At 67.0% G+C, this 43,379-nt stretch carries 38 protein-coding genes and 2 pseudogenes; 21 read left to right on the plus strand and 19 right to left on the minus strand.

From position 1 onward, the window contains the following. Nucleotides 1-733, minus strand: a pseudogene (gene dnaA / locus VN520_RS22245) (chromosomal replication initiator protein DnaA); the annotation flags it as partial. A gap of 382 nt (nt 734-1,115) precedes the next feature. On the opposite strand from dnaA, the gene rpmH reads away from it, so the two are divergent. The 9 genes from rpmH to VN520_RS22290 all read left to right on the plus strand — a co-directional run bounded on the left by rpmH (nt 1,116) and on the right by VN520_RS22290 (nt 8,036). After that, nucleotides 1,116-1,253 (plus strand): 50S ribosomal protein L34, encoded by a 138-nt coding sequence (gene rpmH / locus VN520_RS22250; protein ID WP_014047156.1) that lies wholly within the window; start codon nt 1,116-1,118, stop codon nt 1,251-1,253. 18 nt (nt 1,254-1,271) lie between these two features. Further along, entirely contained in the window at nt 1,272-1,643 is a 372-nt protein-coding gene (gene rnpA, locus VN520_RS22255; RefSeq protein WP_325748701.1) for a ribonuclease P protein component, read from the plus strand. Then, entirely contained in the window at nt 1,640-1,999 is a 360-nt protein-coding gene (yidD, locus tag VN520_RS22260; protein WP_325748702.1) for a membrane protein insertion efficiency factor YidD, read from the plus strand. Before rnpA ends, yidD begins: the two co-directional genes overlap by 4 nt. Before the next feature lie 3 nt (nt 2,000-2,002). Next, entirely contained in the window at nt 2,003-3,271 is a 1,269-nt protein-coding gene (yidC, locus tag VN520_RS22265) for a membrane protein insertase YidC (RefSeq protein ID WP_325748703.1), read from the plus strand. Nucleotides 3,272-3,285: 14 nt separating this feature from the next. Then, the gene (locus VN520_RS22270; protein WP_325748704.1) at nt 3,286-3,795 is read left to right on the plus strand and encodes a protein jag; all 510 of its coding nucleotides are present in this window, start codon (nt 3,286-3,288) and stop codon (nt 3,793-3,795) included. Between the two features lie 99 nt (nt 3,796-3,894). Continuing rightward, the gene (rsmG, locus tag VN520_RS22275; RefSeq protein WP_325748705.1) at nt 3,895-4,611 is read left to right on the plus strand and encodes a 16S rRNA (guanine(527)-N(7))-methyltransferase RsmG; all 717 of its coding nucleotides are present in this window, start codon (nt 3,895-3,897) and stop codon (nt 4,609-4,611) included. Nucleotides 4,612-4,917: 306 nt separating this feature from the next. After that, nucleotides 4,918-6,015: a ParA family protein gene (locus VN520_RS22280; protein ID WP_325748733.1), complete on the plus strand. Its 1,098-nt coding sequence runs from the start codon at nt 4,918-4,920 to the stop codon at nt 6,013-6,015. Beyond that, nucleotides 6,012-7,112, plus strand: a complete 1,101-nt coding sequence (locus VN520_RS22285) for a ParB/RepB/Spo0J family partition protein (RefSeq protein WP_325748706.1) — start codon at nt 6,012-6,014, stop codon at nt 7,110-7,112. The genes VN520_RS22280 and VN520_RS22285 overlap by 4 nt, the downstream gene beginning before the upstream one ends. A gap of 306 nt (nt 7,113-7,418) precedes the next feature. Next, entirely contained in the window at nt 7,419-8,036 is a 618-nt protein-coding gene (locus tag VN520_RS22290) for a GNAT family N-acetyltransferase (RefSeq protein WP_325748707.1), read from the plus strand. Nucleotides 8,037-8,122: 86 nt separating this feature from the next. On the opposite strand, the gene trxA is transcribed toward VN520_RS22290, so the two are convergent. From trxA to VN520_RS22325, 7 genes are all read right to left on the minus strand, one after another. Further along, nucleotides 8,123-8,458: a thioredoxin gene (gene trxA, locus VN520_RS22295; protein WP_325748708.1), complete on the minus strand. Its 336-nt coding sequence runs from the start codon at nt 8,456-8,458 to the stop codon at nt 8,123-8,125. A 46-nt stretch (nt 8,459-8,504) separates the two neighbouring features. Then, complete coding sequence (gene trxB / locus VN520_RS22300; RefSeq protein WP_325748709.1) at nt 8,505-9,476, minus strand: thioredoxin-disulfide reductase; 972 nt, start codon at nt 9,474-9,476, stop codon at nt 8,505-8,507. A 126-nt stretch (nt 9,477-9,602) separates the two neighbouring features. Beyond that, nucleotides 9,603-9,824: a hypothetical protein gene (locus VN520_RS22305; RefSeq protein ID WP_325748710.1), complete on the minus strand. Its 222-nt coding sequence runs from the start codon at nt 9,822-9,824 to the stop codon at nt 9,603-9,605. A gap of 692 nt (nt 9,825-10,516) precedes the next feature. Further along, nucleotides 10,517-11,221 (minus strand): RNA polymerase sigma factor SigM, encoded by a 705-nt coding sequence (gene sigM / locus VN520_RS22310; RefSeq protein WP_325748711.1) that lies wholly within the window; start codon nt 11,219-11,221, stop codon nt 10,517-10,519. Nucleotides 11,222-11,247: 26 nt separating this feature from the next. Beyond that, nucleotides 11,248-12,951 (minus strand): serine/threonine protein kinase, encoded by a 1,704-nt coding sequence (locus VN520_RS22315; protein WP_325748712.1) that lies wholly within the window; start codon nt 12,949-12,951, stop codon nt 11,248-11,250. A gap of 129 nt (nt 12,952-13,080) precedes the next feature. After that, complete coding sequence (gene murJ / locus VN520_RS22320) at nt 13,081-15,240, minus strand: murein biosynthesis integral membrane protein MurJ (protein ID WP_325748713.1); 2,160 nt, start codon at nt 15,238-15,240, stop codon at nt 13,081-13,083. 49 nt (nt 15,241-15,289) lie between these two features. After that, on the minus strand, nt 15,290-17,587 hold the full coding sequence (locus VN520_RS22325) for a DUF6049 family protein (RefSeq protein ID WP_325748714.1): 2,298 nt from the start codon (nt 17,585-17,587) through the stop codon (nt 15,290-15,292). Between the two features lie 180 nt (nt 17,588-17,767). Here VN520_RS22325 and VN520_RS22330 point away from each other — a divergent pair, with 180 nt between their 5' ends. After that, entirely contained in the window at nt 17,768-19,210 is a 1,443-nt protein-coding gene (locus tag VN520_RS22330) for a CCA tRNA nucleotidyltransferase (RefSeq protein WP_325748715.1), read from the plus strand. A gap of 143 nt (nt 19,211-19,353) precedes the next feature. Here the strand turns inward: VN520_RS22330 and VN520_RS22335 are convergent, their stop codons facing one another. The 3 genes from VN520_RS22335 to VN520_RS22345 all read right to left on the minus strand — a co-directional run bounded on the left by VN520_RS22335 (nt 19,354) and on the right by VN520_RS22345 (nt 22,582). After that, nucleotides 19,354-20,643 carry an MFS transporter gene (locus VN520_RS22335; protein WP_325748716.1) on the minus strand — a complete coding sequence of 430 codons (1,290 nt, stop codon included), beginning with the start codon at nt 20,641-20,643 and terminating at the stop codon, nt 19,354-19,356. A 92-nt stretch (nt 20,644-20,735) separates the two neighbouring features. Next, nucleotides 20,736-21,818: an inositol-3-phosphate synthase gene (locus tag VN520_RS22340; RefSeq protein ID WP_325748717.1), complete on the minus strand. Its 1,083-nt coding sequence runs from the start codon at nt 21,816-21,818 to the stop codon at nt 20,736-20,738. A gap of 62 nt (nt 21,819-21,880) precedes the next feature. After that, on the minus strand, nt 21,881-22,582 hold the full coding sequence (locus tag VN520_RS22345) for a PadR family transcriptional regulator (RefSeq protein WP_325748718.1): 702 nt from the start codon (nt 22,580-22,582) through the stop codon (nt 21,881-21,883). A gap of 386 nt (nt 22,583-22,968) precedes the next feature. Here VN520_RS22345 and VN520_RS22350 point away from each other — a divergent pair, with 386 nt between their 5' ends. Together VN520_RS22350 and VN520_RS22355 are read left to right on the plus strand one after the other, a co-directional pair. Then, nucleotides 22,969-25,656: a transglycosylase domain-containing protein gene (locus VN520_RS22350; protein WP_325748719.1), complete on the plus strand. Its 2,688-nt coding sequence runs from the start codon at nt 22,969-22,971 to the stop codon at nt 25,654-25,656. A gap of 170 nt (nt 25,657-25,826) precedes the next feature. Continuing rightward, a complete protein-coding gene (locus tag VN520_RS22355; protein WP_325748720.1) occupies nt 25,827-27,332 on the plus strand; it encodes a glycosyltransferase family 87 protein in 1,506 nt (501 codons plus the stop codon). Nucleotides 27,333-27,344: 12 nt separating this feature from the next. Here the strand turns inward: VN520_RS22355 and VN520_RS22360 are convergent, their stop codons facing one another. The 3 genes from VN520_RS22360 to VN520_RS22370 all read right to left on the minus strand — a co-directional run bounded on the left by VN520_RS22360 (nt 27,345) and on the right by VN520_RS22370 (nt 30,114). After that, on the minus strand, nt 27,345-28,376 hold the full coding sequence (locus VN520_RS22360) for an alanine racemase (RefSeq protein WP_325748721.1): 1,032 nt from the start codon (nt 28,374-28,376) through the stop codon (nt 27,345-27,347). A gap of 80 nt (nt 28,377-28,456) precedes the next feature. Continuing rightward, nucleotides 28,457-29,575 carry a lipid II:glycine glycyltransferase FemX gene (locus VN520_RS22365; RefSeq protein ID WP_325748722.1) on the minus strand — a complete coding sequence of 373 codons (1,119 nt, stop codon included), beginning with the start codon at nt 29,573-29,575 and terminating at the stop codon, nt 28,457-28,459. 182 nt (nt 29,576-29,757) lie between these two features. Then, entirely contained in the window at nt 29,758-30,114 is a 357-nt protein-coding gene (locus VN520_RS22370; RefSeq protein ID WP_325748723.1) for a hypothetical protein, read from the minus strand. A gap of 286 nt (nt 30,115-30,400) precedes the next feature. Here VN520_RS22370 and rpsF point away from each other — a divergent pair, with 286 nt between their 5' ends. From rpsF to rplI, 4 genes are all read left to right on the plus strand, one after another. After that, a complete protein-coding gene (rpsF, locus tag VN520_RS22375; RefSeq protein ID WP_006604399.1) occupies nt 30,401-30,691 on the plus strand; it encodes a 30S ribosomal protein S6 in 291 nt (96 codons plus the stop codon). Between the two features lie 71 nt (nt 30,692-30,762). Beyond that, nucleotides 30,763-31,371, plus strand: coding sequence for a single-stranded DNA-binding protein (locus VN520_RS22380; RefSeq protein WP_325748724.1), 609 nt, complete (start codon nt 30,763-30,765; stop codon nt 31,369-31,371). A 44-nt stretch (nt 31,372-31,415) separates the two neighbouring features. Continuing rightward, complete coding sequence (gene rpsR, locus VN520_RS22385) at nt 31,416-31,652, plus strand: 30S ribosomal protein S18 (RefSeq protein ID WP_003967857.1); 237 nt, start codon at nt 31,416-31,418, stop codon at nt 31,650-31,652. An 18-nt stretch (nt 31,653-31,670) separates the two neighbouring features. Next, nucleotides 31,671-32,117 carry a 50S ribosomal protein L9 gene (gene rplI / locus VN520_RS22390; protein WP_028441692.1) on the plus strand — a complete coding sequence of 149 codons (447 nt, stop codon included), beginning with the start codon at nt 31,671-31,673 and terminating at the stop codon, nt 32,115-32,117. A gap of 107 nt (nt 32,118-32,224) precedes the next feature. Here the strand turns inward: rplI and VN520_RS22395 are convergent, their stop codons facing one another. Beyond that, the gene (locus VN520_RS22395; protein WP_325748725.1) at nt 32,225-33,562 is read right to left on the minus strand and encodes an MATE family efflux transporter; all 1,338 of its coding nucleotides are present in this window, start codon (nt 33,560-33,562) and stop codon (nt 32,225-32,227) included. 475 nt (nt 33,563-34,037) lie between these two features. Between VN520_RS22395 and dnaB the strand changes: the two genes are divergently transcribed. From dnaB to VN520_RS22415, 4 genes are all read left to right on the plus strand, one after another. Next, entirely contained in the window at nt 34,038-35,495 is a 1,458-nt protein-coding gene (gene dnaB, locus VN520_RS22400; RefSeq protein WP_325748734.1) for a replicative DNA helicase, read from the plus strand. A 401-nt stretch (nt 35,496-35,896) separates the two neighbouring features. Next, nucleotides 35,897-36,631 (plus strand): dienelactone hydrolase family protein, encoded by a 735-nt coding sequence (locus VN520_RS22405; RefSeq protein WP_325748726.1) that lies wholly within the window; start codon nt 35,897-35,899, stop codon nt 36,629-36,631. 297 nt (nt 36,632-36,928) lie between these two features. Next, nucleotides 36,929-37,219: a barstar family protein gene (locus VN520_RS22410; RefSeq protein WP_325748727.1), complete on the plus strand. Its 291-nt coding sequence runs from the start codon at nt 36,929-36,931 to the stop codon at nt 37,217-37,219. Nucleotides 37,220-37,568: 349 nt separating this feature from the next. Beyond that, a complete protein-coding gene (locus tag VN520_RS22415; protein ID WP_325748728.1) occupies nt 37,569-38,948 on the plus strand; it encodes a serine hydrolase domain-containing protein in 1,380 nt (459 codons plus the stop codon). A gap of 68 nt (nt 38,949-39,016) precedes the next feature. Here VN520_RS22415 and VN520_RS22420 read toward each other — a convergent pair whose 3' ends face one another. From VN520_RS22420 to VN520_RS22430, 3 genes are read right to left on the minus strand one after another with little or no spacing between them, the layout of a single operon-like run. Then, nucleotides 39,017-40,222, minus strand: coding sequence for a winged helix DNA-binding domain-containing protein (locus VN520_RS22420; protein ID WP_325748729.1), 1,206 nt, complete (start codon nt 40,220-40,222; stop codon nt 39,017-39,019). A gap of 9 nt (nt 40,223-40,231) precedes the next feature. Further along, the gene (locus VN520_RS22425; protein WP_325748730.1) at nt 40,232-40,684 is read right to left on the minus strand and encodes a GNAT family N-acetyltransferase; all 453 of its coding nucleotides are present in this window, start codon (nt 40,682-40,684) and stop codon (nt 40,232-40,234) included. Between the two features lie 10 nt (nt 40,685-40,694). Next, the gene (locus tag VN520_RS22430) at nt 40,695-41,171 is read right to left on the minus strand and encodes a MarR family winged helix-turn-helix transcriptional regulator (protein WP_325748731.1); all 477 of its coding nucleotides are present in this window, start codon (nt 41,169-41,171) and stop codon (nt 40,695-40,697) included. Nucleotides 41,172-41,311: 140 nt separating this feature from the next. On the opposite strand from VN520_RS22430, the gene VN520_RS22435 reads away from it, so the two are divergent. Next, nucleotides 41,312-42,556 (plus strand): MFS transporter, encoded by a 1,245-nt coding sequence (locus VN520_RS22435; RefSeq protein ID WP_325748732.1) that lies wholly within the window; start codon nt 41,312-41,314, stop codon nt 42,554-42,556. Between the two features lie 533 nt (nt 42,557-43,089). On the opposite strand, the pseudogene VN520_RS22440 reads toward VN520_RS22435, so the two are convergent. Beyond that, a pseudogene (locus VN520_RS22440) lies at nt 43,090-43,379 on the minus strand (NUDIX hydrolase); the annotation flags it as partial.

Genomic DNA, 43,379 nt, shown 5'->3' on the forward strand with positions numbered 1-43,379 from the left:
GCGGGGGCGCGGACTGGCCCATGGGGCCGCCGCCGGCCCTCCCCGGGCCGGGGCCGCCCTGGCGGTGCTGGGGCGGCTGGTCCTGCAGATCGTGGCGGTCGCGGCTGTCCCGCTGCTGCTCGTACCCCTGGTGCTCGGGCGGCTGCGGCCGGTAGTCGTGCTGGGGCTGCTGGGAGCGCGGGCTCGCGTACGGATCGCGGTCCTGGTACCCGCCGTGCCGGGGCTGCCAGGAGAGGTCCTCCTGGGCACGGGGCCAGGCGCCGGGCTCCGGGCGGTGCTGCTGGTAGTCCGGGTAGGCGGGGCGGGCTGTCGGCATTCCGTCGTCGGAGGGCCTGGAGCCGTAGCTGTCGTACCCGTCGTCGCGCGAGGGCTCGTCGTGCTGCGGCCCCTGGTAGCGGTGGGACTGCTGCCCCTGGTGGGGCTGGTGCATCGGAGGTGCGGGCGGAGCAGGGGGCTCACCCGCGGAATCGTCGACCGTGATCGCGATCCGGATCGGCCGCCCGCACTCATGGGTGAGGGTCTCGCTGATCAGTGGTGCGAGCCGGCCCTCCAGGACACGCTTGCCCCACTCGTTGGGTACGGCCAGCAGCGCGGTGTCAGCAACGAGTGCCAAGGGCTGGCAGCGCTCGATCCACTGCTTGTCCTTCGGCTCGATGCCCTGCTGGCCCTCCCCGAGGAGTTGTTCCAGCACTCGCGGCCACACTGCGGCAAGATCGGCAGGTACGTCAGCCACAAGGCACGCTCTCTCGCATGTCCCACGAATGTGTGCTTCTCGGGACGGGATGGGTCGGGTCAGGTGAGGCCCGGCAGACAGGAAGGAAAAGAATCCGGAGTTCAGCCACGGTAGTCAGCCCGACCCGCACGGTTCAAGTTGTTGTCCACAGGGTGTGTACAGCACGGGGTGGCGGGGAGCCGGTTTGACCGGATGGCGCAGCCGCGCGTACCGTGACCAGGTCGAGTTGTCGATGGCTGCTGCCGCCTGCCTCCGATGGGCAAAGATCACGATCTGTGATTGTGAAGCGGTGCACTAAGGCGTTTACGCGAGTTCCTCGTGGGCGCACGGTGACAGCCAGGCGATGTCCCGCCAACACACGAATCATTTCTGGAGCCCCCGAGTGAGCAAGCGCACCTTCCAGCCGAACAATCGTCGTCGCGCCAAGACCCATGGCTTCCGACTGCGCATGCGTACCCGTGCCGGCCGCGCGATTCTCGCGAACCGCCGTGGCAAGGGTCGCGCCAACCTGTCCGCCTGATCGCGGCCAGGTCATGACGTGCTGCCTACCGAGAATCGGCTGAGGCGGCGCGAGGACTTCGCGGCCGCTGTACGCCGGGGACGCCGGGCCGGACGCCCGCTACTCGTCGTGCATCTACGCAGCGGTGTTACGGACCCGCACGTGCCAGGGGAGAGTGTTCCCCCGCCACGTGCGGGTTTCGTTGTCAGCAAAGCAGTGGGTGGGGCGGTCGTTCGCACCGCGGTGAAGCGGAAGCTTCGCCATCTGGTCCGCGATCGGCTTGCTCAGCTGCCCCCCGGTAGCCTTGTTGTCGTACGAGCGCTGCCCGGAGCGGGTGACGCCGACCATGCACAGCTGGCCCGAGACCTGGATGCCGCCTTTCAGCGGCTGCTGGGAGGGGGCGCGCGATGAAGTATCCGCTGCTGGCTCTCATCAAGCTGTACCAGTGGACGATCAGCCCGCTCCTCGGGCCCGTCTGCCGTTACTACCCGTCGTGTTCCCACTATGGATATACGGCGATCGACCGGCACGGTGCGATCAAGGGAACAGCGCTGACCGCCTGGCGCATCCTTCGGTGCAATCCGTGGTCACCCGGCGGCGTGGATCACGTACCGCCGCGCAAACGTCCGCGTTGGCACGAACTGCTGCGCAGCGGTGCGCGTGGCGGCAAGGGCGGGGACTCCGCCGCCGATGTGCCCTGCGGGGGGCCGGTGTCCGAACCCCTGAGCCCGGCCACAGAGACCTCGCCCAAAGCTCAAGGAGCCTGATTAGTGGACACGATTGCCAGTCTGTTCAGCTTTATCACCACACCTGTTTCGTGGGTCATCGTCCAGTTCCACAAGCTGTACGGAGCGCTCTTCGGCGATGACACGGGGTGGGCCTGGGGCCTGTCCATCGTGTCCCTGGTGGTCCTGATCCGGATCTGCCTGATCCCGCTTTTCGTCAAGCAGATCAAGTCGACCCGGAACATGCAGGTGCTCCAGCCGAAGATGAAGGCGATCCAGGAGCGCTACAAGAACGACAAACAGCGTCAGTCCGAAGAGATGATGAAGCTGTACAAGGAGACGGGCACCAACCCGCTCTCCTCGTGCCTTCCCATCCTGGCGCAGTCCCCGTTCTTCTTCGCCCTGTATCACGTGCTGTCGTCCATCGCCTCGGGCAAGACGATCGGTGTCATCGACCAACCCCTGCTGGACAGTGCCCGTCAGGCCCACATCTTCGGTGCCCCGCTGGCCGCGAAGTTCATGGACAGCGAAGAGAAGGTCGCGGCGCTCGGCGCCTCGCTGACCGATGTCCGTGTCGTGACCGCGATCATGATCGTGATGATGTCCGCGTCGCAGTTCTTCACGCAGCGCCAGCTGATGACGAAGAACGTCGACCTGACGGTGAAGACCCCGTACATGCAGCAGCAGAAGATGCTGATGTACATCTTCCCGGTGATCTTCGCGGTCATGGGCATCAACTTCCCGGTCGGTGTCCTCGTGTACTGGCTGACCACCAACGTCTGGACCATGGGTCAGCAGATGTACGTGATCAACCAGAACCCGACTCCGGGCAGCAAGGCGCAGGACCAGTACCTGAGCCGTGTGCTGAAGGGCGTGAGTTCTCATGGACAGGTGCGGGGCAGGACACGGCGCAACACCGTGAAGGCGATTGTCGCCAAGGGTCCTGACCGCAACGACATCGAGCGCAAGTTCATCACCGGTCTGTCCAAGATGGGTCTCGCCGCCCAGGAGGACGGAACGGTGACGAAGAGCGACGCAGCCGTGCTCGAGGCTGAGGGCGGTGCCGCGCCCAAGCGCCAGCAGCCCAAGCGCCAGCCCAAGGCGAAGCGTCATACTGCTGCCCCGCACCCCGGCACGGCGAAGAGCTCCGGCTCCGCCGGCCCGGACGCCAAGACCTCGCTGGAGAAGCAGGACGCCCCGCAGGACGACAAGCCGAAGGCAGCGGGCAAGCCTGCCGCCTCCGGCTCCTCACGCCAAGCCAAGCCCGGACAGCGCAAGGGCCCGCAGCGGCCCAAGCACCCGTCCAAGAAGTAAGAAGGAGTCCATCCGTGACGGAAGGCACCATCACCCCGGCCGCTGAGGGCAGCGACACTCTGACCCGCCTGGAACAGGAGGGAGAGATCGCGGCTGACTACCTCGAAGGCCTGCTCGACATCGCCGACCTCGACGGTGACATCGACATGGACGTGGAGGCGGACCGGGCGGCGGTTTCGATCATCAGCGACTCGGCGCGTGACCTGCAGAAGCTTGTGGGACGCGACGGTGAGGTGCTGGAGGCGCTTCAGGAGCTGACGCGCCTGGCCGTCCACCGTGAAACCGGTGACCGCAGCCGCCTGATGCTGGACATCGCCGGCTTCCGTGCCAAGAAGCGTGAAGTTCTCGCCGCGCTGGGTGCCAAGGCCGCGGACGAGGTCAAGGGCTCGGGCGAGCCGGTGAAGCTGGAGCCGATGACACCGTTCGAGCGCAAGGTCGTGCACGACGCGGTCGCGGCAGCAGGTCTGCGCAGCGAGTCCGAGGGCGAGGAGCCGCAGCGCTTCGTCGTCGTTCTCCCTGCCTGACCGGAACCTTGTACTGTCGGCCCCGTCTGTTCACAGGCGGGGCCGATCTTTGTCAGCCTGATAGTCAGCGTGCTAGTGCGGTACGGAAGGACGGTCCCCGTGACGGAGGAAGCAGAGCTCCCTCAGGCGCCCCAGGAGGCGCAGGCGGTATTCGGTGAGTTCTTTCCAGAGGCTGTCAGGTACGCGGAGCTGCTCGCGGACGCGGGCGTCAAACGAGGGCTGATCGGTCCTCGCGAGGTGCCGCGCCTGTGGGAACGCCATCTGCTGAACTGCGCGGTGCTCTCCGAGGTGGTCCCCGAGGGCGTCACTGTGTGCGATGTGGGTTCAGGGGCCGGGCTTCCTGGTATCCCGCTGGCACTGGCGCGCCCCGACCTGAAGATCACGCTGCTCGAACCGCTGCTGCGTCGTACGAATTTCCTTCAGGAGGTCGTCGAACTCCTGGGACTGGATCACGTGACGGTCGTCCGTGGCCGGGCTGAAGAGGTACTGGGGACGCTTCAGCCCGTTCACGTGGTGACGGCCCGGGCGGTCGCACCGCTCGACCGGCTCGCCGGATGGGGAGTGCCCCTGCTCCGCCCGTACGGGGAGATGCTGGCGCTCAAGGGAGGCACGGCCGAGGAGGAGATCCAGGGAGCCCGTGCCGCGCTGAGCAAGCTCGGAGTGGTGGAGACCGAGGTGCTGCATGTGGGTGAGGGACTGGTTGATCCCGCGTCCACAGTGGTGCGTGTGGTGGTCGGGGAGAGCCCGGGCGGTGTGAGGTTCGCCGCAAAGCGGGCCAAGGCCGCCAGGGTCGGCCGAACACGGCGGCGCCGATGAACGCGGTCTGCACCGGCTGATCGAGAGATTGGGTTCGTTCAGTTTTAGTGCGTTTAATGCATGTTTGCGCTGATGCTCCATGCAAGCAACGATATGTACTGCCTGCGGAGTGTCGGAAGTCTGCTGCCCAACCGCAGAGGCATCGTGTTTCACGTGAAACGTCGCTCTCTGCTTCAGGGAATCATCGACCGCGGCCGCGCGGTTGCCACGCCGCGAGACCGCAAGCCTGTGCGGGTTACCGAGTTGTCCACAGAACCGGATTCATCCACAGAACAGTCGGCCTCGCTGGTTCATGACCCCGAAAGCATGACAGGCTCTGTTCATTGCGAGCCTGAAGTCGAGGAGAGTGAATCCTTGCGGTCCGACGCCAACATCGCGGGACCGATGACCGATCCGGTCCCCGGTCCCCGTACCGAGTCCCTGGGGGATGGTGTTTCACGTGAAACACCGCCACCGATGGACGACACACCCATTGGTCGTGCGGCCCAGCTGGCGGTTGAGGCCCTTGGCCGCGCCGGCGAGGGACTGCCACGTCCAGACCGGACACGCGTCATGGTCGTCGCCAACCAGAAGGGCGGTGTGGGCAAGACGACTTCGACGGTCAATCTTGCCGCCTCGCTCGCACTGCATGGTGCGCGTGTTCTGGTGGTGGACCTTGACCCGCAGGGGAATGCCTCCACGGCTCTGGGGATCGACCATCACGCGGAAGTCCCTTCCATCTACGACGTCCTGGTGGAGAGCATGCCGCTCTCCGAGGTCGTTCAGCCGGTTCCGGACGTCGAAGGTCTCTTCTGCGCTCCGGCGACCATCGATCTCGCCGGTGCGGAGATCGAACTGGTATCGCTGGTGGCGCGGGAGAGCCGACTGCAGCGGGCGATCCAGGCGTATGACCAGCCGCTGGACTACATCCTTATCGACTGCCCACCCTCGCTCGGCCTGTTGACAGTCAACGCACTTGTGGCCGGAGCAGAGGTGCTCATCCCGATTCAGTGCGAGTACTACGCACTGGAGGGCCTCGGTCAGCTTCTCCGTAACGTCGAATTGGTCCGAGGGCATCTGAATCCCGACCTCCACGTATCGACGATCCTGCTCACCATGTACGACGGCAGGACCAGGCTCGCTTCACAGGTGGCGGAGGAGGTGCGTAGCCACTTCGGCAAGGAAGTGCTGCGGACCAGCATTCCTCGCTCGGTGCGCATCTCGGAGGCGCCGAGTTACGGGCAGACGGTATTGACGTACGATCCGGGCTCCAGCGGGTCCCTGTCCTACCTTGAAGCGGCCCGTGAGATCGCGCTGAGAGGCGTCGGAGTGCATTACGAGGCCCAGCACGCCCCAGCGGCGGGTGAGCCTGCCCGCACGGGCGTCCAGAACAGCCAGCAGAGTCATTCGGAGGGCATGCAGTGAGCGAGCGTCGTAGAGGACTGGGGCGTGGACTTGGTGCGCTGATTCCCGCAGCTCCGCAAGAGAAGCAGATCACAAGTCCTGCGTCCGGTGGGAACCCGGCGGGTACGTCACCCGTAATGACCGCCGAGCGCGGGGTAGCCGCTGCGAAATTGGCCGTGCTCCCCTCTGGCACGACGGTGCCGGAGCCGAGTTCTCCTGTAGGGGAGCTGGAGCCCACCGTGGGGCAGGCGGATTCAACCGGGGCGTATTTCGCCGAGATCCCCCTTGCTTCGCTCACTCCCAACCCCAGGCAGCCTCGCGAGGTCTTCGACGAGGAAGCTCTGGCAGAGCTGGTCACCTCCATCAAGGAAGTCGGTCTCCTCCAGCCCGTCGTCGTACGCAAGGTTGCCGAGGACCGCTATGAACTGATCATGGGGGAGCGTCGCTGGAGGGCGTGTGGCGAGGCCGGACTGGAACGTATCCCGGCCATCGTCCGTGCGACCGATGACGAGAAGCTGCTTCTCGACGCGCTCCTGGAGAACCTGCACCGGGCTCAGCTGAATCCCTTGGAGGAAGCAGCGGCGTACGACCAGCTGCTGAAGGATTTCAAGTGCACTCATGATCAGCTGGCGGATCGGATCGGACGGTCCCGGCCTCAGGTGTCGAACACTCTCCGTCTGCTGCGGCTCTCTCCGCCGGTGCAGCGCAGGGTCGCGGCTGGAGTCCTCTCGGCCGGGCATGCGCGAGCCTTGTTGTCAGTGGACGACTCCGAGGAACAGGACCGGCTGGCGCATCGAATCGTGGCCGAAGGACTGTCGGTACGTGCGGTCGAGGAGATCGTGAGCCTCCTCGGAACCGAGCCCACGAGTTCTGCGAAGCCTCGAGGGCCCAGGGCCGGTGGCCGGGTCTCACCGGCATTGACCGATCTCGCTTCGCGCCTCTCCGATCGGTTCGAGACGCGGGTGAAGGTCGACCTCGGACAGAAGAAGGGAAAGATCGTCGTCGAGTTCGCCTCGATGGAGGATCTGGACCGCATTCTCAGCAGTCTTGCTCCGGGTGAGGGACGCGTGCTGGAACGGGGCATCGAAGGGGAGCAGGCCGAGGCCGACAAGGCCTGAAGCTGCTGGACGGCAAAGGGCGGGGCGAGTTCCGGAAACTTCTCCGGAACTCGCCCCGCCCTTTGCCGTCTCTCGGTGTCCCCATCACCTCTGGGTGGATACGATGCGTTCTGGTATGGCGTATCCATCACCGTGATCCACCTCAGAGGAGGCGGCGGCCGTGCGATCAGTGAATCGCAGCCACCTGGTGTCAGTCGGGTTGGGGCTTGGTGTTGTCGGGGGGTTCGTCGGCAGCCTGTTCCGGGAACGGAGTGCGCTGGCAGCCGCACGTGATGCGGCGGGCGAAGGAAGTGAGGAACTGCCTACATGGGGCGTCGGCTCGTACCGCTCACATTGGACAACCTTCCGGATCTCCCCAGGCGCTGCCGCTCGTGTGTCTTCTGGGAACTTGATCCGGTCAGCGGGGAAGCTGCGGTAAAAGCAGGCAGGCCCGAACTCGAGAAAGAGTCCTGGATCTCCGCTGTGCTGCTGGAGTGGGGCTCCTGCGGGCGGGTCGTCTACGTGGATGATGTCGCGGCGGGGTTCGTTCTCTATGCACCGCCTGCGTATGTTCCCCGGTCCACGGCTTTTCCCACCAGCCCTGTGTCCCCCGATGCCGTGCAGCTGATGACAGCCTTGATCCTGCCGGATTTCCAAGGACAAGGGCTGGGCCGCGTGATGGTACAGACGGTTGCCAAGGACTTGTTACGACGCGGGTTCAAGGCGATCGAGGCTTTTGGCGATGCACGGTGGAAGGAACCAGCGTGTGTGCTGCCGGCGGATCATTTGCTCTCGGTCGGCTTCAAGACGGTGCGACCTCATCCCGCGCATCCGCGTCTGAGGCTTGAACTGCGTACCACGCTCTCCTGGAAGGAAGATGTCGAACTGGCATTGGACAGGCTGCTGGGTGCCGTACAGAAAGAGCCGGCGCTGCGGCCTCTCTGAGCACCGCGACCGACCTGAGTGCGTAAGAACATACAAACGGGCCCACCCCCGAAGGGTGGGCCCGTTTCACGTGAAACAGTCAGACATTACTTCTGGGTGACGAAGCTCTCGAGGTCACGGAGAATCGCGGCCTTCGGCTTGGCCCCGACGATGGTCTTGGCGACCTCGCCACCCTGATACACGTTGAGCGTAGGGATCGACATCACGCCGTACTTCGCCGCGGTGGCCGGGTTCTCGTCGATGTTGAGCTTGACGATCTCGATCTCATCGCCGTACTCAGCAGCGATGGCTTCCAGCGACGGCGCGATCTGGCGGCACGGGCCGCACCAGGCGGCCCAGAAGTCCACCAGCACGGGCTTCTCGTTCTTCAGGACGTCCTCGTCGAAGGAGTCGTCGGTCACGTTCTTCAGGGCGCCGGCCACGGCGGCCTCCTTAACTTCGCGGGGGGTGTGGGTTCGGGGGGTGCAGTCAGACTGCCGGAGTCTTATCCGGCTCGGCGAGCTGCTCGTCGGAGAGCGCGGCCAGGAAGCGCTCTGCATCAAGAGCTGCCGAACAGCCGGTTCCGGCTGCGGTGATGGCCTGACGATAGGTGTGGTCGACCACGTCGCCGGCGCCGAAGACCCCCTTCAGGTTGGTGCGCGTCGAAGGAGCCTCGACCTTGAGATAACCCTCGTCATCGAGGTCGAGCTGGCCCTTGAAGAGCTCCGTGCGGGGGTCGTGGCCCACAGCGATGAACAGGCCCGTCACCGGAAGCTCGGACGTCTCGCCGGTCTTGGTGTCGCGCAGGGTGAGACTGGAGAGCTTCTGGTCCCCATGGACCGTGGCGACCTCGCTGTCCCACGCAAACTTGATCTTCGGGTCGGCAAAAGCACGCTCCTGCATGGCCTTGGAGGCGCGCAGGGAGTCGCGACGGTGGACGATCGTGACGGACTTGGCGAACCGGGAGAGGAAGGTCGCCTCTTCCATGGCCGTGTCACCACCACCGACCACGGCGATGTCTTGGTCCTTGAAGAAGAACCCGTCGCAGGTGGCGCACCAGGAGACACCTCGTCCGGAGAGCGCGTCCTCGTTGGGCAGGCCGAGCTTGCGGTGCTGAGATCCTGTGGTGACGATGACGGCCTTGGCGCGGTGAACGGTGCCCGCGGTGTCCGTGACGGTCTTGATGTCGCCGGTGAGGTCGACGGAGACCACGTCGTCGGGGATGAGCTCGGCGCCGAAGCGCTCAGCCTGGGCGCGCATGTTGTCCATGAGCTCAGGGCCCATGATTCCGTCCTGGAAACCCGGGAAGTTCTCCACGTCGGTGGTGTTCATCAGCGCACCACCGGCGGTGACGGCGCCCTCGAACACCAGCGGCTTCAGCGACGCGCGAGCGGTGTACAGGGCGGCGGTGTAACCAGCCGGCCCGGAGCCGATGATGATCACATTACGGACGTCGCTCACGGGTTCTTCCTCGTCTCTGCAGACTGCCTACTGCCTACTGGGGTCGGTTCCACGACTCTCACCCCACCCAACGGATCCTACGGGGCATGCATTCCCGGAATACCGGTCCGGCTCCAGGCGTGGCCCTCAGGGGCGCGTGTAGGAGTGCGTGAGCAGCAGTTGTCCCTTTGCCGCAGGTGTGGAGGTCACGCATGCCGCGTCGACGACATAAGCCTGGACACGAGTCGAGTCGGTTGCATGGGGCAGTACGACGAGGAAGGCGGCGGCCCCCTGATAGCTGCCCTGCTCCACGGCCAGGGCGGGGACGTTCCGCCCTGTGCCCTGTTGGACGCAGGGCGGAACGTCCACGCTCGGAGTGCGCAGAGGGACGCGGGGGGATGCGTCGCCGGGGGGCAGGTTCCCCGGTGACGACTTGGTGTCCAGGTAAGGCTTGTCAGGCTCATGGCTCGGAGTTCGGGAAGCCTCTGTTTCGCTCAGAAGCGCGCGGACGCGGCCTTCCAGTGTGTTCTCCGAGAAGCCCTCTTGTCTCTTTTCTGCGGCATTCACCCCACGCTCGGCCATGGTGCCGGCCGAGTCCTGGGACGACTGGAGAGACTGGAGCAGGAGGACGCTCATGCCGACGGCCGCCGCACCGAAAGCGGTGCCGAGGATCACCGTGCGCCGCCGACGAGCCGGCCTCCGGCCAGGGCCGGTAGCGCCGCGCGGATGGCCTGCGGGCCGGGGGGCGGTAGCGCTCTCTGCTCCTGTTTCACGTGAAACAGGAGGTGTTGTGGTGGCAGGCACCGAGATGGCAGCCTCAGCTTCCGATGCCAGGGCCGCGTCGATCCGGTCAGCCACGTCGTCGGGCATGCGCTCGTGCAGAGGGAGCCCTGTTCCCAGCATCGAGCGGATCTCCTCCAGGGAGGAGTGAATTTCGGTGCACTCTTCGCAAGCGTCGATGTGGTGGCGGAGTGCTGCCCCGCGGGACGGCGGGAGGAGGCCTTCGGTGAGGTCGGAAATCTCCGAGACGTCCGGGTGCTGAGCCGTGTCGTCTGTGGATGTCATGCGAGTCCGCCTCCGCCCTTTACGCCGGCAGGATCACCGTCGCCTGCATCTCTTGGTTCTGACGCCGGTGGGACGGACGGCCTCTGTGTCCGGTTCCTTTCCATGGCGACGTCCTTGCCGTCCTCTCTGTTGTTGCGCAGATGGGTCAGCAAGGGAAGCAGTCTGGCCCGGCCTCGCGCACAGCGGCTCTTCACGGTGCCGGTCGGTACGTCGAGAATGCGGGCAGCTTCGGCGACGGGGTAGGCCTGCATATCCACCAGGACGAGTGCGGCGCGCTGTTCGGCGGGCAGGGTGGCCAGTGCGGCAAGAAGTTCTCGGTGCAGGTCCTGCCGTTCAGCGGGGGCCTCGGCGGACTCGTGAGGCTCCATGAGCTGATCGAGCCGCTCGGCGTCATCGACCGGTGCGGTCTTGCGCGAGGCCGCCTTGCGGGCACGGTCGAGGCAGGCGTTGACAGTGATCCTGTGCAGCCATGTGGTGACGGCGGACCGGCCACGGAAGGTATGGGCCGCGCGGAATGCGGAAACCAGGGCGTCCTGCACGGCGTCGGCGGCCTCCTCGCGGTCGCCGAGCGTACGCAGGGCCACGGCCCAGAGGCGGTCACGGTGCCGTCGTACGAGCTCACCGAAGGCGTCCGGATCACCTGCGACGTGCTGGGCCAGGAGGTCCTGATCGCTGATGTCGGCGAATCCGGCGTCGTCCAACGGTGTGCCCCTCCCCCTTGGTCCCGTCAGCTGGTGATCTCGATGTTCGAGACCTTGCCCCGGTACCTGCCGTCGTCGTTGCTCAGCGGCAGGTTGGTCAGCCAGACCAGAACGTACCGCGCCTGTACCGCCTTGTCGGGCTTGAGGGAGACGTTTGTCCCGGAGCCCTGCGCGACCGTGGTAAAACCGTCGGGTTCCTGTGGAATGGACGCGCTGTCGGTTGTCCTCAGTTCCGCCGAGGTGGCGCCGCCGAGGAAGGAGACGTCGACATTGCCCACCTCCTGGACCTCGCCCAGGTCGAGGACGATGCCCACGCCTTTCTTGAGGTTGCCGAAAGCTGCGGTGTAATAGCCATCGGTGTTCCAGTACGAGCTGGGGTCACCGTCGTAGGCGTTGCTTATCACTGCGGGCTTTTCCGAGCCGTCCGTGCCCTGAGGGTCGTAGTCCCGGGCGTCGACGATGCCGACGGGCTTACTGGCTCCGCCTGCTTTCTTGTCGACGCTGCCGTCCTCGGCGGTCTGTGTGGGGGTCGGCTCCCCGGAGTCGTTGCCCCGGTCGAGAACGGTTTCCGCCAGCTGCCAGCTTCCGAGACCCAGAGCCGCGATGAGCAGGGCGGACACCGCCCACTTGAGTGCCTTGCCTGTGCGGCTCTGGAGAGGGGGTGGCGGAGCGGCGATCACCGGCTGGGTGACGGCGTTGGGCCGCGCCGAGGGACGCCCGTAGGTGCCCTGCTGATAGGTCGTGCGCTGGTATTCGGGCGGGGCGGTGAAGACGGGTTCCGGGGGGAGGACGCGAGGCATGGACGCTACGGCCTTCGCCAGCTCGTCCGGGGTGGTGCACGGCTGTTCCTGCCGCGATGCGGTGGCGCCGTCGTTGGCAAGCGCGCGCATGGCGAGTTCGGACAGACCTCGGTGGACGCCGGCCCGCACCTGATCCGGGGGGATCAGGCCCACGTCCTTGGGGAGCCCGGAGAGACCGTAGGCGTCGCTCTCGTACGGCCAACGGCGGGTCAGGGCGGCATAGAGGAGTGCGCCGATGGCCTCGGTGTCCGTGCGCAGAGGCTGTTCGGCGGTGATTCCGCGCAGAGCGGCGTTCACCGCCAGGCCACGGATCCGGTACTGGCCGGTCGAACTGCGCAGTACGGCGCCGGGCGTGAGACGCAGATGCGCGAGTCCTTCGCGGTGTGCGGCGGCCATGGCCTGGGAGACCTGGCTCACGAGCTGGTACGCGTCGTGGGCTTCCAGGGGGCCGGCGGCCAGCAACGCTGTGAGCTCGGTGGCGTCAGGGAGCCATTCGTGAACGACGTAGACGAGGTCGTCCTCCTCCACGGCGTCCAGGACCTGGACGAAGCGCGGGTCACCGAGCAGCGCGGAGGAGCGGGCCGCGGCCAGCACCGAGCGGGCACGCGGGTGATCGGCGGGCAGCAGATGCACACCCACCGCGCGCCGCAGTTTCTCATCGACCGCACGCCAGCTGCTGAACCCGTCCAGCCGGGTGACGCATTCCTCGAGGCGATAGCGTCTGGCCAGTTTGTGACCGCTGTGCAGGTCGGGCGACGCCGGTGCGCCGTCGGAGCTGACACGCGCGCTCGCATCGTCCTGCGAGCTTGCGTCCTCTTCGCCCTGGGTTTGTGCCGTCCCGTCGGTCGTGGCCGCGTCCGCCTTGGCGGTCAGCGGCTCGTCGCCGCTGTTGTCGGCCACGTCGACAGCAGCCGTGCTACGTTCCGCCACCGTCGTTCCTGCCTCCCCATCCGTTGCGCGATGCCAGCCAGCTCTGCACAGTCACGCCAATTGTGCCCACACTCCGGCGCTATGCACGACACACGGTGTCCAGCGATGGTTGTGCGGCTCGCAGCTCATTCAGCGGCCGAGCCGTCCCCGGACCATGCCGACCATGCCGTTGAGCTCCTCGATACGCATCTTCTTCGCAGCGACGAAGAAGATGCCCAGCAGGACGACGCTGCCGCAGACCAGTGCCACCACCGAGCCGCCGGCTCCGTCACCGAGGGCTGTCAGAAGAGCGAAGCCCACACCGCCACCGACTGCTGCCGCGGGGATCGCGGCCAGGCAGAGACGGGCGTAGGTGCGCACCACACGGGCGCCGTCGAGGTCACCGCCGAGCCGGTTGCTCAGGCGGCGCCAGGCGATGCCGACTCCGACCGCGTAGGCGAGCCCGTAGGAGGCAGCCATTCCTACGACTGCCCACTGGGCCGGAAGAATCACGTAGCAGAGCGCGGAGGCCGCGGCATTGACCACTGCGACGATGACCGTGTTGTAGAAGGGAGTGCGGGTGTCCTCGTACGCGTAGAAGCCGCGCAGCACGACGTACTGCACGGAGTACGGGATGAGGCCGAGGCCGAACGCCATCAGGATGAAGCCCATGGACCGTGCTGCTTCGGTGCCGCTGGAGGCGTAGAGCAGGGTGCACATCGGCAGGCCGAGCGCCAGGAAGGTGAAGGCGACGGGCACGATGGCCACCGCCGAGTTGCGCAGGCCTTGCGAGATGTCGTCGCGGACGGCCCCGGGGTCGTTGTCATGGGCGGCGCGGGAGATGCGGGGCAACAGGGCCGCCATGACCGAGACGGTGATGATGGCCTGAGGCATGCCCCAGATCAGCTGGGCGTTGGAGTAGGCGAGGAAGCCTGAGCCGTCCTTGTCCGCGAGCTTGCCGGCGGAGGTGGCCAGCTGGGTGACGACCAGTACGCCGGCCTGGTTGGCGAGGACGAACAGGACCGTCCACTTGGCGAGCTTGATCGTTTTTCCGAGCCCGTGGCCCTTCCAGTCGAAGCGCGGACGGAAGCGGAATCCTGCCTCGCGGAGATACGGGATCATGGCCAGGGCCTGGACCACCAGGCCGAGCAGGGTGCCGATGCCGAGGAGGCGGACGCCCTCGGGCGGGATCGTCTCCACGCCCATCCGGGATTCGGCCGAGGTGCCGTAGACCCAGATGAACAGACCGAACGTGAAGATCATGACGATGTTGTTGAGGACCGGGGTCCACATCATCGCGCCGAACTTTCCCCGGGCGTTCAGAATCTGGCCCATCACCACATGGATGCCCATGAAGAAGATGGTCGGCAGGCAGTAGCGCGCGAACGTCACAGCGACGTTGTTGGCTGCCGGTTCGTTCGCGATCGGCAGTGACATCATGCGGATGAGCAGCGGTGCGACCAGGACCGCCAGGGCGACGATCAGGCCGAGCGCGACCATGACGAGTGTCAGCAGCCGGTTGGCGTATGCCTCTCCCCCGTCCTCGTCGTCCTTCATGGACCGGACGAGCTGAGGGACGAAGACCGAGTTCAACCCGCCGCCCACCGTGAGGATGTAGATCATCGTCGGCAGGGTGTACGCGATGGTGAAGCTGTCGCCGAGCATCGCCGCACCCAGCGCCGCGGTGATCACGAGGCTGCGGACGAAGCCGGTGAGCCGGGACACCAAGGTGCCCGCTGCCATCAGGGCGCTGGACTTCAGTATCCCGGCGGCCCGGCTGCCGGACTTCGACGGGGCGGGCGCCGGAGCCGCTTCGGGCTCGGTGGGAGGACCGGGAGGACGGGCCGAACCCTCCTGGTCGCGGAAGAGGTGAGCGAAGGCGTCCTGCTCCCCGCGACCGTCGGAAGCCTGGGTGACCAGATCGTCCACCCCCACGTACTGGGTGGTCGCGGCGTCGTCGCCGTAGGGAAGGTGCCGCGAGGGGCCTGAGGGCTCCGGGGGCGGCGTCTGGGCCCAGAGGCGGGGGTCGGGAGCGTACTGGGCGGCGGGAGGCTGCTGGTAGAGGGCCTGAGGCTCCTGATAGGTCCCTGGAGGCGGCGGGGGATGTGAGGCGCGGTCGTAGAGCGCCTCGGCCACCGGGTCCTGCGCGGCGAGGTCCTGGGCGCGGTACGGATCGTGGTCGTACGCGTGCTGCAGGTAAGGGTCGGGTGCCTCCCCGTTCTGGCCGGCACCCGGCGGCACCGGCGGACCGCTGGAAGACCCAGCTCCGCCCGCGCCCTGGCCGCGGTCACCGTCGTACGGCGCGTTCATCGAAACCCCACCTCATTGTCCCCGGCCGACAGGCCCCGACAGACATCGCTCAACGGTCCACTTTCTCACCCGGGCCCGAGGGGGCACCGCTTTCCGGACCGGTGTCCGGCGCCGGGTCACTCGGCTGCTCGGGTTCGCCGCCGTCGTTCCCCACTGTTCCGCCCGCGACGGTGCGCTTGCGGTGGGTGTACATCCTGATGCCTGCCAGGACCAGCAGCAGCAATCCACCGGCGATCACCAGGAGCACGGTCGGTGTGACTTCCGAGACCTTCACCGTGAAGGTCATCTCCTCGCCGTACGGCGCTCCGTCCGTGGTGAAGAGCCGCGCCGTGACCTGTGCCTGTCCATTGGCATTGGCCGAGGCGTCGAACTTCACGGACTGGCTGTGCCCGCCCGCGATCTCGACAGGCTGTTCGGCGACTGCTGCGCCGTCGTTGAGCTTGAGCCGGGTGGCGTTGCCCGATGTGAGGCGGAGCACGAGGTGATCGACACCCTGTACCAGCTTGTTCTGCACGGTCACAGGGATGGTCGCACTGCGTCCGGACAGAGTCACGTCCGACTTGGCGATCAGCTGGACCTCGTTGGTGAGGCCTTGAAGATAGGTGCGGACGGCGTCGCGGTACTGCTGCGCCTCCAGCGGCCTGCCGCGCCACGACGTCGACACGGCCCGGTTGACCGCGTTCCCGAAGGGGGTCACCACCCGGTCGGGTTGCGTGAGGATGACCTGGAAGCTGTCGAGCGAATCCTGTGTCGTCCGGATGTCCTGGAACGCCTGGGCGGGCAGCTCCTGGCTCCGCAGCTTCTTCGGGTACTGGGAAGCCCTGGGCACCTTGGTGGTGGCCCGAGCGTCGGGCTTCTGTTCGGCGGCCGCCGTCAGGTCGAGCGGCTGCGTCCAGTGTTCGGTCATGAGGGCCTGCAGGGCGCGTGCCATGGTCTGGGCCTGGGCGGCGGTGGGGGTCCGCTGCGGGGCGACGACGATGCTGCGTTCGTTGTCGGGCGCCTGCTCCGTCACTGCCAGGGTCTGGGCCAGGAATTCCTGGACGGCGAGCGTAGAGGCGCCGGCCTTGGACATGTCGCCGGTGAACGCGGTGGAGAGCCGGTGGTCGGAGACGACAGCGGTGGTGCCGCCACCGATGGGACGGGCCGCAGTCGGTGTGTAGGGCAGCCCGCCGGTCTCCCCGAGACTGTCGCTGCGGGCGATCACCTTATGGGCGCCGGCCGACGTCGCGACGTCGACGACCGAGGGATCGATCGCGCCGTCCACCGGCCAGGCGAAGTCGGTGGACGGCTTCATGTGAAGCACGGTTTCCACCGTCGTGCCCGCGACCTCGGTCGCCGTCTGCAGGTGGCTGAGGGCCCCCGAGACGTTCTTGCCACGGTGGGCGATGGAGGCGAGGTCGGGGTCGGCGAACGGCAGGGCCACCACCTTCCCGTCCTTCACGGCCGCTTGGAGATCCGTGAGCCACTTCTTGGCGATGGCCTGGTTCGTCCCCGCGACAGTGGTGTCACCGACTTTGACACGGTAGTTCTTCGTCATCGCATCGGCGGAAGCCAGCAGGTCCGGGTCGATCACCCACGTCACAGGGAGCTGTCGTCCCAGTGAGACCAGTTGTTCCAGGCGTCCGCCGGGAGCCAGCTCAAGAGCAAGATCGTCATTGGCGAACACGGGGGTCTGCTGTTCGTCGGAACCCGTCTCGGCGGTGACGTGGGCCGACGCGATCAGGGGCCAGAGGAAGGTGAGCTTCGTCTTGCTCCCGGTGTCCTCCGGCTGCCACGGCAGGAAGGTCCGCTGAATGCCGAGCACCTGGTCGTAGGTGTAGTCGGTGGTACGGCCCGTGACGGATACCCCGAGCTGGTAAACGCCCTCGGCGTCCAGATCCAGCTTGTCCACCGGAACGGCGAGACTGAAGTCCTGGCTGACCCCGGACGCGAGCGCGGGGACCTTCAGCGTGTACGCGCCGCCGAGCTTGGCCGGGTCACTGCCGGGCTGATAGCCGGTGCGTTCGGCGGCCTCGTCGATCGCGCCCCTGCCGGACAGTCTCGGCCCGACCCGCAGGTCGACCTCGGCGTCGGTGACTGTCTTCTTGCCCTTGTTGGTCAGGGTGCCGGAGACGGTGAGCGTGTCGCCTTCGACGGGTGCGCTGGGAGCGAGCGTGTCCAGGGACACATCGACGGTGCGCGAGCCGGCCGGGGCCTTCGTCACCGCCTCGGCCCGGGCCGAGGGCGCTGCGGGGCCGGCCAGGAGGCCGGCGATCAGTGGCGCCCCGACGATCAAGGAGGCTGTGCGCCGGAGCCACCGGCGGGCAGGGGAGGGAATCATCCCCTGGGAGTGTGCCGCCTCGGCCACGCGTATCCGTCCCTCGTCGTCGTCAGCTGGTGCCGGCGCTGCCGGTCTCTGCGTCCACGCATGGTAACGATGTGCCCGACACCTGAGTGCCGGGGACCGTGCCACATGATCGGGAGAGTCTCGCAGGGCCGCAAGAAACGATGACGCCCGGGCCGGTCGGTGCACGTACCCTTTTCTGTTGTGCCGAACGCCAACGAAGACAGCCCCCGTGCACTGAGTCAGGTGCAGCACCGCGCAGTCAGCGAACTGCTGCGGGTGTCCCCCGTCGCCGACGACCTCGCCGTCCGATTCCAGGAGGCCGGATTCGGCCTCGCCCTGGTCGGTGGGTCGGTCCGGGATGCGTTGCTCGGCAGGCTTGGCAACGACCTCGACTTCACGACCGATGCCCGCCCGGAGGACGTACTCAAGATCGTCCGCCCCTGGGCCGACTCCGTCTGGGAGGTCGGCATCGCGTTCGGCACGGTCGGCTCGCAGAAGGACGGCTACCAGATCGAGGTCACGACCTACCGGTCGGAGGCGTACGACAGGACCTCGCGCAAGCCCGAGGTCTCCTACGGTGACTCGATCGAGGAAGATCTCGTGCGCCGGGACTTCACGGTCAACGCCATGGCTGTCGCACTGCCGCGTAAGGAGTTCATCGACCCGCACGGCGGTCTCGACGACCTGGCTCAGCGCGTACTGCGCACTCCGGGCACACCCGAGGAGTCCTTCTCGGACGATCCGCTGCGCATGCTGCGCGCCGCTCGTTTCGCCGCCCAGCTGGACTTCGAGGTTGCTCCCGACGTACTCAGGGCCATGACGGACATGGCGGGACGTATCGAGATCGTCTCCGCCGAGCGGGTCCGTGAGGAACTCAACAAACTGCTGCTCTCCGGACATCCCCGCAAGGGGCTGGGGCTTCTCGTGGACACAGGGCTGGCTGACCGAGTGCTGCCCGAGCTTCCCGCTTTGCGTCTGGAGAGTGATGAGCATCACCGGCACAAGGACGTCTACGAGCACTCCCTGACGGTCCTGGAGCAGGCCATCGACCTGGAAGAGGACGGCCCGGACCTCGTGCTGCGCCTCGCCGCTCTGCTCCACGACATCGGCAAGCCGCGGACACGGCGCTTCGAGAAGGACGGTCGTGTCTCGTTCCACCACCACGAGGTGGTGGGCGCCAAGATGGCCAGGAAGCGGATGGCCGAGCTCAAGTACTCCAACGACATGGTCAAGGACGTCTCGAAGCTGGTGGAACTGCATCTGCGCTTCCACGGTTACGGCGACGGGGAATGGACCGACTCCGCGGTGCGCAGGTATGTGCGGGACGCGGGGCCGCTGCTGGACCGGCTGCACAAGCTGACGCGCTCCGACTGCACGACTCGGAACAAGCGCAAGGCGAATGCGCTGTCGCGCACCTATGACGGGCTGGAGGAGCGTATCGCGCAGTTGCAGGAACAGGAGGAGCTGGAAGCGATCCGGCCTGACCTGGACGGTAACGAGATCATGCAGATCCTTGGTGTGGGGCCCGGCCCCATGATCGGTAAGGCTTACTCGTTCCTGCTGGAGCTGCGGCTGGAGAACGGCCCGATGGAGCGTGACGTCGCGGTCGCGGCCCTCAAGGAATGGTGGGCCGCACAGGACTGACACGGGCTTCCGCAGGTGGCCCTGCCGTGCTGGGTGCAGCGGGACGAGCGTGGGCCGGGGTGGAGGAGCTCGTCGTGTTTCACGTGAAACACGACGTTGAGAGCGGCGAGGGGCGTTGTTTCACGTGAAACAACGCCCCTCACTCATTCCTTGAGGCGGGTGCGCTGAAGCGCGAGGCTCACACGCCGCCGATGGAACATGGCCACTGAGACAAGGGCATAGAGCGCGGCCACGGTAAGCACCACGACGACGGACCGCCCGTCAGGAGGAAGGGCGAGGGCTGACATTGCCGCAGCGGCGACGAAGGCGACGTTGAAGAGTACGTCGTAGAGCGAGAAGACCCTGCCGCGGTAGGCGTCGTCCACGGAGGTCTGCACCTCGGTGTCCGTGGCGATCTTCGCTCCCTGGGTGACGAGCCCGAGGATGAAAGCGGCAGCCAGCATGGGGACAGGCGTGAACGGGAGCCCCAGCGCAGGCTCCAGGAGGGCAGCCGCCCCGGCGCACCCGCCCAGCCAGCCGTATCGCCCGAAGCGGCCGACCGCCCAGGGGGACACCACGGCGGCCACGAAATACCCCGCAGCAGAGGCGCCGAGTGCCAGGCCGAGGAGGGCCAGGCCGTCGGACTCGCTGTCGGACCAGGCGTAGCGGCACAGCATCAGCACCATCACGGTCAGCGCCCCGTAGCAGAAGCGGATCACCGTGATGGCGGCCAGCGCGTGTGCTGCGTCCCTTCGCTCTGACAGATGGCGCAACCCCGCGACGAGCCCCCGCGCGGTAGTGGTCAGTGCCTCCCGCAGTCGTACGTGGTGCAGGCCTCGATCCGGTCCGAGGAGTGTGCGGGGCAAGGTCAGGGAGACCATCGCCGAGAGGAGGTAGAGGGTCGCGCCCAGCAGGACCACGGCGGCATCCGACCCGTCTGTCAGCAGGCGGATCGCCAGGGCGAGACCCCCGCCCGCAGTAGCGGCCAGCGTGCCGGCCGTAGGGGAAAGGGAGTTGGCGAGGACAAGCCGTTGGGTGTCGACGACGCGAGGGAGGGCTGCCGACAGCCCGGCCAGCACGAAACGGTTGACGGCTGTGACACAGAGGGCGGAGGCGTAGAACAGCCAGTCCGGAACGGAACTGAGGAGCAGCAGGGCCGTGCAGCAGGCCAGTGCGGCGCGTAGCAGGTTTCCGTACAGGAAGACCTGGCGTCGAGGCCAGCGATCCAGCAGGACACCGGCGAACGGACCGATCAGCGAGTAAGGCAGCAGCAGGACGGCCATGGCGGATGCGATGGCACCCGGCGTCGTCTGGTTCTCCGGCGAGAAGACGACGTAGGTGGCGAGCGCGACCTGGTAGACCCCGTCGGCCGACTGGGAGAGAAGTCGTACAGCGAGCAGGCGACGGAAGTTCCGAAGGTGCAGGAGTACACCCAGATCACGCACGACAGACATGTGCGCAAGGGTCACACATGTGGGGGGCCTCCGGGCGCATTGCCTGGGAACCCCCCACATGGAGAAGCGTCACGAAGCAGTGACCGCCCGGGTCAGCGCTCGACGTCGCCGGCGATGAACTTCTCGACGTTCTCGCGGGCCTCGTCGTCGAAGTACTGGACCGGCGGGGACTTCATGAAGTACGAGGAGGCCGAGAGGATCGGGCCGCCGATGCCGCGATCCTTGGCGATCTTCGCGGCGCGCACGGCGTCGATGATGACACCGGCGGAGTTCGGGGAGTCCCAGACCTCGAGCTTGTACTCCAGGTTGAGCGGAACGTCACCGAAGGCACGGCCCTCGAGGCGTACGTACGCCCACTTGCGGTCGTCCAGCCAGGCCACGTAGTCGGACGGGCCGATGTGGACGTTGTCCGCACCGAGGTCACGGTCACGGATCTGCGAGGTGACGGCCTGCGTCTTCGAGATCTTCTTGGACTCCAGGCGCTCACGCTCGAGCATGTTCTTGAAGTCCATGTTGCCGCCGACGTTCAGCTGCATCGTGCGGTCCAGGACGACGCCGCGGTCCTCGAAGAGCTTCGCCATCACACGGTGCGTGATGGTGGCGCCGACCTGGGACTTGATGTCGTCGCCGACGATCGGGACACCGGCCTCGGTGAACTTGTCGGCCCACTCCTTGGTGCCGGCGATGAACACCGGAAGGGCGTTGACGAAGGCGACCTTGGCGTCGATGGCGCACTGCGCGTAGAACTTCGCAGCCACCTCGGAACCGACCGGCAGATAGCAGACGAGGACGTCGACCTGCTTGTCCTTGAGGACCTGGACGATGTCGACGGGGGCCTCGGCGGACTCCTCGATCGTCTCGCGGTAGTACTTGCCCAAGCCGTCGTGGGTGTGGCCGCGCTGAACGGTCACGCCGGTGTTCGGCACGTCGGCGATCTTGATGGTGTTGTTCTCGCTGGCGCCGATGGCGTCCGCGAGGTCGAGGCCGACCTTCTTCGCGTCGACGTCGAAGGCGGCGACGAACTCGACGTCACTCACGTGGTAGTCGCCGAACTGGACGTGCATCAGACCGGGCACCTTGCCGGCCGGATCGGCGTCCTTGTAGTACTCGACGCCCTGCACCAGCGAGGCGGCGCAGTTTCCCACGCCGACGATGGCTACGCGAACCGAACCCATGCCGATTGCTCCCTGTGTCTTCTCGGTGTTCCCCGACGACGCCTTGCGGATCTGCGGGGGTGTCACTTCGTGTCGTCGGACGGATCCGGCCGGGAGTCGTCCCTGTGCCGGGGCAGGCCGCCCGTCTCTCCTGATGTGTCGTGCTGAGTGGAGCTCTCGGGCGAGGATCGTCGCTGATCCCGTCCCGACCGCTCGCTCTCGATGAGCTCGTTCAGCCAGCGCACTTCGCGCTCCACGGACTCCATGCCGTGCCGCTGCAGCTCAAGTGTGTAGTCGTCGAGTCGTTCACGGGTCCGGGCGAGGGAGGCGCGCATCTTCTCGAGACGCTCCTCCAGCCTGCTGCGGCGGCCTTCGAGCACACGCATCCGCACCTCGCGCTCCGTCTGCCCGAAGAAGGCGAAACGAGCCGCGAAGTGCTCGTCCTCCCAGGAGTCCGGGCCGGTCTGCGAGAGCAGCTCCTCGAAGTGCTCCTTACCTTCCGCCGTCAACCGGTAGACGATCTTGGCGCGGCGTCCTGCCAGTGAGGACGCGGGAGCACCCCCACGGCCTGTTGCGGGGGGCAGAGCTGGGACGCTGCCCGGTTCCTCGATCAACCAGCCGTTGGTGACCAGCGTCTTGAGACAGGGATAGAGGGTGCCGTAGCTGAAGGCACGGAAGATCCCCAGCGAAGTGTTGAGACGCTTGCGCAGCTCGTACCCGTGCATGGGGGACTCGCGGAGCAGGCCGAGAACGGCGAATTCGAGGATGCCGGAGCGCCTGCTCACCTTCGCCTCCTCTTCCGCCTGGTGCGTCCGCGGGCTGTTGAGCCCACCGTATGCCGTGCTGATGTATCGACTCGATACATCAGCACGATAGATCGACTTGTGATGTTCGACAAGAGGGCGGTTCGTGAGCGGTGTCACATCCCCGATTCATAGGGAGTGACTTGCGTAATTTGGGGTGAAGTTCGGTCCCCGGAGGTTTTTGACCGTGCGTAGTCTGTGCGGCATGCAGACCACCGGGAACCGTGAGACGCCCTCGTGCGTCAGTAATCGCGGACTGCCGGATGTACTGCGGGTGGGCCTTCCGCAGGGCTTGTCCGTAATTCGGGGGGACCGGATCTCAACTGCCGCTTCCAGGCGCTCTCGCCTGCCCGAGGAGTAGTCGTTCGATGAGCGAGCACCGTCGCAAAGCGCCGCAACCGCAAGGTGGCGGGCGTGCAGCGGCCAGACGAGCCGCCCAACAGCCTGCTGGACGTCGCACCGACCCGTCACACAGGGTAACGCAATCATCACCTTCCGACGCGTACGGCGAGGAGCCGTCGTACGGCGGCCGTGCCGAGGCCCGTCGCGCCGCCCAGCGCGGCGGAGGCGGTGGCAGGCGCCGGGGGGGTGGTGACAGCAGCGGTCGGTCCCGCGAGGGCTCCGGCAAGAAGCGCGTCATCGATTACCCGCGGGCCGGCCGGGACGGCTTCCGCCGCTGGGTGCCCTCGTGGCGGCTGGTCTCCGGCCTGTGCCTGGGGTTCCTGGGGCTCATGATGGGTGCGGCCGGCATCGCCTACGCGCTGGTGGTCCCGCCCGAGCCCAAGGACCTCGCCACCGCACAGAACAACGTCTACTACTGGGCCAACGGCAAACAGATGGTCGCCACGGGCGGTTCCGTCAACCGTCAGTCGCTCGAGTACGCCCAGATCCCCGAAGCGATGCGGAACGCCGTCATCTCGGCCGAGAACAAGTCGTTCGAGACCGACAGGGGTATCGACCCCGTAGGCATCGCCCGCGCTGTCTACAACATGGCGCGGGGAGGTGACACCCAGGGCGGGTCGACCATCACTCAGCAGTACGTCAAGAACTCCATGCTCACCCAGGACCAGACCCTGACCCGGAAGGTCAAGGAACTCTTCATCACGCTCAAGGTCGGTGAGACGGTGAGCAAGGAGAAGGTCATGGAGGGCTACCTCAACGTCTCCTACTACGGCCGGGGCGCATCGGGGCTCCAGGCGGCGGCACGTGCGTACTTCGACAAGGACGCAGCGGAGCTGGACGAGAGCGAGTGCGCCTTCCTGGCGACACTGCTCAAGGGGGCGAGTTACTACGACCCCGCGGGTGCTCCCGACGTCGACCCGGTGAGGGCTACCGCCGAGGAGAACACCAAGCGGGCGAAGGCGCGCTGGAGCTGGATCCTCGACGAGGAGGTCAAGGACGGCCGGCTGAGCGCGGCGAAGCGTGCGACCTTCACCGAGTTCCCCAAGGTGAAACCGCCGAAGAAGGAAGCCAAGCTGGGTGGCCAGACCGGTTACCTGGTCGACCTCGCCACGAAGTACTTCCTTGCCCACAACGAGGAGGGCGTCACCGAGAAGGAACTGGCCCGGGGCGGCTACGAGATCCACACGACCTTCGAGGAGACGAAGGTCGACGAGCTCGAGAAGTCGATCAAAAAGGTGTACGACGCCAAGATCAAGCCCGAGGAACGGCCCGACAAGGACACGCACGTCGAGTTCGGTGGCGCGTCGGTCGACACCAAGACGGGTGCCATCGTCGCCACGTACGGCGGGCAGGACGCGACGCAGCACTACACCAACAACGCCGACGCGACCGGCGCGCAGGTCGGTTCGACGTTCAAGCCGTTCGTGCTGGCCGCCGCCATGGAGCTGGGGAGGCGCAACCCCGAGCTCGGCCCCGAGCAGAGCGCGTCGGAGCGTACCCCCGTCTCGCCGCTGAGCATCTACAACGGCGACAACAAGCTGAAGATCAAAAAATACGACGGCTCGGTCTGGCAGAACGAGGACGGCAAGGAGTGGCTCCAGACCAACGACGGGGACGAGTCCTACGGAGACATGACTCTCCGTCACGCCATGCAGGAGTCAGCGAACTCCCCGTTCGTCCAGCTCGGAATGGATATCGGCACCGACAAGGTGAAGGATGCCGCCATCGACGCAGGTCTGCGTGACGACGAGTACATGGCGGACTCGAGCGTCCCCTCGTTCTCCATCGGTACCTCCTCACCGAGCGCCATCCGGATGGCGGGTTCGTACGCCACCTTCGCCACCAGCGGCAAACAGCGGGAGCCCTTCTCGGTCACCGAGGTGAAGCACAAGGGCAAGGTCATCTATCAGCACAAGATTGTTACGAATGATGCGTTTCCGAGCATCGTCGCCGACAACGTCACCGACGTGCTGAAGAACGTCGTCGAGAACGGCACGGGTACACCCGCCCAGCTCTCCGGACGTGATGCGGCCGGCAAGACAGGCACCACGGACGGCAACAAGTCGGCCTGGTTCGTCGGTTACACCCCGCAGTTGTCGACAGCCGTCAGCATGTTCCGGATGGACGACGACGAGACCAAGAAGGACCGCGAGTTCCTGGAGATGTACGGCACCGGTGGTGAGAAGTCGATCCACGGTGCCTCGTTCCCCGCGCAGATCTGGCAGGACTACATGACCGAAGCGCTGGAGGGCACGAAGGCCCTCAGGTTCCCGAAGCCGGAACCGATCGGCGAGACGGTCTTCGGCGGTGGCGCGGTCAGCCCCAGTCCGACGCCGAGCCCGATGCCTTCGCCCTCGGAGTCCAGCGAAGCGCCCGAGTCGCCGTCCCCCGTTCCGTCGTCCCCGTCCCCCTCGCCGAGCGAGACGTGCAGGCCGCTCGACTGGGAGTGCAAGAACGACCAGAACGGCGGGACGACCGAGGGCAACGACAACGAAGGGACCACGGACGGGGCCACCGGTGGTGGGACGGACGCCGGGACCACGGACGGCGGGACGGACACCGGGACGACCGAGGGAACGACCGAGGGAACCACCGAAGGCACGACCGAGGGCGAGGAGAACGACCGCGGCGGGATCTTCGGCGGCGGTGGGTAACGCCGCTCAGGGCGGCGCGCGTGACACCGCCGCCCTCCGGGAACCCCGCCAGGGGCCTGCCGGACGCGGATGACGAGGGCCGTCGGCACCTGCCAGGTGCCGACGGCCCTTTCGTGTGTCCCGTACGCGGGCCACCTCCGCACACAGCGCCGTACGGCAGGATGTGCGGCATGCCAAGCGCAGAAGACACGAACGTGCACCAGGAGCCGTCCGTCGTACCGCCCACGCGACAGGACGAGATCGCCGCAGCGGGCAGCGAGCTGATCGGCGGGCCCGCGGGCCGCTGGGCACGGTTCGGATCGGGGCCGCTCACGCCGGTGCGCGTCATCGTGCTCGTGGCGATCGGGATGTTCGCGCTCGGCATGGTGCAGAAGATTCCCTGCTACGACTGGGCGTGGTTCCGCGGCGCCAGTTCGCAGTACACGCACGCGTGCTACTCCGACATCCCGCACCTTTTCGTCGGGCGCGGATTCGCCGACGGCCTCGTGCCCTACGCCGACCGGCTCAGCGGCGACATGGCATACCTCGAGTACCCCGTCCTGACCGGTCTCTTCATGCAGGTCGCCTCCTGGCTGACGCTGACTCCCTCCTCGGACCCCGTGCAGCAGCGCGAGCAGATGTACTGGATGGTCAACGCGGGCATGCTGATGATCTGCGCCGTGATCATCGCGGTGTGTGTCGCCCGTACGCACCGGCGCCGCCCCTGGGACGCCCTCCTCGTCGCGCTCGCCCCGGCACTCGCGCTCACCGCCACGATCAACTGGGATCTGCTCGCCGTCGCCCTGACAGCCGCTGCGATGCTCATGTGGTCCCGCGGCAGGAACCTCGCCTTCGGCATCCTCATCGGCCTGGCCACCGCCGCCAAGCTGTACCCCGTGCTGCTCCTCGGGCCGCTGCTGGTGCTGTGCTGGCGGGCCGGGAGGTGGCGGGAGTACGGAGCGGCGCTCCTCGGCGCGGCGGCGGCCTGGCTGATGGTGAACCTGCCGGTGATGCTGTACGCCCCCGAAGGGTGGAAGAAGTTCTACACGTTCAGCCAGGAACGACCGATCGACTACGGCTCGTTCTGGCTGGTCATCACCCAGCGCACCGGCCGGTCCATCGAGGTAAGCACGGTGAACACGGCCTCGGTGCTGTTGATGATCCTGCTGTGCGCGGGAATCGCCGGGCTGGCGCTCACCGCCCGGCACCGGCCGCGCTTCGCACAGCTGGCGTTCCTGGTGGTGGCCGCGTTCATCCTGACGAACAAGGTCTACTCACCGCAGTACGTGCTCTGGCTGATCCCGCTGGCCGCGCTGGCCAGGCCACGCTGGCGGGACTTCCTCGTCTGGCAGGCCTGCGAGGTGGCGTACTTCCTGGGGATCTGGTCGTACCTGGCGTACACGACGAGTGCCGACAAGCACCAAGGGCTGCCGCAGGAGGGCTATCAGATCGCGGTCGCCCTGCACCTGGCGGGCACGCTCTACTTCTGCGCCGTGGTCGTCAGGGACATCCTGAGGCCGGACCGGGACCCCGTGCGGAGCGACGGGTCCGACGATCCCTCGGGCGGGGTGCTCGACGGGGCGCCGGACCGGGTGGCGCTCCTGCAGGCACACCCGGATCCGGCCCGGCACACGGCACCCGCGGTCGAAGGACCGCGGGTGGAGTGGGGTACCGCGCGCAGGGCGGTCTCCGGCTGAGGGAGGCCGGGGCTACCGGTCCACGAGGCGGTCGAACTGGGTGGTGGTGTGCCGCAGATGGGCCACCAGTTCGTCGCCGACCTTCGGCTCCTGAGCGTCCGAAGGCACGAAGAGGATCGACACCTGCATGTGGGGCGGCTCGGCGAACCAGCGCTGCTTGCCCGCCCAGACGAACGGTGACAGGTTGCGGTTGACCGTGGCCAGCCCGGCGCGCGCCACGCCCTTCGCACGCGGCATCACACCGTGCAGGGCCTTCGGCGCCTCCAGGCCGACACCGTGGGAGGTCCCTCCGGCGACGACCACCAGCCACCCGTCGGATGCGGCCTTCTGCTGGCGGTAACCGAAACGGTCCCCCTTGACGACCCGCGTGACGTCGAGCACCGCGCCGCGGTACTCCGTCGCCTCGTGGTCGCCCAGCCACAGCCGTGTGCCGATGCGGGCGCGGAAGCGGGTCTGCGGGAACTGCTGCCGCAGCCGCGCCAGCTCCTCGGCCTTCAGGTGGCTGACGAACATGGTGTGCAGCGGCAGCCGGGCTGCGCGCAGACGGTCCATCCAGGTGATGACTTCCTCGACCGCGTCCGAACCGTCCGTGCGGTCGAGCGGCAGGTGCAGCGCGAAACCCTCGAGGCGCACGTCCTCGATGGCCGCGTGCAGCCGGCCGAGCTCCTCCTCCTTCACGCCGTGGCGCTTCATCGAGCTCATGCACTCGATGACCACGCGTGCGCCCACCAGGGCGTGCACACCGTCCACGGAGGAGACGGAACGGATGACGCGGTCGGGGAGCGGTACGGGTTCCTCACCCCGGCGGAAGGGCGTGAGCACCAGCAGGTCACCGCTGAACCAGTCCTTGACGCGCGCGGCCTCGTACGTGGTCCCGACGGCCAGCGTGTCGGACCCGAAGCGGATCGCCTCGTCGGCCAGCCGTTCGTGCCCGAAGCCGTATCCGTTGCCCTTGCAGACCGGCACGAGACCGGGGAACTGATCCAGGACGGACTTCTGGTGCGCCCGCCAGCGCGCGGTGTCGACGTAGAGGGAGAGCGCCATGGCCGGCCCGGAACCTTTCTGGTGGCTGCGGTGTAAGTGAGAGAGAGGAGAGGAGCTGATGGATGGTGGTCGGGATGCGGTCAGCGGCGCGACATGTACATATCGAGCGCCTTGTGCAGCAGCTTGTTGAGGGGGAAGTCCCATTCGCCGACGTATTCGACGGCTTCACCGCCGGTACCCACCTTGAACTGGATCAGGCCGAAGAGGTGGTCGGTCTCGTCCAGCGAGTCGCTGATACCGCGCAGGTCGTAGACGGTCGCGCCCATCGCGTACGAGTCGCGGAGCATCCGCCACTGCATGGCGTTGGAGGGGCGGACCTCGCGCCCGATGTTGTCCGAGGCGCCGTAGGAGTACCAGACGTGCCCGCCGACGACGAGCATCGTGGCGGCCGACAGGTTCACGCCGTTGTGGCGGGCGAAGTACAGCCGCATGCGGTTGGGGTCCTCGGAGTTGAGCACCGACCACATGCGCTGGAAGTACGAGAGCGGGCGCGGCCGGAAGCGGTCGCGCACGGCGGTGATCTCGTACAGGCGCTGCCATTCCGCGAGGTCCTCGTAACCACCCTGGACCACTTCGACGCCGGCCTTGTCGGCCTTCTTGATGTTGCGGCGCCAGAGCTGGTTGAAGCCCTTCAGCACGTCCTCGAGGGAGCGGTTGGCCAGCGGCACCTGGAAGACATAGCGGGGCTGTACGTCACCGAAGCCGGCTCCGCCGTCCTCGCCCTGCTGCCAGCCCATCTTCCGCAGGCGGTCGGAGACCTCGAAGGCACGCGGCTCGATGTGGCTGGCTTCGACGTCACGCAGCCGCTTCACGTCGGGGTCCTGGATCCCCGACTTGATGGCGGCCGAGTCCCAGCGGCGGATGACGACGGGAGGACCCATCTTCACCGAGAAGGCGCCCTGCTGCTTCAGGTGGGCGAGCATCGGCTGGAGCCACTCGTCGAGATTCGGGGCGTACCAGTTGATGACCGGCCCCTCGGGGAGGTAGGCCAGATAGCGCTTGATCTTGGGCAACTGGCGGTAGAGCACCAGGCCGGCGCCGACCATCTCGCCGTTCTTGTCGAACCAGCCCAGGTTCTCCGAGCGCCATTCGGTTTTCACATCAGCCCACGCCGGGACCTGGCAATGACTGGCCGAGGGCAGGCTCTGGATGTACGCCAGATGCTGTTCTCGGCTGATGGTCCTCAGGGTCAGGCTCATGCGGGGCGCTCCTCGGCAGGTGTGTCCCCATCGGTCAGGGGCTCCGGCTCTCGCGCCGAAGCCTACTGTGACCGAGGGGCGCCCGGTCCGGTCCGTCCGGACCGGACCGGGCACCACCCGCGCAGGCCGCTTGGCCGTGCACCGCTCGGGACGGCCGGCCGCGTGGGGCAGGGCTCTGCCGGTCAGGTGACGACGCCGCCGAAAAGGCCGCCGTGCGCCATGCCGAGGAAGAAGCCGAGAGCGGACGCGCCGAGCCCCATGATCAGGCCGAACCGCTGCCAGGTGGTCCTGGAGATGTACTGCCCGTAAGCGCCGGTCAGGATGCCGATCAACCCGGCCCACGAGCTGATCAGGTGCAGGCTGTGGAACATCGCCGTCACGAACGCGAGGACGCCGAGGACCCCGGTCACCACCATCAGCGCTTCCTGGCGCGGGTGCGGTTTGCCGTCCGTGGCGAAGAGGGACCCGGTGGCCGGACGGGCATCGGTCGTCCGGCGGTGGGCGGGCCGGCTGCCGGCAGGTCGGACTGTCTGTGCCATGGAGCACCTCCTGGCGGAAGGGGCGGCGCGATGTAGCGCCTCTCACACCGCATCTGTCTTGATTGTGCGCTTTGAGCACCGGATTTCAACTGGAAGCCGGTCTGCGGGTACTCTGTACGGTCTGCACCGGTGTCTGCCCTGAGCCAGCACTGCAGCTCCCCTCGACTCTCGAAGACGGGCGTTGTCAGTGGCGGCTGTTTTACTCGGAGACACTGTTGCTTACGCATCACGACCCTCCTGCCACGGAACGACCGTGGCCGCTGAGTCCAAAGGAGGTGGGTTCCACATGCGTCACTACGAGGTGATGGTCATCCTCGACCCCGATCTCGAGGAGCGAGCAGTCTCCCCGTTGATCGAGAACTTCCTCTCCGTCGTCCGTGAGGGCAACGGAAAGGTCGAGAAGGTCGACACCTGGGGCCGTCGTCGTCTCTCTTACGAGATCAAGAAGAAGCCTGAGGGCATCTACTCGGTCATCGACCTGCAGGCCGAGCCTGCGGTCGTCAAGGAGCTCGACCGACAGATGAACCTGAACGAGTCGGTCCTCCGGACCAAGGTCCTCCGTCCCGAGACCCACTGAGCATCTAGCTCAGCGGTCATCGGGTTCGAGTAGCAAGCAGCCAGAAGCAATCCCCGCCGAGAGGTTCACCCATGGCAGGCGAGACCGTCATCACGGTCGTCGGCAATCTCGTCGACGACCCCGAGCTGCGCTTCACCCCGTCCGGTGCGGCGGTCGCGAAGTTCCGTGTCGCGTCCACCCCCCGCATCTTCGACCGGCAGACCAATGAGTGGAAGGACGGCGAAGGCCTGTTCCTCACCTGCTCGGTCTGGCGTCAGGCGGCGGAGAACGTCGCGGAGTCGCTCCAGCGAGGCATGCGCGTTGTCGTGCAGGGCCGGCTGAAGCAGCGGTCGTACGAGGACCGTGAGGGCGTCAAGCGCACGGTCTACGAGCTGGATGTCGAGGAAGTCGGCCCCAGCCTGAAGAACGCCACGGCCAAGGTCACCAAGACCACAGGTCGCGGTGGCCAGGGCGGTGGCCAGGGTGGATACGGCGCCGGCCAGCAGGGCGGCGGCAACTGGGGCGGCGGTCCCGGTGGCGGTGGCCAGCAGGGTGGCGGCGGTGCTCCCGCCGACGACCCGTGGGCCACCAATGCCCCGGCCGGCGGCCAGCAGGGCGGGGGCCAGCAGGGCGGCGGGGGTGGCTGGGGCGGAAGCTCCGGCGGTTCCGGCGGCGGCTACTCGGACGAGCCTCCCTTCTAAGGGCCGGCTCGTACCCAACTTCTTGATCACACAGGAGAAACACCATGGCGAAGCCGCCTGTGCGCAAGCCTAAGAAGAAGGTCTGCGCGTTCTGCAAGGACAAGACCCAGTACGTGGACTACAAGGACACGAACATGCTGCGGAAGTTCATTTCCGACCGTGGCAAGATCCGTGCCCGCCGCGTCACCGGCAACTGCACGCAGCACCAGCGTGACGTCGCCACGGCAGTCAAGAACAGCCGTGAGATGGCGCTGCTGCCCTACACGTCCACCGCGCGATAAGGGAAGGGTGACCGAAACATGAAGATCATCCTCACCCACGAGGTCACTGGCCTCGGTGCCGCCGGCGACGTCGTGGACGTCAAGGACGGGTACGCCCGCAACTACCTGGTTCCGCGTGGCTTTGCCATTCGCTGGACCAAGGGCGGCGAGAAGGACGTGGCGCAGATCCGCCGCGCCCGCAAGATTCACGAGATCGCGACGATCGAGCAGGCCAATGAGATCAAGGCCAAGCTCGAGGCCGTGAAGGTTCGTCTGGCTGTTCGCTCCGGCGACGCCGGCCGCCTCTTCGGTTCCGTCACCCCGGCGGACATCGCCTCGGCGATCAAGTCTGCCGGTGGCCCGGACGTCGACAAGCGTCGTGTCGAGCTCGGCTCGCCGATCAAGACGCTCGGCGGATACCAGGTCTCCGTCCGTCTGCACCCCGAGGTTGCCGCGAAGCTCGGTATCGAGGTCGTTGCTGCCTAAGGGCATAGCTCAGCAGAGCTGTATGAAGGGCCGCACCTCCGGGTGCGGCCCTTCGTCGTTTCACGTGAAACCGGGCAGGCCTACGGCGTCCGGTCAGACGTTGGGCTTCAGCGCGTGGCGCCGGTCACGATCCATCGGCCGGACCGCATGCGCAGCCAGAGCGTCACCAATCGGACGGTCATCATCAGCGTCATCGCGGCCCAGAGGGCAGCGAGACCGCCTCCGAAGCTGGGGACGAGGAGAGCGACCGGGGCGAAGACGGCCAGGGTCACCACCATGGCCCAGGCGAGATAGCGGCCGTCCCCCGCCCCCATCAGTACCCCGTCGAGGACGAAGACCACACCGGAGATCGGCTGGGAGAGCGCTACAACCAGTAGTGCCGGGAGCAACGTGTTCTGCACAGAGGTGTCGCCCGTGAAGAGTGGGACGAAGAGCGGTCTGGCGAGCACGATGATCACTCCGAGAATCACCCCGGACACGATGCCCCACTGAACCATCCGGCGGCATGCCTCACGGGCGCCCTGAGGGTCGTCGGCCCCCAGGTAACGGCCGATGATGGCCTGTCCGGCGATGGCGATCGCATCGAGCGCGAAGGCCGTAAGGCTCCAGAGCGACAGGATGATCTGGTGCGCGGCGATATCCGTGTCGCCGAGTCGTGCGGCGACAGCGGTGGCGATCATCAGGACCGCCCGCAGCGAAAGGGTACGGACCAGCAGGGGCACCCCCGCCTGGGCGCTGGCCCGGATACCTGCGGCGTCGGGTCGCAGCGATGCTCCGTGGCGGCGGGCCCCGCGAACCACAACGATCAGATAGACCAGCGCCATGCCCGCCTGGGCGATTACGGTTCCCCAGGCGGATCCTGCGATCCCGAGACCGGCCCCGTAGACGAGTCCGACGTTGAGGGCGCCGTTGGCCGCGAAGCCACCGATGGCGACATAGAGCGGCGTCCGGGTGTCCTGCAGTCCGCGCAGTACTCCCGTCGCTGCGAGCACTACGAGCATCGCGGGGATCCCAAGACTGGAGATCCGCAGATATGTAGTGGCGTACGGGCTCGCGGTGTCGGACGTGCCGAAGGCATCGATCAGCCATGGGGCCAGAGGGAGCGTGACGGCGACGACAGCGCCACCGATCAACAGCGCGAGCCAGATACCGTCCATTCCCTGACGGATGGCGGACGCCAGGTCTCCTGCGCCGACCTGGCGGGCGACCGCGGCTGTGGTGGCGTAGGCGAGGAAGACGAAGATGCTCACCGCCGTCGTCAGGAGGGCCGCCGCGACGGCCAGGCCCGCAAGTTGCGGGGTGCCTAGGTGGCCGACGATCGCGCTGTCGACCATGACGAAGAGCGGCTCGGCGACGAGTGCGCCGAAGGCTGGGACGGCAAGGGCGATGATCTCGCGGTCGTGCCGGCGGCGGGAGGGCGGCTGGGCCGTGGGCACCTGGGACATGGAAGCCAATCTAATCTTCCACAGGTAAGAGATGCAATGTGTCAGCATCCCTTACTCAGCTCGGGTGTGCGGGTCCGGCGGGAGGCCGTCTGCCCTGATCTTGAGCCGCAGGCAAAAGTTTTTCTCCCCCACAGCCGGTGGATTGAATAAGGCCAGGTCAGGGGCTCCTCTGCGGGGTGGGTATGAGTTTGTCCACAGTGCTGTCCCCCGGTCCGTGCACAGGATCGGATGGGTTCTCCACAGCATCTGGTTACTCGTCCACATGCCCTGTGGATAACCAGATTGGCTGACGGTGCGGACGGGCCTACCGTGGTGCGGCGCCCGCACTCCGTTCCGGCTTGGAAATCCGCAGAACTTGACGCGCCGGAACCGGAGTCGGGCGTCTTGTTTGTCGGTGCCGTGCCGTAAGAAGAGTGGCATGGCTAGGTCCGCGAAGCGGACGGGAGGAGGTGGCCCGGTGAGCATTCCCGAGCCTTTGGACGATCCCTGGGCCGACGTCGGTCCCAGCGACCGTCTGCCCGTCTCCCGTCAGCGCCGGGGAGAAGGCAGGGGGCGCGACGAGCAGCACGAGCGGGGGCGGGAGAGCAGCTGGGAAGGCGGGTCGTCCGGCTTCGAGCGGGTGCCTCCGCAGGATCTCGACGCCGAGCAGTCCGTCCTCGGCGGCATGCTGCTGTCCAAGGACGCCATCGCGGACGTCGTGGAGATCATCAAGGGCCATGACTTCTACCGCCCGGCCCACGAGACCGTCTATACGGCGATCCTCGATCTCTATGCCAAGGGTGAGCCGGCCGACCCGATCACGGTGGCGGCCGAGCTGGTCAAGCGCGGCGAGATCACCAAGGTCGGCGGGGCCCCCTATCTGCACACGCTGGTCCAGTCCGTGCCTACGGCGGCCAACGCTTCGTACTACGCGGAGATCGTCCATGAGCGGGCGGTGCTCAGGCGTCTCGTGGAGGCCGGCACGAAGATCACCCAGATGGGATACGCGGCAGACGGCGACGTCGACGAGATCGTCAATTCGGCGCAGGCCGAGATCTACGCCGTCACGGAGCAGCGCACCAGCGAGGACTACCTGCCGCTCGGCGACATCATGGAAGGTGCTCTCGACGAGATCGAGGCCATCGGTTCCCGCAGCGGCGAGATGACCGGCGTACCGACCGGGTTCACGGACCTCGACGCCCTCACCAACGGGCTGCATCCCGGCCAGATGATCGTCATTGCGGCTCGCCCCGCCATGGGTAAGTCCACTCTCGCCCTGGACTTCGCCCGAGCCTGCTCGATCAAGAGCAATCTGCCGAGCGTGATCTTCTCCCTGGAAATGGGGCGCAACGAGATCGCGATGCGCCTGCTGTCCGCCGAAGCCCGGGTCGCCCTCCACCACATGCGCTCCGGCACCATGACCGACGAGGACTGGACACGGCTCGCCCGCCGGATGCCGGACGTGTCGGCCGCTCCGCTCTACATCGACGATTCGCCGAACCTCTCGATGATGGAGATCCGTGCGAAGTGCCGTCGCCTCAAACAGCGCAATGAACTCAAGCTCGTGGTCATCGACTATCTGCAGCTGATGCAGTCCGGCGGGGCCAAACGGGCGGAGAGCCGTCAGCAGGAGGTCTCGGACATGTCCCGGAACCTGAAGCTTCTCGCCAAGGAGCTGGAGCTTCCCGTCATCGCCCTCTCCCAGCTGAACCGTGGACCCGAACAGCGCACGGACAAGAAGCCCATGGTCTCCGACCTGCGTGAGTCCGGCTCCATCGAGCAGGACGCGGACATGGTGATCCTGCTGCACCGTGAGGACGCGTATGAGAAGGAGTCACCTCGCGCCGGCGAAGCGGACCTGATCGTGGCGAAACACCGTAACGGCCCGACTGCGACGATCACCGTGGCGTTCCAGGGCCACTACTCCCGCTTCGTGGACATGGCCCAGACCTGACGCAGGCAGGTGTAGGTTCTCAAGTTTCGTGTCGGAATCTCAGGGGCGATGTCGGGCGGAAGTCGGATCCGACATCGACCGTGAGACACCGCATGTCCTGTCGCATTGAAGCTGTCGGATTCTCACCGTGTCGCATGCGGCGCGTGTCGGTTCCCATCCAATCGAGACATCCGCTCGGGCTGGAGTTCTGGCGACGGTTCATATCCGGTGGGCTACGCTGTGCGGCTATGAATACCGGGACGGCCTTGCGCCACACACGGATCGGTGACCCGGGGCTCTTCTGAGCGCCGTACGGGCCCTTGAGGGCCCGCTGTTCGATCGAGGATCTTGCGCTGCTGCGCGGGCTCCGCCTCCTGTCGTGCTGATCACAGCTCGACACGTCAATCACGACAGGAGAACTCATGCATACCAAGACGCTGCACATTCCCACCGCAGACGGTCAGTCCGACGCTTTCGCCGCCTTCCCCGACGGTGGTGAGCGGTACCCAGGGGTGCTGATGTACGCGGACGGCTTCGGCATCCGGCCCGTGCTGCGGGAGATGGCCCGCGAACTGGCCGGGCACGGCTACTACGTGCTCGTCCCCAACTCCTTCTACCGGCACGGCCCGGCACCGCTGGTCGAGCTTCCCAAATACATCGGAGAAGAGGTCCGGCCCGCGGTCTTCGCCCAGCTGATGCCCCTGATCGAGGCGCACACCGCCGAACGTGTCCTGAGCGACGCCGACGCCTACCTCAGGTTCCTCACCACCCAGCCCGAAGTCGGCGCCGGACCGGTCGCTGTGACCGGCTACTGCATAGGCGGCCTCTACGCGATGCGCACCGCTGCGGCCCACTCCGACCAGGTGGCGGCCGTCGCGGCGTTCCACGGCCCCGTGGGTGTCGATGGGGCCAACCTCCTCTCCAAGCTCACCGCCCAGGTCCACCTCGGCCACGCCGAAGGCGACATGACACCTGAGGCCCTCGGCGAGCTCAACCAGGCCCTGGATGCGGCAGGTGTCGGCTACACCTCCGAGATCTACCCCGGCACCATCCACGGCTTCACCATGTCCGACACCGACGCTTTTAGCGCCTCCGGACTGAAGCACCACTGGGATCGCCTGCTCCCCCTCCTGGGCCGCACCCTGGCCAACAGCTGAGGCTCCAGCCCGGAAACCAAGCCTGAAACGGCCACGACCAGCAGACGGCATGGCGGGCCACACCGATGCTCCATGGCCGTGGCCCGCCTCTATCGCGAACGAGACTTCCGTAAAAGCCAGGTCGCTTGAGAATCCCAAGCCTCCGCGGTCGCAAACGACCTGGCATCCCAGCTCGTCAACGGCCCACCATCTGACAGCCGCAGTGCGACAGGACACCGCAGTCCAGCGGGGCGCGGGGCCTGCAGGGGTGCCGGGGGTTCGTAGAGTCGTTTGGCTGGCCGAATGGGTGGAGGAAGTATGCGGGTCGCCATTGACGGGGCGCACATCGGAAGCCAGGCGGACCTGCACCGGGTTCTTGCCGGGCCTCTGGACTTCGGTCCGTACTACGGGCACAACCTGAGCGCCCTGTGGGACCGTCTGAGCAGGGATGTCGAGCGCCCGGTCGAGATCGTCTGGGAGAACGCTGCAGTCAGTCGTGGCCGCATGGGCGATGAAGCGTTCGAGGCGATCGCGTCCGTCCTGGTCCGAGCTGCCGCGGAAGACGAGTCGAACGCGCCGAACGAGAGGCTGACCGTGCATTTCACCTGATGTGGAGTCCAGCGGCGCGAGCGGTCACACTTCGTTGACACGGGCCAAGCGGTCGGGTAGCCATCGGCCGGCGGCCGACTAGCGACTTCCGACCTGGAGCTGAGACGCTGAGCGTCCGACACAGCGTGAGACGGCGGACGGGGCCGCAGGTTGCAGCCTCGGCGTCCGACACGAGCCGCGAGACCCTACAGCAGGCGGCATTCCGTTGCCACTGCCTTCCGGCCCCCCCGGCTTCTTCCGCCCCGGCTGCATCGAGGCCGTCGGCGCCGAGACCGATGGCGGCTCCGCCGGTGGCGTGACGGCTGTGAAATGGGTTCGTCAGCGGGGAAGGCGCAAGTCATCCTTGGGCATGACCTCTTCAGAAGCCCTGCTCCCCGCTACCCGGCGCGCCCTGCTGCACCGCATTGCCACCGCCCAGTCCGAAGGCCGGGCTCCCTCCCTCGTCGCTGCGGTCCAGCGGGACGGCCGGATCGTCTGGAGCGGTGCACGCAGCTGTGTGGACGGCCACGAACCCGACGGTGATACACAGTTCAGGATCGGCTCCCTCACCAAGACGTTCACTGCTGTCCTGGTGATGCGCCTGCGTGACGAGGGGTTGCTGGATCTGGACGATTCCCTGGAGGAGCACCTGCCGGGCACGGGCGTCGGACAGGTGACGGTATTTCAACTGCTGGGCCACAGCGGAGGTCTGGGGGCCGAGACGCCCGCTCCCTGGTGGGAGAGGACGTCCGGGGACGTGCGCCCGAAGCTGGCGGATGTGCTCGGCGAGAGGCCGTTGATCCAGACCTCCGGCCATGGGCACCACTACTCGAACCCCGGTTACACGCTGCTCGGCTCGCTCGTCGAGAAGCTGCGCGGTGACTCCTGGGCCGAGGTGCTGCGCCGCGAGGTTCTGGAACCCCTGGGGATGGGCCGTACGACTCCGCAGGCGCATGCGCCTCACGCAGGTGGCTGGGCCGTCCACCCTTGGGCGGACGTCATGCTGCCCGAACCGGCTGAAGACCTCGGGCTGATGGCACCGGCCGGCCAGCTCTGGTCGACCACCACCGATCTCCTTCGTTTCGCAGCCTTCCTGGCGCAGGGGGACGAACGGGTGCTGAGTGCGTCCTCCGTCGCGGAGATGCGCGCTCCCGCTGCCCCGCCCGAAGCAGGTGACTGGGCCGGCACGTACGGCCTCGGCCTCCAGGCCGTACGGCGAGGGGAACGCACCCTTCTCGGTCACTCAGGTTCGCTTCCCGGCTTCCTGGCCACGCTGTTGTTCAGCGTCGAGGACGACGTGGCAGCCGTGGTGCTCTCGAACGCCACCTCTGGCCCGTTGACCGGTACGGTCGCAGCGGACCTCGTGCAGATCGTCGCAGACGCAGAACCACGGATTCCGGAGCCATGGCGCCCTCTTCCCGAGGTCGACCATGACCTGCTGGCGTTGACCGGGCCCTGGTACTGGGGAACACAGGTCCATGCGGTGAAGCTGCTCGCGGACGGAGGACTCGAATTCCAGCCGTTGAGAGGCGCCGGCCGCGCGGCGCGGTTCCGGCGCCGTCCTGACGGAACTTGGACGGGTCTCAACGGTTACTACGCGGGGGAGACGCTCCGGGTCGTGCGCGCCGCAGACGGTACGGTCGACCATCTCGATCTGGGGTCATTCGTCTTCACCCGGGAGCCGTACGACCGGAGCGCAGCCATTCCCGGGGGCGTGGACGACGGTGGCTGGCGAGGGCTCGCCACCTGAGAAGAGGGGGAGGCGTTTCACGTGAAACGCCGCCTCCGGCGCCCCCCGTCACCTCGACGCCAGCCGGATCAGACGACCAGCTCACGTTCCAGAGGCGTACGGAAACGAGGGGTGATCCGGGCGCCACCCACCCCTGCCGAGAACCTGGCTGCCTCTGCCTCGATGAGCTGTGGGGCTTGCCCGCCGCCCACATCGGGAAGGAGCCGCCACACCAGCTCGCCGTCTGCGCGCTGGGCCCAGCCACCGACGGTGCCGCCGTTCCACCACACGGTGGGTCCGATGTTGCCGGCGCGGTCGAAAAGGGCGGCACGATGATCGGCGGGCAAATGGAAACCGCGGACGGCCCAGCCCATAGCACTCGGATCGAGGCCGGGCAGCGGAGCGGCCCAGGGCTCCGGGGAAGATTCGGTGAGGAGATCCCCGGGAACCACCCAGCCGACGGCCCCGCTGTCGAGCAGGACTTCCTCCGCGCCGACGGCAACCAGAGCCGCACGCGTCTCACGGATTCCCCAGCCGGTCCACCACTTCAGATCGTCTTCGGTTGCGGGGCCGTAGGAGTGCAGCCAGCGCCGGGCCACTTCTGTCCGGGCTTCGGCGGGATCCGACGCGGACCAGGGCTCGGCGGTCGTCCGGCGGAACTGGCTGGAGGTCCACGAACCGCGTGGCCGGTCCCGCCGGATGCGCTCATCGGCCGCCAGGACCTGGATCACGCGAGAGGCGATTCCCTGTACCGTCTCCTGTTTCGGCCCGGGAAAGATCGTGATCTTCGTGCGCCGAGCGGGTAGTGCGGCCGAAAGTTCGCTCCCCGTGGCACGGCCCCGAGTGGTCAGAGTGACGAGCGTCTGTTGCTCGGTCTCGGCGAGCCACCGTTCGGCCAGGCCCGTGCCGTCCTCCTGCAGATGCTTGAGGAGTCTTTGTCGTTCCTTGGCCGCCACGGCTCGGGCGTTCGAGGCGTCGACGGCAGGTGCGACATCCGTGGACATGGTGAACAACGTGTTCCGCAGGGAAAGCAGCCGTACCGGGGAGACGTCCTCGTGGAGCGCCTGCTCCACTGTTCCGACCTCGGGGGTGACCAGCCGCGCACAGACGGAGAGGTGGACCGTTGCGGGATCGGTCGCGTGCAGGGCGACGAGGGCGCCGGCCACTGCGACGGCGGAGGTGGTCCGCATGGACGGGACCAGCAGATGCCGTCGGCCGAGCCGGGCCCTGCGCTGCTCGTCGTCGAAGCGGTACGCGTGATGCCTCCCGTCGTGCGGAGCTGCCCGGAACCGCATGGTTCAGGTTCAGAGGGCGAGCTTGAAGCCCACATGGCTTGCGGCGAAGCCGAGACGCTCGTAGAAGCGGTGGGCGTCCGTGCGGGTGGAGTCCGAGGTCAGCTGCACCAACTGGCAGCCCTGTCGTCTGGATTCATCGACCGCCCACTGGATCAGCTGGGTACCGAGGCCGCTGCCGCGCTCGTCCGTGTGGACGCGGACACCCTCGATGACGGAACGGGTCGCCCCTCGGCGGGAGAGGCCGGGAACGATCGTGAGCTGGAGGGTTCCCACGGCGCGGCCCTCGCGCACGGCCACGACCAGATGCTGATTCGGATCGTCGGCGAGCCGCCGGAACGCGAGGTGATACGGGGCGAGGTCATCCGGAGACTCGCGCTGTGCACCCAGCGGGTCGTCGGCGAGCATGGCGACGATTGCGGGGAGGTCGGCGAGGGCTGCGGGACGTATGTCGAGATCGCTCATGATCGGCAGACTACGCATCTCCGCCGGTTCGGACGGAGACCTTCAGTGCCTCGACCGCCCGGACCAGCGGGGCGAGTTCCGGATTCTCGGCAGCCTCGTCCAGAGCGGCGCGGAGCGCGGTGTCGTTGGTCGGCCTGGCCTCGTTCAGCAATGTGAGGCCCGCCTCTGTGACGTCGGTGTAGATGCCCCGCCGGTCCGTGTCACACAGGTACCGGGTGAGCAGCCCACGGTCCTCGAGCCGGGTGACCAGCCGGGTGGTGGCGCTCTGGCTCAGCACCACGGCGTCCGCGACCTGCTTCATCTGCAGATGCCCGCCCGTGCCGCTGTGCTGGCGGCTCAGGACGTCGAGCAGGGAGAACTCACGCGCGCTGAGACTGTGGCGGGACTGCAGGGCCCGTTCGATGCGGGCCTCGATCTTCCCGTGGAGCAGTGAGAGGGCGCACCAGCTCTGTGCGAGGGACGTCAGTGCGGGATCTGTCGCTGTCATGTGTCTCTCCTCCGTACGGGAGCTGCTTGCTCTCCAGAGTAGGGCACATACGCAATAGCCCGCGCTTGCAATTAATAAGCGTCTGCAATTATTGTGAACGCTTGTAAGGCGCAGATGCAATCTTCAGAGAGGTGGACCTCATGCCGCTCGCGCTCCTCGCCCTGGCCATCGGGGCATTCGGTATCGGCACCACCGAGTTCGTGATCATGGGATTGCTCCCCGATGTCGCGGCAGACTTTCAGGTCTCGATCCCGACTGCAGGCTTCCTGGTGACGGGCTATGCCCTGGGCGTGGTCCTCGGCGCCCCGCTGATGACCGTCCTGGGCACTCGTGTGACCAGGAAGCAGATGCTGATGCTCCTGATGGGGCTGTTCATCGTGGGGAACGTGGTCTCCGCTCTCGCCCCTGTCTTCGGTGTGATGCTGGCCGGACGGGTGATCGCCTCACTCGCCCATGGAGCCTTCTTCGGCATCGGATCGGTCGTGGCCGCTGATCTGGTCGCGCCGGAGAAGAAGGCCGGAGCCATCGCCATGATGTTCACCGGGCTCACCGTCGCCAATGTCGTCGGGGTCCCGTCGGGGACCTTCGTCGGCCAGAACTTCGGCTGGCGCGTGACGTTCTTCGTCGTCGCGGGACTCGGCGTCCTGGGGCTCCTCGGTGTGGCAAAGCTCGTCCCCGAGCAGTCGAAGCCGCAGGCGGTACGGATCCGTCACGAGCTGGCAGCGTTCCGCAATGTGCAGGTGCTGCTCGCCATGGCGATGACGGTCCTGGGCTTCGGCGGCGTTTTCGCGGCGGTCACCTACATCACCCCGATGATGACGGAGACCGCAGGCTTCGCCACCTCATCGGTCACCTGGCTGCTGGTCCTCTTCGGACTCGGCATGGTCGGGGGGAATCTTCTCGGTGGCAAGTTCGCCGACCGCCACCTGATGCCGATGCTGTACGTGTCTCTCGGTGCACTTGCCGCGGTCCTGGCTCTGTTCACGCTGACCGCTCACAACAAGGTCGCTGCCGCGGTGACCATCGTCCTCATCGGAGCGCTTGGCTTCGCGACCGTACCGCCGCTCCAGAAGCGCGTCCTCGACCAGGCGGCCAGCGCGCCCACCCTGGCCTCAGCCGTCAACATCGGGGCCTTCAACCTCGGAAATGCGCTCTCGGCGTGGCTTGGCGGCATCGTCATCGCGGCCGGCTTCGGATACACCGCGCCCAACTGGGTCGGTGCCGTACTCGCTGCCTCGGCGCTGCTGCTGGCGGTGCTCTCCGGATCGATCGAGCGCCGGGCGCTCACCGGGGGAGGGCTGGTCGCGGCACGTTCACCCGAGCCTGCCGCAGACACAGTCCCCGACGAGTCGGTCTCCACGGCTTCAGCACCGATACCGCGGTGATGAAGAGGTACGTGGCCGTGGCCATCGAGGGCGCGATGACCAGGTCGATGCCGGTCGCCCCCGGGCCGCGGCCTCGTCGATGCCCGGGCGGAACGAGAAGACCGTCGACCCTGCGGCGACCAGGGGCAGCCGGAACTTCGCCCAGGACCAGCGATGTCCGGCCAGGCTCCACGGAGTGCCGAGCGCCAGCAGCAGACCGCTGAAGGAGACAACAGCGCGACCGGCACGACTAATCAGTACCTGAAGTCCTTATCGCGCGGGCGATGACCTGAGCCACCGCGGCGTCGTGGGTGAGGAACGCGGTGAGCCCGAGAGCCAACAACTCCACGGTGAGGCCCGGTCAGCTCACGGACACCGCTACGCGGGTGACGAGAGGGCTTCGGTGAATCGGATGCTTGAGTGGTTTCACGTGAAACACGGCGCCACGCGCGGAGCTCGCGGTCATCTGTCAGCGGGAGTATCCACGGCTGCTGCCCTCGGCGTACGCGGGGGGCCGGCCCGGTTCGTGGAGTCTTCCCAGGGAGCGCCGGACATCAGCCCAGATCGGGCGCGTGCATCGCACGTACGCCTTCGATGTTGGCGTCCAGATAGTGCCGCAGCGACAGCGGTACGAGGTGTACGGTCGCGATTCCGACGCGGCTGAAGGGCACCCGGACGATTTCGTATTCTCCGCAGGGATCGTCGATCTCGGGTCCGTGCCGACGCGACAGGTCCATCGAAGCCAGTCGGCAGACGAAGAAGTGCTGCACCTTCACGCCTTTGACGCCGCCGCCGGCGATGTGTTCGACGGTGTCGACGAAGCAGGGAACGACATCGACGACCT

This window comes from Streptomyces sp. (assembly GCF_035563135.1).
Taxonomy (GTDB): domain Bacteria; phylum Actinomycetota; class Actinomycetes; order Streptomycetales; family Streptomycetaceae; genus Streptomyces.

Bases quoted from the DNA above. Each gene is read 5' to 3' on its own strand.
- VN520_RS22290 (WP_325748707.1), top strand. From the start codon at position 7,419: ATGGGGCGTCGGCTCGTACCGCTCACATTGGACAACCTTCCGGATCTC.
- rplI (WP_028441692.1), top strand. From the start codon at position 31,671: ATGAAGATCATCCTCACCCACGAGGTCACTGGCCTCGGTGCCGCCGGC.
- VN520_RS22370 (WP_325748723.1), bottom strand. From the start codon at position 30,114: ATGGCACAGACAGTCCGACCTGCCGGCAGCCGGCCCGCCCACCGCCGG.
- VN520_RS22360 (WP_325748721.1), bottom strand. From the start codon at position 28,376: ATGGCGCTCTCCCTCTACGTCGACACCGCGCGCTGGCGGGCGCACCAG.
- VN520_RS22430 (WP_325748731.1), bottom strand. From the start codon at position 41,171: ATGACAGCGACAGATCCCGCACTGACGTCCCTCGCACAGAGCTGGTGC.
- murJ (WP_325748713.1), bottom strand. From the start codon at position 15,240: ATGAACGCGCCGTACGACGGTGACCGCGGCCAGGGCGCGGGCGGAGCT.
- VN520_RS22410 (WP_325748727.1), top strand. From the start codon at position 36,929: ATGCGGGTCGCCATTGACGGGGCGCACATCGGAAGCCAGGCGGACCTG.
- VN520_RS22415 (WP_325748728.1), top strand. From the start codon at position 37,569: ATGACCTCTTCAGAAGCCCTGCTCCCCGCTACCCGGCGCGCCCTGCTG.
- VN520_RS22420 (WP_325748729.1), bottom strand. From the start codon at position 40,222: ATGCGGTTCCGGGCAGCTCCGCACGACGGGAGGCATCACGCGTACCGC.
- VN520_RS22425 (WP_325748730.1), bottom strand. From the start codon at position 40,684: ATGAGCGATCTCGACATACGTCCCGCAGCCCTCGCCGACCTCCCCGCA.
- VN520_RS22395 (WP_325748725.1), bottom strand. From the start codon at position 33,562: ATGTCCCAGGTGCCCACGGCCCAGCCGCCCTCCCGCCGCCGGCACGAC.
- rpsF (WP_006604399.1), top strand. From the start codon at position 30,401: ATGCGTCACTACGAGGTGATGGTCATCCTCGACCCCGATCTCGAGGAG.
- VN520_RS22355 (WP_325748720.1), top strand. From the start codon at position 25,827: ATGCCAAGCGCAGAAGACACGAACGTGCACCAGGAGCCGTCCGTCGTA.
- VN520_RS22335 (WP_325748716.1), bottom strand. From the start codon at position 20,643: ATGTCTGTCGTGCGTGATCTGGGTGTACTCCTGCACCTTCGGAACTTC.
- VN520_RS22350 (WP_325748719.1), top strand. From the start codon at position 22,969: ATGAGCGAGCACCGTCGCAAAGCGCCGCAACCGCAAGGTGGCGGGCGT.
- VN520_RS22280 (WP_325748733.1), top strand. From the start codon at position 4,918: ATGACAGGCTCTGTTCATTGCGAGCCTGAAGTCGAGGAGAGTGAATCC.
- VN520_RS22340 (WP_325748717.1), bottom strand. From the start codon at position 21,818: ATGGGTTCGGTTCGCGTAGCCATCGTCGGCGTGGGAAACTGCGCCGCC.
- VN520_RS22405 (WP_325748726.1), top strand. From the start codon at position 35,897: ATGCATACCAAGACGCTGCACATTCCCACCGCAGACGGTCAGTCCGAC.
- rpsR (WP_003967857.1), top strand. From the start codon at position 31,416: ATGGCGAAGCCGCCTGTGCGCAAGCCTAAGAAGAAGGTCTGCGCGTTC.
- VN520_RS22435 (WP_325748732.1), top strand. From the start codon at position 41,312: ATGCCGCTCGCGCTCCTCGCCCTGGCCATCGGGGCATTCGGTATCGGC.
- VN520_RS22365 (WP_325748722.1), bottom strand. From the start codon at position 29,575: ATGAGCCTGACCCTGAGGACCATCAGCCGAGAACAGCATCTGGCGTAC.
- yidD (WP_325748702.1), top strand. From the start codon at position 1,640: ATGAAGTATCCGCTGCTGGCTCTCATCAAGCTGTACCAGTGGACGATC.
- VN520_RS22380 (WP_325748724.1), top strand. From the start codon at position 30,763: ATGGCAGGCGAGACCGTCATCACGGTCGTCGGCAATCTCGTCGACGAC.